The sequence below is a fragment of the Lentibacillus sp. genome (assembly GCF_035301675.1).
GTDB lineage: Bacteria > Bacillota > Bacilli > Bacillales > Amphibacillaceae > Lentibacillus.
In genome coordinates this window covers 1-57,671 of the sequence record NZ_DATGTT010000017.1, presented here as the reverse complement: position 1 = coordinate 57,671, position 57,671 = coordinate 1, and the positions used below count along the sequence as shown (strand labels likewise).

Here is a 57,671-nt window from a genome sequence, read left to right as displayed (position 1 = left end):
TTCCACCATTTCCAGACCGATAAAACCGGCACCGACAATGGCGCAATTCTGAGGTTTATCCGTTTCAATATAATGTTCAATCGCATCCATGTCCGGTATACTATGCAAGGTGAATGTCCGTTTGTCATTCATTCCTTCAAGTTCGGGTTTTTTGGCGGAAGCGCCAGGCGAAAGGATCAGTTTATCATAGGAAGTCTGGTGCTCCCCCGTGGAATCCTGGTAAGTAAGCTGTTTGTGTTCCCGGTCGATGGCGATGACCTCGGTATTGGTCTGCAGGTTAATGTCAAATTTGCCTGCGATTTTATCACTGCTGACAAGCAGATGCTCTCGTTTATCAACAACACCGCCGATATAATACGGCATGCCGCATGTTGAGAAAGCCACCTGTTCACCTTTATCAAACAACGTTATACCCGATTCGTTATCATTTCTGCGGATTTGGGCTGCAACATTGGCTCCGCCCGCAACACCCCCGACAATAACAATTTTATCAGCCATATGTAATAACCTCCTTTACATAGTAAAATTCCCTGTTTTGAAAAGGATTAACCCCAAATGCTAAAGTTCACAATTAAAGGCCCAATCATTTTGCTTTGGTTTCAGCAGCCGAGATAAAAGGAAGCCTGCAATGCAGACTTCCGGCACCTAAATGATCCCTAATGAATTTAAAAATACGATAACAATCGTGAGCGGCACGAGCCAGCGCATAATTTGAAACCAGAGCTGGTATGCTCCGGATGACAGATTATTGCCATAGGAAAATTCCTGTTTCATCAACGTACGATCCATCCTGATCCCGACGAATAACGCCATCAGCAAACATCCGCCCGGGAGCATTATATTACTGACAAGAAAGTCACTGGCGTCAAAAACGGTCTTCCCAAAAATCTTAAAGTTTGCCAGCGTACTGGAAGACAATGCAGCAGGAATCCCCGCAATGAAAACAATCAGACCGGAAACCCAGGCGACTTTGGTCCGAGAATAGTTCTTTCTGGCAGTGACAGCGGATGTCATAATCTCGAGCATGCTGAATGCCGATGTAAATATGGCAAACAAAAATAATAGCAGGAATAAACTAAGAAACACTTCACCGAGCGGCATTTGTGCAAATGCGGCTGGCAGCACCATGAATAGCAGTCCGGGTCCCTCCGTCGGCTCCAGTCCAAATGAAAAGACGACAGGAAAAATGGCCAGCCCGGCTAAAAGTGAAACAAAAATGTTCATAATTGAAACAGAAGCCGCTGAAAAGGGCAGGCTCACATCTTTTTTAAGGTAAGAACTGTATGTTACCATCACTGAAAAACCGACTGCCAGGGCAAAGAAGGACTGGCCGAGTGCATACAAGATACCTTCAGCTGTCATTTTGGAAAAGTCCGGCTGCAGGAAGAATTTTAAACCTTCAGCCGCGCCTTCAAAGGTAACGGACCGAGCAACCAGTATAATAAAGAAAATAAATAATAATGGCATCATCACTTTGCTGGCTTTTTCAATCCCCTCTTTAATCCCAAATGAAACAATAATGACAGCGAGGATTAAAAACAGGGCATGTCCGGAAATGGCGATAAGCGGATTGCCGGTAATCGTGCCGAATAACTGTTCATAATTGGTATTGTCGGAAATGATGGAGCCAAACAGTGACATCATACTATAAATGAGTACCCAGCCACCGACAACACTGTAAAATGACAATAGGATAAACGAGCCGGCGACGCCCCAATAGCCGATGATTGACCAGCCGCTGCCGGGAGCGAGCTTTTTGAAGGCACTGACGGCTTCCTTTTGGGCTCCGCGGCCGATGACAAATTCGGTGATCAGCAAGGGGAGACCGATGATTAACGTAAATGCAATAAAAAGCAGGAAAAAGGCACCGCCCCCATTCATCCCGGTCATGTATGGGAACTTCCATATAGCCCCTAGCCCAATTGCCGCTCCTGCTGATGATAAAATAAAACCAATTCTGGAAGACCAATGATCACGCATAATTGACTCCTCTCCACTTTAAAAATGTAACCAATATTATATACCATTTTTGGCATCGGCCACAATCACATACTGAACTGGATTATATTTTGGTCCGAAGCTCCCATAATTCCGGGAAGAAATAGTGATTGAGCACCTGTTTCAAATAACCGACACCTGATGAGCCGCCGGTGCCTATTTTATGTCCGATGATCCGTTCCACCGTTTTCATATGCCGGAAACGCCACTGCTGGAACCAGTCTTCAATATCGACCAGCTTTTCCGCCAGCTCATATAGTTCCCAATATACTGATACATCACGGTACACGTCCATCCAAGCTTTCTCGACTGAAGCATTCTTTTCGTATGTTTTGGAAAAATCACGATCGAGGATTTCCCGATCAATGTCAAATCCATGCCGGGCCAAAGCCTGGATGGCAACATCATAAAGTCCCGGTTTGTAGTAAGCTTCCTCCAAAATCGCATAAACTTCCGGATTCTTTACATAAATTTTTAAAATATGCGGTGTTTTATAGCCTAAAACAAATTCAACCAGACGGTACTGGTATGACTGGAATCCTGACGCATTTCCGAGTTTATCGCGGAACTCCAGAAACTCGGCAGGTGTCAGGGTTGCCAGCACATCCCAGGCATGAATGATTTGCGACTGTATTTTTGAGACGCGCGCAAGCATTTTAAACGAAGCTCTCAGATTATCCTGTTCGATCGCCTGAATAGCGCCTCTCGTTTCGTGGATAATCAGTTTCATCCAAAGTTCGCTTACTTGATGAATGATGATAAACAGCATTTCATCATGATGGCTGGAAAGCCGTTTTTGGCTGTCCAAAAGGTTGTCGAGCTGCAAGTAATCCCCATAGGTCATTTTTTCCTTGAAGTCGGTATGAATTCCTTTTTCCTGTTCGAATGGATTATTGCTCATGTCAGTTCGCCTCCTGTTTTTTAATTGACCTCAGCACAGCACGGACCGGGCTGCCGTCAGCACCATCAATCGCGAGCGGCAGTGCAACAAGTTCATAGCGTCCAGGCTTGACGTGATCAAGCATCAGGTTTTCCAGAATGAAAATGTTCTTGTCATAGAGTGCATGGTGTGCAGCAAGATCCTTACTTTCAGGCGGATCGACAGAAGGCAAATCAACACCGATCAGATTGACGTCATGTTCGTGAAGAAATGCCGCAACACTGGGGTCAAGCTCTGGCATTTGATCGGGAAAATGTTTCGGGTTATTCGGCAGTGACGTATGCAGCAAAACACGTGTTGCGCCATCCAGGTTAAACGGTTTTAGTGTTTCGGCCGTTATTTTCTTGGTGTGGCTGACATCAATGACGACAGCCTCGCCGATGTACAGATTAATATCCAATTGATCAACTGTCTTACCGCCGGAATCATAGTGGTACGGCGCGTCAATGTGTGTGCCGGTGTGGACACTGCCGGTAATTTGTCCGACGTTCACTGATCCGGTGTGTTGTTTTGTAAACGTCAGCTCGTAGTTAAATGGCGTGTCACCGGGGAAGTGGGCCATATCATTTGTGAGCGGCTGTGAAATATCGATCCATTTTACATGTCCCATCAGGCAATGATACCCCTTTCGTTTTCATATTGTTTATAACGCTCCTCGTTCATGATTGTTTTCAGTATTTGAATGGTCTTCCATACCTCTGTAAAGCTGTTATACAGTGCGACAGGCGCCAGGCGGATACCGTTCGGCTTGCGAAAATCAGGTACGACCCCGTCTGCTTTTAAAGCCTTGCAAATGCGTGCAGCATCCGGGTGTTCAAGGTAGATATGTCCGCCGCGTTCTTCAGTTTTTCTTGGGTTGGCGATTGTAAATCCGTAATCGGTCAGCTCAGTTTCCAGCAGTTCTATAAAATATTGCGTGAGCTGGAGTGATTTCTGGCGGATGTTGTCAATTCCAGCCTGTGCGAACATCTCTAACGAACCAAGCAGTGGTGCAGCACTTAACAGATGCGGTGTGCCGATCTGATAAGTGCCTGCATCTTGAGCGGGTGTGAGTGTATGCTCCATATCAAATTGTTTCTCCTTTGATGAACTGAACCATCCGGCAAGCCCGGGTTCGCGGCCAAAATGTTTCCGGTTCACATATAGTCCCGCGACACTTCCGGGGCCTGCATTCAAATGTTTATACGTGCACCAAAATGCAAAGTCGACACCCCATTTTGATAATTGGTGCGGAACCGATCCGATAGAGTGGCAAAGATCGAAGCCGATTGGAATCCCGCGTCTATGTGCTTCATCCGTCAATGTTTTCATATCGAGCACTTGGCCGCTCCGGTACAAGACACCGGGAAGGACGATGAGGGCAACATCGTCGGCCATCGCATCGATAATGTCCTTTGTGTCGAGCATATTGCCATCATTGCTTTCGACTTGTATAAGGTGTTCATCCGGATTATAGCCTTTCAGCTTCAATTGACTTTTCAGCGCATAAATATCAGACGGAAAGTTCAATGTATCTGCAAGTATTTTAGTTTTCTTTCCCTCAGGTTGATAAAAACTGGCGGTGAGCTGATGCAGGTTAGTGGTCGTCGATCCGGTAACAACGACTTCCTCAGGACTGGCACCGATTAACGGAGCCGTCACCGCGCCCAGCTTTTCGGACAGGTAATACCACGGTTCATTGCCATTTGTCCATCCGTCAATGGCATATGTTTTCCACGAAGCCATCATGTCATCAACGGCCTGCTCCGCCCGTTTTGACAACAGTCCAAGTGAATTGCCGTCCATATAAATGGTATTTTCAGGTATATAAAATTCATCCCGGAAATTTGCCAGCTCATCCTGCTGGTCCAAATAAGCCGCATACGCTTTTTCGGTATTCATCATAGCACCCCGTTTAAAAGAATTGATGGATTTCCTTAATCATAACAGTCAACTGAGATGTTTGGAATGTTTAATCATTTTACTGGCAGAAAAAAAGAATTTTAACACTGGCATCGAGTATTAGTATGGGCGCCAGAATGAAAACATGGGCGCGAGCACAGGACCTTGAGCGGGCTTCTAAAAGCTTGAATTATATAAAAGAAAATATTTAGCGACAGTTGCAATTTTTCAGACGGTGATTTACACTTACATCAGATTAATGAAATGGCATTTCACAAAATGAAATAGGGGGATATGGGATGTCTTTTGTTTCTGATAAAGTGAGCAATTTACCGCCATATTTATTTTCCGAATTTCAGAAGAAGAAAAAGGAACTTCAGGCGGACGGTGTTGATGTGATTGATTTGGGAATTGGCGCACCGGATTTGCCGACACCTGATTTTATTGTTGACCGGCTGGCCGAGGAATCAAAAATTCCTGCCAATCATCGCTATTCCACATATAGCGGTGCTAAAGAATTCAAAGAAGCGGTTGCCCACTTTTATAAAAAACAGTATGATGTCGACTTGGACCCGGAGACGGAAGTGCTCGCTGTGATCGGATCAAAAGAAGGGATTGCCAATCTGATGCATGCAACCATCAACCCCGGGGATACTGTGCTGATTCCAGATCCCGGATATCCAGTTTATGGAACGGCTGTACATTTAGCCGGCGGGAAGAGTACGGCACTGCCGCTGGATGACGCAAATGGTTATGTGCCGCTATATGATTATGTGGACCAAGAATCTATCAATCAGGCAAAATTAATGCTATTAAACTATCCGGGCAACCCGACAGCAGCTACGATTAGTTATGACACATTTTTGAAAGCGATTGCATTTTCCCGGGAAAATCAAATGCTGCTTGTGCATGATGCAGCGTATGACATGATTACATTTAATGGTTATAAAGCACCTAGTGTGATGCAAATTCCTGATGCTAAAGAATGCGCAGTGGAGTTTGGTTCCCTGTCGAAGAGCTTTAACATGACAGGCTGGCGGATAGGCTATCTTGTCGGTAACAAAGAAGTCATTAATGCATTGGCAGCATTTAAAAGCAATATTGATTCAAGCCAGTTTTTGCCGATTCAAAAAGCTGCCGCTGCTGCACTGCGAAGTGATTTTTCGGAAGTTCAAAAACATAACACTGTTTATCAGCAACGCATGGAGAAACTTTATAAAGCGTTCGAAAAGCTTGGTATCAAGGCTGATAAACCGAATGGCACAATTTTTCTTTGGGCAAAAGTGCCGGACGGCTTTACGTCGATGTCGTTTGCAAATAAATTGCTGCACGAAGCGGGTGTGATTGTCACCCCCGGAAATGCGTTTGGTTCACGGGGGGAAGGGTACTTCAGGGTGGCGCTTACGGTTACAACTGAACGATTGGATGACGTCATCGACCGTATGAGCCAGTTGAATTTAAAGGAGGTGACCAGTTAGATGAAAACGACAGTGAAACCCAGAAAAACCAAAACGATGACCGCAGCACAGGCAATTGTGGAGTGTATGAAAATAGAGGGGATAAGTGATGCGTTCTGTGTTCCCGGCGAAAGTTACCTGCCTTTAATGGATGCACTGCACGATGAAGCCTCCATCAGATTGATATCGACAAGGCATGAAAGCGGTGCAGCATTTATGGCAGAAGGGTATGCCAAGTCATCCCTAAAACCCGGTGTTGTTATGGCCACACGCGGTGTGGGTGCGTCAAACCTTTCCATCGGTGTTCATACCGCTTATCAGGACTCCACGCCAATGGTTGTTTTTCTGGGGCAGGTGCACAGCAAGTTCCGCGGCAGGGAAGGCTTTCAGGAAATTGATCTGGACCAGTATTTTCAGCATACCGCCAAGTGGGCTGTTGAAGTGAAAGACCCGGAACGCATGGCAGAGATTGTGCAGCGGGCATTCCGCATAGCCCGGACAGGACGACCGGGCCCGGTTGTCCTGTCATTGCCGGAGGACATCCTGCCAGCTGAGGCGGAGATGACGTTTGGGCCGCCCGCTGTGAAACCGAAGCCTGTTCCAGCCGAAGAAGAAATCACACAAGTTAAAGAGCTGCTTGATGCAGCAGAAAAACCGCTGATCATTGCCGGCGGGGGTGTGAAAGCTTCAGAAGCTGAAGATGCTCTTTTGTCTTTTGCTGAAAAATACCATCTGCCTGTTATTGCAGCATTTCGCAGACAGGACGTGTTTCCAAACAATCATCCATTATATGCGGGACACCTTGGACTGGGAACCAGCCCAAATATCCTGCAGACCGTGAAGGAAGCGGATGTTGTCATGGCAATCGGCACACGGCTATCAGAGGTGACCACACAGGATTATCAGATCCTGACGCCAGAGAAAAAACTGATTCACATCGATATCAGTTATGACATCATTGGCAAGGTTTACAGTCCTGATGCCGGGATAGTCGCGGATGGAGAAAAAGCGCTAAAGGCGTTGGAAGGCATGGATATCCAGGTGGGCTGGAAAAATTGGGTGAACGAACGCCGGTGTGCTTTTGAGGAAGTCAGCAGTCTGGATGTTTCGCATAAAGATGTGATCAACAAACATATAGTGGCAATGATGGCGGGCTTATTGCCTGATAACGCACTGCTCACCAATGATGCCGGTAACTTTGCAGGCTGGCTGCACGCTTTTTATCCGTTTAAGGAGAAACATACGTATGTGGGACCGACTTCAGGTGCTATGGGGTATGGTCTTCCGGGGGCACTCGGGGCAAAACTTGCCCTGCCGGATAAACCGGTCATCGCTTTGGCTGGTGACGGCGGATTCATGATGACCATGCAAGAGCTGGAAACCGCAGTCAGATACCAGATTCCGGTCATCAGTCTCGTGTTTAACAATCAAATGTACGGGACAATCCGGATGCATCAGGAAATGCACTATCCTGAAAAAGTCATCGGTACTGATTTAGGAAGTGTTTCATTCAAAGATTTGGCTGAAAGTGTCGGGGCTGATGGGTATTTGGTGAAAACAGCCGATCAATTTGCTGAAGTGTTTGATGCAGCACTGCAAAAAAATATGCCGGCAGTCATTGAAATTATGGCTGAAAAGGAGCATATTTCCGTTTCATCCACGATTGCACAAATCCGTAATCGTGCTAAAAAATAGTATTTATCATCAATTTTAGGAGGTATAACATATGGCTCAAAGTTTGCTTGAGACAAAAAAACTGAACAATTTTATTAACGGAAAATGGGAGGAAACCAGTCAATCCGCTGAGGTGATCAATCCGGCGAACGGTGAAACAGTCGTAAATGTTCCCCTCTCAGATGGCGGGGCTGTCAATAATGCAGTGGAAGCTGCGAAAAAAGCGCAAAAGGAATGGGCACTGGTACCTGCGCCACAAAGGGCAGAGGTATTGTTTAAAGTCGGCCAGTTAATGAAAGAGCGGAAGGAACGGCTTTCGCAGCTGCTGACGATGGAAAACGGAAAAGTGCTGGAAGAGGCACGCGGTGAAGTGCAGGAAGGCATTGATATGGCGTTTTACATGGCAGGAGAGGGGCGCCGCCTGTTTGGTCATACCACGCCGGCGGAGCTTCCGAATAAGTTTTCGATGAGCCAGCGTGCACCGGTTGGCGTTGTCGGCATCATCACACCGTGGAATTTCCCGATTGCGATTGCTACCTGGAAGTCATTCCCGGCCATCGTTGCGGGCAATGCGGTTATCTGGAAGCCTGCGACTGAAACGCCAATCATGGCCTTTGAACTGGCGAAGATTCTTGAGGAAGCAGGACTGCCCAAAGGCATCATGAATGTGGTATATGGTAAAGGCTCACAGGTCGGTGATGCGATGGTGCACCATGATGATATCAGGGTCATTTCATTTACCGGATCCAATGACACCGGCCGCAATATTGCAAGCGAATGCGGCAAGCAGTTGAAAAAAGTTTCACTTGAAATGGGTGGTAAAAATGCGATTACGGTCATGGACGATGCCGATCTTGATCTGGCAGTGGAAGGCATTCTCTGGAGCGCTTATGGCACAAGCGGCCAGCGCTGTACAGCGGCAAGCAGGGTAATTGTTCATGAAGACGTGAAAGAACAGCTCGAGGAGCGGCTGCTCGTTGAAATCGAAAAATTGACCATCGGCGACGGCTTGGATGAGTCAAATACAGTCGGGCCGATTATCAACAAGGCTGGTCTTGAAAAAATCGAAAAATATATTCAGATCGGCAAGGAAGAAGGGGCCAAGCTCGTTGCCGGCGGTTATGTGCTTGATGGCGGCAAATATATAAACGGGCATTATTTCGCACCAACCCTGTTTACGGACTGCACAGCAGATATGCGCATTTCTCAGGAAGAAATCTTTGGGCCTGTTATCTCTCTCATTCCGGTGAAGAGTTTTGAAGAAGCCATCGAAGTGAACAATGGCGTCTCGTATGGTCTTTCAAGCTCAATTTTCACAACAGATGCCAACCGTGTGTTCAAAGCACAGCGGGACCTTGACACCGGAATTGTTTACGTGAACGCCGGTACAACAGGTGCCGAAATTCACTTACCGTTCGGCGGCACAAAAGGAACCGGGAACGGACATCGCGACTCCGGCGTACAGGCACTCGATGTGTTCACCGAATGGAAAGCAGTTTACATTGATTATAGCGGCAAGCTGCAGCGTGCACAGATTGATACAGAGTAAGCAATAAGCCGGTGGAATAAGTTTCTAAAACGGGGGAGTATACTGGAAGGTAGAGACCCTATCTGGCAGGAGTCTATCAATTCGGGAGACAACAACTTGAATACGGGAAAGAGATTGCTGGAATCAGGGGAAATCCGAAGTAAATGGGAGACAGCCTTCCCTAAGGGGGAGAAAAATAGAAGTATTTTATCGGGAGTGAAGAAAGTATGAAAATTGGTGTACTCGGATCTGGACTTATGGGAAAAGAGGCCGCTCGTGATTTGGCGTCAAGTGAAGGTGTTACAGCGGTTGGCCTGGCTGATATCGACATTAAAATCGCACAGAGTGTTATCGATCAATTAAATTCTCCAAAACTGACAGCCTATCAGGTTAACGCAAAGGATAAACAGGAACTTGGCAATTACATGCGGCAGTTTGATGTCGTTATCAATGCATTATTTTACTCCTTTAATGAGATCGTTGCTGAGACCGCAATTGAGGTCGGCGTCAATTCGGTGGATTTAGGCGGGCACATCGGCCATGTGACCGATAAGGTCCTTGGGATGAAGGAGGACGCTAAAGCCGCCGGGGTTACATTAATCCCTGACTTGGGTGTGGCACCGGGCATGATCAATATTTTATCCGGTCACGGCGAAAGCAAGCTTGACGGATTGGAAGAGATTAAACTGTATGTTGGCGGAATTCCGGTCAATCCTGAGCCGCCGTTTGAATACAATCATGTTTTTTCAATGGAAGGGGTTTTTGATCATTATACTGATCCGGCATTGATCATCCGTGACGGTGTCAAACAGGAAATTGAATCTTTGACTGAAGTTGAGCGTGTCCATTTTGAGAAGTTCGGTCCGCTTGAAGCTTTCCATACATCAGGCGGCACATCAACACTGTCCATTTCGTACCCGCAATTGAAGGCGCTGGAATATAAAACGATTCGCTACCCGGGCCACGCTGAGAAATTTAAGCTGCTCGTTGACTTGAATCTGACACGGATGGATTATTCGGTTGATGTCAATGGCCAGGAGATTAATCCAAGGGAAGTATTGCTCAAAGTGCTTGATCCGATTGTTGACCTTGGGGAAAAGGATGATGTTGTATTGCTTCGGGTTAAAGTGAATGGTACAAAAGATGCCCAGCCCGAAACACATGTATTTGAAATGACAACATACAAAGACAGAGAACATAACGTAACAGCTATGGCCCGCGCGACCGCCAACACGATTTCTGTTGTTGCCCAGATGATTGCAAACGGAACGATTACAAAACGTGGTGTTTATCCGCCTGAGCAGATTGTTCCAGGGGATACTTATATTGAGGAAATGGCTAAACGTGGTGTGAATATCCATGAAACAAACAGTGCGAAGAAAGCACATGTAACAAATTAATCCTTTATTGAAAGGGCTGCTCTGCTTTTTGCGGCAGCTTTTTTCTTTACGGACTGCTGATTGGAGCATGGTTTCTTGTCTTAAAGATTGTTGTCATTATAACTGCAAGGAGTTTTCTCTATGAATCAGAGTGTCATCAAAGCAATGAATTTGTTAAATTATTTCTCACCAGATACACCGGAACTGACTTTAAAGGAAATTGCCGGGAAAGCCGGGATTCCAAAGCCAACTGCTTACCGGCTGTTATCAGCTCTGGAGTCAGGCAATTTCTTATATAAAACGAAAGAGAATGAGCATGACAGCAAATATCAGCTTGGACTGAAGCTGCTCGAGCTTGGACAAATTGTTTCCGATCAGCTGGAAATTCGGTCAATCGCCTTGCCGGATATGCAAAAGCTTGCCGGTGATATTAATGAGGTAATTCACCTGGTTATTGCCAATCAGGGCGAAGCGACCTATATTGAAAAGGTAGACAGTTCAAGAGCACTGAGACTAAATACCAGAGTCGGCAAAAGCTCACCCCTTTATTTGGGGTCCGGCCCGAAAATGCTGCTGGCAAACATGTCCAGGGCAAGGCAGGAAGAAATTTTAACAGAATCGGAATTGCATCGGCCTGGCGATAGCGGTACGATTAATAGGAAAGAGTTGCTTCAGGAACTTCAGACGATTTATGAAAATGAGTATGCCTATAGTATCGGAGAACAGGACGCTGATACGACAGGAATATCGTCTCCTATCTATGATTATAGTAATCAGGTTATCGCCGCACTGGCGGTCAGCGGGTTGTCCCGTCGCTTCGAAGGGGAGAACCTGGAATGCCTGAAGAAGAAAACAAAAACATCAGCTGAGGCAATTTCCAGAAAACTCGGTTACCGTGGACCGGATTTTAACTGAAGGGAATGAGATATGATGAATACGGTATTTATCGCCGGCCATGCCAGGCTGCCATCCGGAATGGCAGCAAAAAGCATTTATGAAACGCTCACGATAACAGCGGAAATCGATAAAAAATATGGGGTGATTGTAGCCGCCAACTGCACCCTTGCAACTGAGCACGGCAGGCATTTTGTCCATCATCTTTTAAGAGGGCACAGTCTGCAGGACGGCATTGATCAGCCTGCTGAAACGATGAAAGAACACTATTTGGGAAAAGCCGGAAATGCGCTTGTCTCTGCATTGCATGATTTGTACCGGCAGTACGAGCATTATCGGGGGGATCATCATTAGAAGAAGGGGCTGGGACATAACTAAAACGTTTAACATAAAAGACGAATGATAACCGGAATATTTAAGTGGAATGTATGGATAAATCTTAACCATCGCTGCGGAAAAATGCTTCGCTTTCCGGGGGCGGCTGACGAGCCTTTTCGCGCTGTCGCACTGCGGGGTCTCATCCAGGCCTATGCTCCCCCAGGGGTCTCCGCATTTTTCCTACGCTGGTTTAAGTGAAAACGAATTATACTATAAAAAGAAAAATCCGAACTGATTTAAAATCTAACTGAAGAATTTCAAATCATCGTTCGGATTTTTTCTTTGATTCATTACTTTTGTCTCAGCCTCTTTTATCTGCTTAGAAAGTGACATGATAGATGACTTTTTATCAGCAGTTATTAATATATCTATAGCGATTCCTGCTCAATTAGCAGAGATGCAATGCAAATCTGCAGCGACTCTCGCCTCACCTATAGCGCTGATTTCAAAATAATTCCAAATTAAAAACTGAATCAGCCATCGATCCCCATCGATACATACTTTTTCTCCAAAAATTCTTCCATACCGTGATGACCGCCTTCTTTACCGACGCCAGACTGCTTGATGCCGCCGAACGGTGCTTCAGCTACGGCCGGGAAGACGTCATTCACGCCGACAATGCCATAATCAAGTTTTTCCGATACCCGGATGGCTCGGCTCGTTGTTTCGGTGAAAATGTAGGCTGCAAGGCCATAGTCGGTATCATTTGCTTTCTTGATCACGGCATCCTCATCGCTGAAAGTTTGCACCGGCATAAGCGGGCCGAATGTTTCTTCGTTCATAACGATCATCTCATCGGTCACGCCTGATAGAACGGTAGGCCGATAGAAATAGCCATCCAGGCCGCCGTTCCATTTGTCACCGCCGCAAACGATTTCTGCACCTTTGGACACCGCATCATCAAGGTGTTTCTGCACTTTTTGAGATGCCTGCTCATTGATCAGCGGTCCGAGATCTGTTCCTTCCTCGGTGCCCTCACCCACTTTAAGTTTGGCAACTTTTTCGGTAAGTTTTTTATTGAAAGCGTCTTTAACCGATTCATGGACATAAATCCGGTTGGCGCAGATACACGTCTGGCCATTATTCCGGAATTTGCTTGCTAATGCCAGCGAGACCGCTTTATCGATAGACGCATCGTCAAACACGATAATTGGGGCGTGTCCGCCTAGTTCAAGCGATAATTTTTTGACATGGTCGGCACTTTCCCGCATGAGATATTTCCCGACTTCAGTGGATCCAGTGAATGTCATCAGACGGACATCTTTGCTTTCAAGCATGGTATTGCCGATTGCCTCCGCATCACCGGTCACTAAATTCACAACACCATCCGGCATGCCGGCTTTTTCCATGATCTTCACAATTTCAATCGCCGAAAGCGGTGTTTCCGGGGCTGGTTTTAAAATGACCGTACAGCCTGCTGCCAGAGCCGGACCGATTTTTCGGGTGATCATAGATGATGGGAAGTTCCATGGTGTAATCGCACCAACGACACCAACAGGCTGCGGGATGACAAGCAGGCGCTTGGTTTTAATGGATGATGGAATCCATTCACCATAAGCCCGGCTTGCTTCCTCGGCATACCAGAGCAAAAAGTTGGCGGCGCCTTTCACTTCACCGACTGCTTCCTTCAGCGGCTTCCCCTGTTCAGCAGTTAAAATTTCGCCGAGCCGCTCGGCATCCTCGAGCATTAATTCATGCGCTTTATATAAAATCCGCGAACGCTGCCGGCCTGTCATTTCTCCCCACGTTTTAAAAGCACGTGATGCAGCTTGAATGGCAGCTTTGGTTTCAGTCTTTCCGCCATATGCGACCTCCGTAATCGCCTCCAAAGTTGCCGGATTATAGACGGTTTCGGTTTCCTGTCCGTTCATATCTTGCCAAATCCCATCAATAAAAATGCTGTTTGTTTTGCTTTTGAGCTTCACTTGAAGACCTCCTTAATTAAATAGATAATGATGTCTTACATGAAGAATGCAGAGGGGGGGACACAGAAGTCTCGCACTTTCCCTCTGCTGATGAGCAATACTTTTGTGATCGGCCTATATCTTTGCTTTGTTGCCATCCCATGCCGGGAGCATTTTGTTTAATGGTTTATCTTCCCGGTAGCCTAATGCATAGCCGGCCTGCATAAGTGTGTGCACTTCACGCGTTCCTTCGTATATGACCGGTGCTTTTGAGTTGCGCAAATAACGCTCAACCGGGTATTCATCCGAATAGCCATATGCGCCATGCACCTGGACAGCATCATCTGCAGCTTTGTTGGCAAAATCACACGCCTGCCATTTGGCCATGGAGGTTTCTTCTGTATTACGCTTCCCTTCATTTTTCAATTCGCCGGCACGGTAGACGAGCAGACTGCTCATTTCCAGTCCTGCCTTCATGTTGGCGATCATTTGCTGGACAAGCTGGTGCTGACCGATGGGTTTGCCGAATGTTTCACGTTCATTGGCATATTTGACACTTGCTTCAAGGCAGGCACGGATTTGACCGACAGCCCCCGCAGCCACGGTGAATCGCCCGTTATCAAGCGCTGCCATGGCTATTTTGAATCCTTCACCTTCCTCACCAAGAAGATTTTCTTTCGGTACTTTAACATGATCGAAAAAGATTTCACCGGTGTTGCCGGAGCGGATGCCAAGTTTGCCTTTCGTCGCTTTTGAGTCAAACCCTTCCCAATTTCGTTCGACAATGAAGGCCGAAATGCCTTTATGCCGTTTTTCTTTATCGGTATAGGCAAATACAAGAAAATGATCGGCTGTGTCACATAAGGAAATCCATGATTTCGATCCGTTCAGGATGTAATGATCACCGTCTTTGACGGCAGTCGACTGAAGCGAGGCAACGTCTGACCCGGCACCGGGCTCTGTCAGACCATAAGCACCGACTTTTTTACCTTTGGCCTGAGGCACGAGGTATTTTTGTTTTTGCTCTTCAGTGCCCCATTGCAGCAGGGTCATGCTGTTCAGGCCGGTATGAACGGAAACTGCTGTACGGAATGCGGTGTCTCCACGTTCGAGTTCTTCGCAAACAATAGCAAGCGAATTGTAATCCATACCGCTGCCACCGTATTTTTCCGGGATGCAGACGCCCATCAGACCAAGATCTGCGAGACGCTGCATGATAGCCGGATCGAATTGTCCTTCCCGGTCCCACTCGGCGATGTATGGCATGATTTCTTTATCGACAAAGCTTTTCACTGTACTGCGCAGCATATTTTGTTCTTCTGAAAAATTAAAATCCATTTGATCATCCCCTAATTTTTTAGTTTTGAAATTCCGTATTGTTCCAATATTGCATCCGTATGTTCACCGGCATTCGGCGGGTGGTGCCGTGTGGTTACTGGTGTGCGCGACAGTTTCAGCGGGCTGCCGATCATCCGGATGTCACCTGCTGTCGGGTGGTCAGCGTTAATGAACATATCACGCTCATTCAGCTGCGGATCATTGGCAACCTCATCGATTGTTTGAATCGGCCCGCATGGTATACTGTTTTCCTGACATTTTTCCTGCCAATAAGCAGTCCGTTGGGTCGAAAATACTTCCTGAAGCAGCGGGATCAGGGTTTCCCGATTTGTCACACGGTCAGGATTTGTTCGATAGCGTTCGTCTGATGCATATTCGGGTATTTCCAAAATATCGCATAATCGTTTGAACTGGTTATCGTTTCCGACAGCAATCACCATCTCGCCGTCCTTTGTTGAAAATGTCTGGTACGGGACAATGTTCGCGTGCTGATTTCCCAGTGCAGACGGTTTTTTGCCGGCCATCAAATAGTTGCTGCCGATATTGACAAGCGAACTGACTGCTGAATCATACAGGGAAAGGTCGAGCTTTTGTCCTTTGCCTGATTGTGTGCGTTCAAGCAGTGCACCTTGAATGCCGATGCATGCGTAAAGTCCGGTGAGAATATCCGTGATGGCGACACCAACCTTTTGCGGACCGGATTCGCTGTCGCCCGTAATACTCATTAGTCCACTCATCGCCTGAATGATAAAGTCATAGCCTGGCATATCTTTATATGGTCCTGTTTCACCAAAGCCGGTGATTGAGCAATAAACGACTCCCGGGTTAATTTCCGCGAGTGTGTCATAATCGAGTCCAAGCCGCTGCATGGTTCCGGCTTTAAAATTATTAATGATGACGTCACTCTCGCGTACGAGTTCCTTGATTGCCGCATTGCCTTCCGAAGACTTTAGATCAAGCGTAATGCTTTTTTTGTTCCGGTTGGCACAGAGGTAATAGGCGCTGACATCATTTTGAAAAGGCGGGCCCCATTTGCGTGTTTCATCACTACCGCCCGGTGCTTCTACTTTGATGACTTCAGCACCAAGGTCACCGAGGATCATCGTACAATATGGTCCGGCAAGCACACGTGATAAATCAAGAATCTTAACATTCTCAAGTGCTCCAGCCACTTCATCACTCCTTCCTGTAACAATAAAATGAGCCACTTCAAAAAGCCCACAGTATTCTGCGAGGTCAATTTGAACTGGCTTTTATCTGTTGGTTCAGAACTGGCATTGAACTGTAAACAGACTAGGCAGTTTTGGGTTTGCGAAAGTATGCATCATGCGCAGTAGCGTGGAAGCGCTTTAACATGATTAATCTTATTATATAGTATTCTGAAAAATATGTAAACAGGTGATCATTAATTATCTGTTGAAAAGGTGGCGCTGATAACTTTTGAGAGATTAATCATTGACGTGATTTCATTAAAAAGCTTGTTAAACTCGGGATTTTCATCTACTTGTTTTATAACATCATCATGGTGTGATTTATTCCGGAATACTGATTGTCCTAAAAAGATCTCTTCATTTTCTTCTTTTTGAATCACATCAACCAACCCTTTGCAGCCATAATTTCCATGAAGATTTTCAGGCAAATAAGTGTTATCTTCCAGTGCACCATGTGACAGACAGATTTCACCCGCCTGTTTTTTGATGTCGATAAATTCCTGGGCATGTTTCCGATTAACGCGATAAAGATAAATTACTGTATACATTTGATCACCTCTTCATACGTATTATTCCATAAAAATGTCAAAAACCCTTTTTATGGTGTGTAATAAATTTAAAAGAAGAGCGGGTGGAAGCGGCAAACTTCAGCCCGAAAATGCAAACTTCAGCCCGAGAATGAAAACTTCAGCCCGAGTGCACAAACTTCAGCCCGAGATTAACACAACATTAAACCACGAAAAAACCGCGCATGCCAACAATGGCAAGCGCGGTTTCCCGTGACAGTATGAAATTGTTATTTAGCAGCTTTCTGCAGTTTTGAAATCATCTTCAATGAACGTCCGGTACCAATGGCTACAGATTCGAGGGGGGTTGGCGCGATATGGACAGGCACGATGATTACATCTGACAACCAATCCTGAATTCCGTTCAGCATGGAACCGCCGCCGGTCAGTACAATTCCGCGGTCAACGATATCACCGCTCAATTCAGGCGGGCAATTTTCCAGTGTTGACCGGATGGTTTCCAGAATTTGTTCCAGTGATTCTTTCAGTGCAGAGTATACTTCCTTGGAAGAAACCGACACCGTTTTTGGCAAGCCGGTCACCATGTCACGTCCGCGGACATCCATGGATTCCTCTCTATGATTTTCATCGGCATACCCGATCTCCATCTTAATGTTCTCTGCAGTACGTTCACCAATCATAATATTATATTTCTTCCGGATATAATTAATGATTTCTTCATCCATTTTGTCGCCGCCCGTACGAATGGAATTGCAGGAGACAACGCCACCGAATGAGATGATGCCAACTTCAGAGGTTCCGCCGCCAATATCAACGATCACGTTGGCGATTGGCTCATCGACAGGCAAGTCCGCACCGATAGCAGCTGCGACGGGCTCTTCTATCAAATGCACATGTTTGGCACCATAGCTGGAAACGGCATTATGGATTGCGCGGCGTTCCACGGTTGTGCTTCCTGATGGCGTGCATACGACGACTGTTGGTTTGCGCATGGATAAGCCCATTTTCTTGCTCACTTTTTTCAAAAATTCCTTCAGCATTTGTGCCGTCACATCATAGTCAGCAATGACACCGTCTTTCAATGGCCGGATTGGGACAATGTTCTGCGGGGTTTTGCCGACCATTTCTTTCGCTTCTGATCCAACTGCTACAACATTTTTCGTATTTAAATCTATCGCAACAACAGCTGGTTCATTTAAAACAATTCCTTTTGATTTTGAATAAATAAGTATGTTCGCCGTACCTAAATCAATTCCGATTTCTGCGGTTGATAACATGGTTATGCTCCTCCAATGGTGTGTTTAATCTATTAAAGAGGTTGTTCAAAAAGTCTGGAAAAATGATACATCGGGTTTCTTTGTTGGTTTGTTTCTCCGCTCCCGGAAAGAAAAGCACTAATGCACGCGTGCAATACATTTCAGGGTAGCTTTACTTATGCTTGAAACTATGCCGCCTCGAACTTCCCGGTCTTTTATTCCCTTTTTGAACACGTATCTAAATAAGGATAAGAATCATAAACTCAGATATGCAAAAGGACATATGTCTTTTCACACTCTATATTCTATCACTTTTTAGAGGCAGGTAAATAGGTGTAAATCCTCGTTCGTTACGAAAATATTACATTCTCTATCTATTTCAAATGAAATTATTAAAAAAATCAAGTAACATTTTGTTTACATTTAATGGCTGTTTGTAATATACTGACCCGTTTCGGGCACGTGTCAATAGCGATTTCGTTGTAAATTTTACCACCGCATAAAACCTTTTCCTGAAGATCCGCCGATTTAAGAACATCAATCCCTGTTATTAAGCCGATATCTGAAAAATCTATAGAAAGCATACGAATTTGGTAATCGGTGCCAATTATATTACAAAAAATGCATGGTATGATGATTTTGCAAATCAAAACAGATCTTGCACAAAAAACACAGGAGAGGTGACATAAATGTTTAACAAACTAATGGTCGGTTCACTGACCGCAGCATTGTTATTTGGCGGAGCAATTCAAACTGCTTCTGCAAACACAGATAAAACTGAGAATCAATCGGTTCAGCATAAAGTCTATTATTCTATTAACGGGAGCGACTGGACTGAGTCTTCACCTGAGAAGTTCAGCAATCATTTAAATGAAAACTTCCCGCAAATCAATTGGAACCGGAGCAAGCAGCAGAATAATAACGAACAGTCTGAACAGGATAAATCAGAACAAAAACAAGCACAGCCTGATAAAAATGACAAATCTGATCAGCAGCAAGATAAGTCAGATCAGCAGCAAGATAAATCAAAACAACAAGCTGATAAGCAGAAAGAACAGCAAACTGAACAATCGAAAGCTCAAGCACCGCAACAGCAAGCTGACAAGCAGAACGAGCAAAATCAATCTCAATCACAACAGTTGAATGAATTCGAACAGCAAGTAGTTGAATTGACAAATCAGGAGCGTCAAGCACAAGGGCTGGAACCACTGAAAGTTGATACAGAACTTAGCAAGGTAGCCCGCGAGAAATCCCGTGATATGGCAGAAAATAACTATTTCTCCCATAACAGCCCTAATTACGGGTCACCATTTGATATGATGAAACAATACGGCATTTCATATCAGACAGCCGGTGAAAACATTGCCAAAGGACAGCGCACACCGGAACAAGTTGTGAACGGCTGGATGAACAGTGAAGGCCATCGTGAAAATATCATGAACCCGGACTTCACCCATATTGGTGTTGGCTATGTCGAGCAAGGCAACCACTGGACACAGCAATTCATCGGCAAATAAAAACAAACGAAAGGGACTGGCTTCATTGGCTAAGTCCCTTTTCTTTTTGCTGCCCGTACATCGAGATCAGGGCAGCTCCTATCGAAAGAATGACAAACAATCCGCCAACTGTCGCGTTCTGCTCTACAGAGGCATGCTCAATCACCAATCCGCCAATCAGTGAACCAAATGCGATACCAAGGTGAAGTGCCGAATTATTCAGGCTCTGCTGTATGTCTGAAGTATCGGGGGACAAACCGATCAAATAACTTTGTGTAGCAGGGGCCAATGTCCAGCTCAGCATTCCCCAGATGACCAGAATAATCAAAAACACCGGCAGCGCAAACGTCGTATAAGGTATCGTAAACATCACCATGGCAAACAAAATGGTGGTTGCTATAATGGTGTTCTTTGATCCCCATGTGTCTGAAAGCGTGCCGCCAATAGCACCGCCACTTACTGCTGCAATTCCGAAAACCATATAAATGACACTGACCCATGTGCCGTCCACATCCAGCATTGTTTTGGCAAAGGGTGTCAAATATGCATAAAGGATTGTGTGACCGCCCAAAAACAAAAAGGTAACAGCCTGTCCAAAAAGAACTCCCCGATTTTTCAGCGTTGCCAGCTGCTGCTTGATTGAACTGGAAGGTTTCGGTTCAACACGCCCCATCAGGAAAAAAACGCCGGCCATTGACAGGACGGTCAACAATGAAACCAAAATAAATGGAGCGCGCCATCCAAAAGCATTCCCCAGCAGCAATCCGACCGGAAGACCAAGTACAATTGAGGCACTGACACCCATGGAGACAATTCCGATTGCCCGTCCGCGGTATTTCGGGTGAACAATGGAAGGTGCAATGGTCAGACACAATATAATCAGCAATGCCCCGCTTAAGGCTGATATAACTCTGCCTATAAATACAACAGTATACGTCGGACTAAACACTGTAACCAGATTTCCCGCAAGAAATACAGCTAGTGAGATAAGTGTCAGCCGCCTGCGCTCAATATTGGAAGTCAGAATCAGTAAAATTGGGGCTCCAATAGCAAAAATCAGTGAAAAAATCGTAATCAAAAAACCGACCTGGCCTAGACTGACATTCAAATCCGCTGCTATCAGATCCAGTATCCCGCCGATGATCAATTCAACCATTCCGACAACAAATGCGACAATCATTAAAAAGTAGACACGTTTATCCATGTTATAACGCCTTTCTTTATTTGCTCAAAAAACAATGGTACTCCTATTTGGTTTAAAAAACAAGTGAATATACTGCTCAGTCAGCAGCGTTGTTTCTTTTCATACACGCTTTTGAACGGTATAATGATAGCAGCTGGATGGAACTGCTACACTGCGTTTTTAATGGATCCGGGAAACGAGCCGGGGCTGCTAATGAAACCATGTCGACTACGGAATAGGTATTATCTATTCTATCAACGTCATGATTTTGGCGGAATCATTCTGCATGATTATTGACGAAAATCATGAAGCGTTCATCAGATAGGCATACTATGATGAGAGGTGATTGGATGGTACAGGGAATAGCAAACTGGAATACCGAAGAGACACAGGAGTGGCTGCAGCAGTATGTTGATGACTGGGTCGCTTTTTACCGGAAACATACGGATGACGGACATGTGGCATCATATATCCCGGAATTAAAAAAAGCCGACCCTGATGATTTGGGCATTGTAATCATTGGAAAAGACGGGATGTCAGTGAAGTCGGGTGATACAGAAATTCCGTTTACACTGCAAAGTATATCAAAAGCCATCACGTTTATCGTGGCCTGCATGGAGCGCGGCGTTTCGTATATGCTGCAGCAAGTTGATGTGGAGCCGACCGGTGAAGCGTTTAACTCGATCATGCACCTGGAAATGAAACAGGTCAAAAAACCGCTAAATCCGTTTAATAATGCCGGAGCGATTACGGTGACGTCGACTCTGCCGGGGGATACATCAAAAGAGCGTCTTGAGCCCGTATTTCAGCTGCTTGAGGATATGCTCGGGTACCGCCCTGAATTAAATGTTGACGTATTCAAGTCTGAGCGGGATTCATCAACACGAAACAAGGCGATTGGCTATTATTTATTGGAAGTCGGATTTTTAGAATCGGATTTGGATGTCACACTGGAAACTTATTTCAAACAGTGCTCAATTGATGTGACAATCGACGATCTCGCCCGGATGGGAATGATCCTTGCCAATGATGGCATGGACCCTAAAAATGGCGTGGAAATTATCCCGAGACAGATTGCCCGGATAACCAAGGTGCTGATGCTCACATGCGGGATGTATGATGCTTCAGGCAAATTCGCCACCTATGTCGGAATTCCGGCAAAAAGCGGTGTGTCCGGCGGCATCATCGCAGCTGTTCCACCAAGGGTGCGGGAAGAATCAATGCCATTTATAGACGGCTGCGGGATTGGCGTTTACGGACCTGCTCTGGGAGATGAAGGCAACAGTATTGCCGGAATCCGTCTACTAAGGCACATTGCAACACAGTGGGATTTAAGTATTTTCTAATCTGGTCTTTGCTGAACAGGAGGGGTGAAACCATGTGTGGGCGCTATACATTGCTTGCCGATGAACTTGAGATTTTGCGGGAATTCGGGATTGATCAGCCAATTGAGGACTATCAGCCGAGCTATAATGTGGCACCTGGACAAAATGTGCTGGCAATCATTTATGATGGAAAGAAGAAACGTGCCGGCTATTTGCGCTGGGGGCTTGTACCTTCATGGGCAAATGATGAAAAGATCGGGTATAAGATGATCAACGCGCGCAGTGAAACGGCGCATGAAAAACCAAGTTTCAAGCGTCTTATGTCCCGAAAACGCTGCTTAATCATTGCGGACAGTTTTTATGAGTGGAAACGTGACGGCAGCGTAAAACAACCTAAACGGATACAAGTGGAAGACAGGGAGCTGTTTGCATTTGCCGGGCTCTGGGATAAATGGGAGCGGGATGATAAGAAACTTTTTACATGTACCATCCTGACAGAAGAGGCAAATGGATTCATGCAGGATATCCATCACCGGATGCCGGTCATTCTACCAAAAGGCAAGGAAGATGCGTGGATTGAAACGGGCGATCAGACACCACAAGAGGCCCACCAATTCCTGGAGTCGCTGGGAACAGAAGATTTAAAAGCCTATGATGTTGCGAACTATGTCAATTCGGCAAAAAATAATGATGAAGGGTGTATTGCACCCCTGGTATAAAGTTGTTTTTGACGTGGAAGTGAATAAATACGGCAGAAGAAGATATTGCGGGAGTCCAGTGGGAGACTGCCGCCAGCTGCGGGTTAAAAGCATTAACGAATAGAGTTGATCAGTCGAGCAGCAATAGTGGCATTTAAGAACAGTTCCCATTATAATGACAACTGGATAACGATTCGAAAATTAATCGGGGGAGCTGACCGCGTGATACGTGTACTATTTTTATGTCTCGGGAATATTTGCCGGTCACCGATGGCTGAGGCAATTTTTCGGGGTTTGGTGAAAGAAGAAGGACTTTCTGATAAAATCGAGGTGGATTCAGCGGGGCTGGGTCATTGGCATGTTGGGGAAGCGCCGCATAAAGGCACAAGGGAAATGCTGGAAAAACAGAACATTTCCCATGAAGGCATGGAAGCACGACAGTTTGACGCACGTGATTTCAGCGATTTGAATTATCTTATTGCGATGGATGACCAGAACATCAGCGGGCTGCAGGAAATTGGCGCCAATAATGATGACACTATGGTGGCCAAGCTGATGGATTTTGTTGATGAGGCCGGAGAGGCTGATGTCCCGGATCCGTTCTTTACAGGTAACTTTGATTATACTTATGAATTAGTGGCAAAAGGATGCCATGAATTATTTCATTATATCAGGAATGAAAATGACTTATAAAAGGATGTTCAAAAAAGTCCGGTAACAATGACACATCGGTGTTTCTAGTTGGCTTGCTTCTCCGCTGCTCGAAACCGCACCACTTCTCGGTCATTGTTATCCTCCTTTTTGAACCCACTATAACGTAAAAGGAGCGATTTCAGATGGGTAAACGAAAATTATGCTTAGGATTATTAATCGGCACGATCGCAGGGGGGATTCTATCTTTGCTGGACCGTGATGCAAGGAACTATGCAAAAAGTAAAATGACCGATGTCAAAAGCGGTTCATCTTATTATATGAAGCGTCCGTCCGAGGCGGTTAAAGGAGCGAAGGATGCGTTTGACCGTTTTAATACAACATTCACTAAAGGTGCGGATAATGCCATCAACGCACTGGAGCAGGTTGAAGGCACATTGGAGCAGTTTACAAATAAGAGCGATGGGGAAGAGTTGAATAACAATTTGTAATTGACTACTGTGAGGGCGATAAAATGTGGCAGAAAACTGTTGATTTCGGTAAAAAGTTATTTCAACGTATAACGGATGATGATATTTTTGGACTCGGAGCTCAGCTTGCCTATTTTTTATTGCTCTCCCTGTTTCCGTTCCTGCTTTTTTTAATGACACTGCTCGGATATTTGCCCCTCGATTCACAAAACATCACTGAATTTATTCAACGGTATGCGCCGGGGGATATCTCTCAGCTGATCAATGAGAACGTGTCCGAGCTCGTCGATAACCAGAGCGGGTCATTATTGTCAATCGGGATTATTGGTACACTGTGGGCAGCTTCAAATGGAATTAACGCGATCATGAAAGGATTCAACCGTGCCTATAATGTTGAGGAGGACCGTTCTTTTATTGTGATGCGGTTAATTGCCATTGTTTTAACGATTGCAATGGTACTTGTCATTTGCATGGCCTTTTTGCTGCCCGTCTTCGGTAAAATAATCGGTAAATATCTTTTCGCTTTCTTTGGGCTGTCTGAAGGTTTTCTGAACGTATGGGACACACTGCGCTGGATCGTGTCATCCGCGGTCATTTTTATCGTTTTGGTGGCGCTGTATAAAATGGCTCCGAATAAACGGATTTATTTTAAGAATGTCATATGGGGTGCATTATTTGCGACAATCGGCTGGCAATTGGTCTCGCTGGCATTTTCCTTTTATGTCAATTCGATGGGCAATTACTCCGCCACATACGGCAGCCTTGGAACGATTATTGTATTAATGATCTGGTTCTACCTAACGGGTATCATCATTATGATCGGGGGCGCGATAAACGCCATTTTCAGGGAAAAAATGATATCGGATTGATTAACCTCAGTTTATTTAAGAAGGGGCACTCGTTGGCAGAGTGCCCCTTAATTATTGGCTTGCTGCAGGGTGGTCTCTTTTTTGAAAAAAATCGTTGCCAGCATAAGGATAAGCATAAAAATAATAATATAGAAAAACGAAACACCGGGAAAAAATCCAATAAACAAGCCTCCAAGGTACGGCCCGACAAGGCTTCCGATACTGAATGATATCCCTGTCATCAAATTGCCCGCCGGAAGAAGCGATGTAGGGAGCAAGTCGGTCATATAGGCGATGCTTAATGAATAAAGTGAGCCAACGAGCATACCCGAAAGTGCAAAAGAGACGAATAATGCGATGGCAGACGTTTCAAATAGGGCCGCGAATAAAAAGGCGATAATGCTTCCTGATATGACGGACAGCAGGATTTTTCGTCTTCCCAAACGGTCGCTTAATATACCTAAAGGGATTTGTGTAATAATGCTTGCACCGGCAAAAAACGGAATGATTAGTGATAAAATACTTACGTCATGACCGATACGCAGACCATACACAGGGAAAATACCATGTAGTGTTGCTTCCAAAAATCCATATCCAAACGCGGGCAGCAGCGCCACCCAGGCAACTTTTCCGGTTTGAATAAACCTGTTTATAGAGCTCGAACTGCTGACATTATGAACATCTTCGTCCTCAGGTATGCTGTTTCGGACAAAGAACATCGTCGACCATACAAGCATGCTTAAAGCTGCGGATATCAGAAACGGTAATGCCTGATGGATTTCGAGCAGGCGTGTCATGAGCGGACCTATTGTGAACCCCAGCGCGAATGACAGCCCATAAAACGAAATATTTTTTCCGCGTGATCCTTTGGGGCTTGTGGTTGTAATCCAGGTCTGGGTGCTGAAATGGAGCATATTGTCCCCGATACCGATCATAATTCGCAAAATAAACCAGAACCACAGCGTCTGCCAGACAGGGAACAGCGCCAGCGAAATGAAGACAAGCATGCCGCCGATCACAATCATCGGTTTAAAGCCAATTTTGCGCATCGGTTTTTCCATGAAAGGCGATGCGATCAGGACACCAATGTAGAGTCCGGTCGCATGCAGGCCATTGACAGAGGAGGGGACACCATTTTGTTCCAGGATAATGGATAACAACGGGAGAATCATTCCCTGCGAAAAACCTGATATAAAAACGAGTGCGATTAATATCCAAAACCTTGTCTGTACCGATACCATCATTTGTCACACTCCCCCTAAACATAAGTCCAAACAAAATATTTCATTTAAAAAGCGTTATGATTTAACATTTTGGGTAGATGATAACAAGAGTCATTTTAAAACAAGGAGATGAAAATAACAATGGATTTTCATTTGAAAGAAGAAGGGGTACGAATTGATTTAGATTATGGAGAACTGGATATTTCAGGGGATGAAACATTTGGTTTCCGCCCGTTCCAATTGATGGTCGCATCGATCGCGGGCTGCAGCGCCTCTGTGTTCAGGAAAATTTTACAAAAGCAGCGGACCGAAATCGCTGATATGAAAATAACGGCAAATGTTGAACGAAACCCGGACGAGGCAAACCGAATTGAGCGGATTGATTTGCATTATGTGATTAAAGGCTATCATCTTGATGATGACAAACTATATAAAAACCTCGCAGTGGCCCGGAAAAACTGCTCAATGATCCGGTCAGTAGAGGATAGTATTACAATTGAAGAAACACTTGAATCAGTCGAATTAAGCCGTTAAATATTACCGGGTATAATATTCATGTGTCCGAAAAAACTAACCTTAAACGCAGAAGCAACTGTGAGCGGTGCACGAGATGTAAATTTCCGACACAGAGCTGAAGCTGAACAGATTAAAAGCGGATTTCTTGAAAGGAATGGGACACATGAATAAGCGCTATTACATTATGGTAATTATGCTATTGGTTTTATTAATTCCTGTTAACGGCATGGCTGAGGAAAAGAAAGAGTCAAAAGATGAATTTGAGATACCAAACCATGTTTTGAACATATCCAAGGAAAACACTTATCCTAACTCAACCCAGGATCAGGAAGTGGTAGAACCAAGTGAACTCACTCAGGAACTAATTGAAAATGTTGAAGTTCCGGTTGAAAATCCGGATCTGATTAAAATGCTCAACGAAACGTCCATTAACCCGTCTCCGATTGCTTTCGGCTATCGTGGGATGGTCTATATCGGCAGATGGCCGCTGAGTTATAATTCGAGTGAAACAAACATTAATTGGGAGTACCAGAAAATTAATTTAAATGAGCTCAATAATATCGGCGGTGATTCTGAGAAAAAAATGAATTATAATCAACAGAAAGAGAAGGAAGTTAAAGGTGCACTGACGAACAAGATTGCCAATCCCGACGACATTAAAAAAATGATGCTTCTCCAAGCAAAAGATAAGATTGAACTGCCACTCGCGTACTCGACGGTCATCGGTCAAAATACGAAAAAAGAAAACTCTTACAGTGTACCGGCGAAAAAATACGGCGAGCTTCAGGCATACGCACCGGCAGTCAATGAAAAAGGACAAGTGACCTTTGGTGAAGTATATTTTCAATTGAAGGGGAACGATAAATCCCTTGTGGTCAAAAATGTCACAAAACAGGGAATCGGTGCATGGATACCAATCCAGGACCACGTTTCCTTTTCCTTTAATCTTAAATAATGTGGCTGAAGAACCCCCTGGAATTTTTCCAGCGGGGGTTCTTCAGCCCCAAAAGCAAAACTTCAGCCCCAAAAGCAAAACTTCAGCCCCAAAAGTTAAACATATGCGCGAACCGCGAAACAAGGGATCGAGACACGAAACATGGACCCGACCTGCGATGACAACTCAGCTTCCCGTCACATTACTTCCCCCACCATCTACAGCGGTATTCCATTATAAAATTTCTCCAACAGGGTTGATATTCTCACTTTAATGCTTTATCATAATAAAGTAATGTTAGAGAGAAACATTGGAGAGGGGAAACGAAATGGAATGGGTTGTTGTCATATCTGTATTAGTATTGACTGTGCTTAGTCTGTTAAGAATCAATGTCATCATTGCAATTATCGCGGCAGCACTGACAGCGGGACTGATGTCCGGGCTGTCCATTGTCGAATCAATTGAAATGATGGTCAGCGGTATGGGCGGCCAGGCAAGCACTGCATTAAGTTATATTTTGCTTGGTGCTTTTGCTGTAGCGATCAGTTACACAGGCATAACTGCTATTCTTGTTAATTTTTTAATTAAAGTGCTGACCGGGAAGAAAATGATGATGGTGTTGGCGATCGCCGGTGTAGCATGTTTATCACAAAACCTTGTGCCGGTTCATATTGCATTTATACCTATATTAATACCACCATTATTAAAACTGTTTGATGAAATGAAAGTTGATCGCCGTGGCGTGGCTGCAGCATTGACGTTCGGATTAAAAGCACCGTATGTCACAATCCCGGCCGGATTTGGTCTGATTTTTCACGAAACCATCCAGAACGGTATGGTTGAAAACGGCTCGGATATCACAATAGGGCAGACAACGCTTGCCATGCTTATTCCCGGTGCGGGGATGGTTGTAGGTCTGTTGATTGCTATCTTTTTCACGTATCGTAAAGACCGCGAATCGATTTCCGGTGCCGGTGGAAGTGAGGCGAATTTCACTGCGCCGCCAGCGGAAAACGTTACGTTTAACCAGAAACACGCATTAACTCTGGTTGCAATAGCCGGTGCTTTAATCGTTCAGATATTCACGCAAAATCTGATCATTGGGGCGCTGACTGGACTGGTTCTGATGTTTGGCCTTGTGGTTGTTCCATTTCGAAAAGGTGACCAGGTCATGGCCGATGGTATCGCGATGATGGGGCAAATCGCATTTGTCATGCTGGTTGCATCGGGGTTTGGAAAAGTCCTCGAAGATACAGGTGCAGTCAGTTCACTTGTCGAAATGTCATCCAGTTTCCTTGGCGATAACCAGGCACTTATCGCGCTAATATTGTTGCTTGTCGGGCTGGTTGTCACGATTGGCATTGGTTCATCGTTTGGAACGATTCCGATCCTGGCTGCCCTTTTTGTACCGATTTGTCTGGCCGCAGATTTTTCAACACTGGCAACCGCTTCGCTGATCGGAACTGCCGGAGCATTGGGCGATGCGGGTTCACCGGCATCGGACAGCACACTCGGGCCGACATCCGGACTGAATGCTGATGGCAAGCATCATCACATTTGGGATACGTGCGTGCCGACATTCCTCCATTTTAATATTCCGCTTATTTTGTTCGGGTGGATTGCGGCAATGGTACTTTAAAGCAGTTTTAAAAAGGTCCGTTATGAATAATTTAAAATAATTATGGACAAAGTAAGGAAAAAATAGGTGGGGTACGCTATGCGAAAATACATTGCTGTGGCAGTGACGGTCACCCTGTTTTTTCTTGCCTTTTTACCATCTGAGCACATTTCTCATGCTGCCGGCGGTTATGGCTGGGGATTTAAAAAAAACGAGAACCATCAAATTCCGGACGTTGGCAAGTACAAAGAGATTCTTGAAAAGTATAATGCCTACTATGCTGATGATTCTGGAGAGAAAGTGGTGTATTTGACATTTGATAATGGCTATGAGGAAGGATATACCGACGAGGTTCTTGATGTTTTGAAAGATCATAACGTACCGGCAGCGTTTTTCCTGACGGGTCATTACGTGAAAAGTGAGCCTGAGCTTGTTAAGCGAATGGCTGATGAAGGTCATATTATCGGGAATCACTCATACCATCATCCTGATTTGACAATCGTCAAGAAGGAAAAAATGAAGGAAGAGCTGGAATCTTTGGAAGATGCGGTTGCAGAAGTTTCCGAACAAGAAAAGATTAAGTATTTGCGTCCGCCGCGAGGAATGTTCAGTGAAAAAACATTGAGTTGGGCAAAGGAGCTCGGCTATATCCATATATTCTGGTCGTCGGCATTCGTTGACTGGGAAACAAGTGAACAGAAAGGCTGGCGTCATGCATATGAAAATATTATGGATCATATCCACCCAGGCGCGATTATTTTGCTTCATACCGTATCGTCCGATAATGCCAGGGCACTCGACAAAATGATAACGGAGCTGAAAAAACAGGGTTATCAATTCAAAAGTCTGGACCATCTTGTCATGAAAAATAAACTTCCCAGACCTATTTACGGTTATTGATGTCGCCCTTTGCCATGAAAAAGCTGTCTTTAGAATGAGAGACAGCTTTTGTTATGGGGCAATATCTTAACAATTATTAATTTAAATTTTACATAAATTCTGATATGCTTAAAGTGCGTGTTCAAAAAGGAGGATAAAGTGAAACTTCATTCAGCAGAATGTATGCTTTTAGATAGATGAGCCGCGGAGAAGCAAGCCAAGACGAAATTCGATGTGTCATTTTACCGGACTTTTTGAACAATCTCTTTAAGAAATCTAAACTGGAGTTGATTTCATGAACAAACAGGATTTAATTGCTCCGCAAGACTATAATATCGTCATGGAAATGGAACATTTTGCATCAAAAAGCCCGGCAAGAAACGCGCTGGTCTGGCGCAGTGAAGAGGGCGGATCAAAAGAGATTACATACGAACAGCTGATGAAAAATGTAAACAAAATTGGCAACGCTTTCAAGGAGAAAGGACTGAAAAAGGGCGATAAAGTCCTTATAATGATTCCGCGGTTAATCGAAGCATATGAAACCTATCTGGCTGCATTAAAATCTGGAATCATTGTTATTCCGGGCTCCGAAATGCTGAAGACAAAGGATTTGCAATACCGGATCAGCCATGGTGAGGTCAGTGCAATCGTCAGCTATCATCCGTACGTTGATCAATTTACCGGTGTGAAGGAATTTGATCAGCTGACTCTTTTCTCAGTCGGCAAACCGGTCGATGGATGGCACAACCTGGATGAGCTGAAGGAAAGTGCATTGGACAAGTTTGATATGGCTGACACGACTAAAGACGATGTCGCCTTCTTTTCCTATACATCCGGTACAACCGGTAATCCTAAAGCGGTTGTTCATACACATGGATGGGGTTATGCACACCTGAATACAGCGCCGCGGAATTGGCTTTCTATTAATGAAGGTGACAAAGTATGGGCTACAGCCGGTCCGGGCTGGCAAAAATGGATCTGGAGCCCGTTCTTATCGGTGCTTGGCTCAGGCGCAACCGGGTTCGTTTACCAGGGCAAGTTTGATCCAAAGACATATCTCGGTCTGCTGCAGGATGAGGATGTTAATGTCTTATGCTGCACACCGACTGAGTATAGACTGATGGCCAAAGTCGATAATCTGGACGACTATCAGCTCACCAAGCTGCACAGTGCCGTTTCAGCCGGTGAACCGCTTAACCGTGAAGTCATTGATACATTCCGGAAATATTTTGATGTGACGGTCCGGGATGGCTATGGTCAAACCGAGAATACGCTGCTGCTCGGTTTTATGAAAGACACGAAGGTGAAACCGGGTTCGATGGGCAAGCCGACGCCGGGTAATGAGGTGGAAATCATTGATGAAGACGGCAAGGCTGTACCGGCAAATGAAATCGGGGATATTGCGGTGAACCTGGACAGCCCGGCACTGTTCCGTGAGTATTATAAGGATTCTGAACGCACGAAAATGTCCCAGCGCGGTGAGTATTATGTAACGGGTGACCAGGCATATAAAGATGAAGACGGCTATTTCTGGTTTGAGGGACGCAGTGACGATATTATTATCAGTTCCGGTTATACAATTGGGCCGTTCGAGGTAGAGGATGCATTGGTTAAACATCCATTTGTTCAGGAATGTGCCGTTGTGGCAAGTCCTGATGAAGTCCGCGGCAATGTCGTCAAGGCATTTATCGTGCTTCAGGATGGCGTCAATCCTGATGATCCGGATTTAGTCAGAAACCTGCAGGACCAGGTTAAAGAATTGACCGCCCCTTATAAATATCCGAGAAAAATTGAATTTATTGATGAATTGCCGAAAACAACATCAGGAAAAATCAGACGCATTGAATTGCGGCAAAAGGAAAAGGTCAAAAACTAAAAATGTATTCATAGGAAAGGGCTGCTCGATGTTTAGAGCAGCCCTTTTGACGTTAATAGTAACAGTGAAGCTTTTATAGATTGGCATAATGTTTGATCAAAGATAGTTAATTGACTTTTCAGCGGTGGAAACCCTTTGATAAAAAAGCGCAATCTCCCGCAGACACAATGTTTTGCGGGATAAATAATTTTTTCAAAAAAAATTGGGCAAAAAGACTTGAAAGTCAAAGAAGGTCAGAGTATAATAAGAATCAAAGGTCAAAGATAGTCAAAGTCAAACCTTTTAAAATAAATTTGAAATCAATCAAGGAGGAATCACATTATGCAATGTCAAAATTGTGGTATTCGTCCCGCATCAATTAACGTCGCAATGCAAATAAACAATGAACGTATGAATATGCATCTATGTAATCAATGCTTCCGTGAGATTCAGGGAAATATGATGAATGGTGACTATGGTCAAGGTCAGCAAGGAGATTTTGCCAATAAATTCTTCCAGGGCAATGGTCAGCAAGGGCAAGGTTTCACAGGCACAAAAACACAGCAGGGTGCCGGCAATAATGGATTGCTTGATGAGCTCGGCAAAAACGTGACAAATGCTGCACGTGCCGGATTGGTTGATCCGGTAATTGGACGTGACAATGAAGTGAAACGCACCATTGAAACGCTGAACCGCCGGAATAAAAACAATCCGGTCTTGATCGGTGAACCTGGTGTCGGTAAAACAGCCATTGCAGAAGGGCTGGCTCTGAGAATTACAGAAGGCAAAGTGCCGGCGAAACTGATGGATAAAGAAATTTATCTGCTGGATGTCGCATCACTCGTTGCCAATACAAGCATGCGCGGTCAGTTTGAAGAACGCATGAAACAGCTGGTACAAGAACTGCAGGAACGTCAAAACGTCATCCTGTTCGTTGACGAAATCCATCTGCTGGTTGGTGCAGGTACCGCCGAAAGTTCACAAATGGACGCCGGCAACATTTTGAAACCAGCACTGGCACGCGGTGAGCTGCAATTGATCGGTGCCACAACACTGAAAGAGTATCGCCAAATTGAAAAAGATGCAGCACTTGAGCGTCGTCTTCAGCCAATTTTGGTTCAGGAGCCGTCACTGGAAGATGCTGTTAAGATCTTGGACGGCATCAAGGACCGTTACGAAAAATTCCATGAAGTCCGCTATTCCGACGAAGCGATTAGCGCGTTTGTCACATTGTCGCAACGCTATATTCAGGACCGCTTTTTGCCGGACAAAGCGATTGATCTTATGGATGAGGTCGGTTCACGCCTGAATCTCGATAATGCGGAAAAGGATTCGGATTCGATCCAAAGCCGTTTGGATGAAATTGTCCGTGAAAAAGAAGCAGCCGCTGAAAAAGAAGATTATGAACAAGCGGCACACCTGCGCTATCAGGAAATCCAGCTGCAAAAACAACTGGACAAAGCAAAAAATGAAGAGCAGGTTACCGATGTGGACATTTCCGATATCCAATTGATTGTTGAAGAAAAAACCGGCATCCCTGTTACCAAACTGCAAACGGATGAGCAGGAAAAAATGCGTGATCTTGACAAAAACCTCGGTGAAAAGGTCATTGGTCAGGACGAAGCGGTACAAAAAGTTGCCAAAGCCGTCCGCCGCAGCCGCGCAGGACTGAAATCGAAATACCGTCCAATCGGTTCATTCCTGTTTGTCGGACCGACCGGTGTCGGTAAAACAGAATTGACAAAAGCACTTGCCGAAGAACTGTTCGGTTCACGCGACAGTCTGATCCGTCTTGATATGAGTGAATATATGGAAAAACACGCCGTTTCCAAAATTATCGGTTCACCACCGGGATATGTCGGCCATGAAGAAGCAGGACAGCTGACTGAGAAAGTGCGCCGTAATCCTTACTCCATCCTGTTGCTGGATGAAATTGAAAAAGCACATCCTGATGTGCAGAACATGTTCCTGCAAATTATGGAAGATGGGCAGCTGACCGACTCACACGGCCGTACTGTAAGCTTTAAAGATACGGTTATTATCATGACAAGTAACGCCGGAACCGGGGAAAAACAAATTAACGTCGGTTTCAACCGGAATGAACATGAATCGGTTCAAACCCTGGAAAACTTAAGTGCCTATTTCAAACCTGAGTTTCTGAACCGTTTTGACAGCATCATCACATTCAATGAACTGGCTGAAGAAAGCCTGCTGCAAATTGTTGACCTGATGCTTGCAGAACTTGAAGAAACAATTGAAGAAAATGACATCTCCATTTCAGTTACGGATGAAGCGAAACATGAGCTTGTCCAGCTTGGATATGATCCGCGTTTTGGTGCACGGCCATTGCGCCGCGTCATCCAGGACAAAATTGAGGATCAGCTGACAGATCTGATTTTGGAAGAAGAATCGATCGAAACTGTCAATGTAGATGTCAAAGATGGCGCAATTGTTGTGGGAAAAACAAAATAAATATAGAGAAAAGCCGCTGACGCTGCTCAGCGGCTTTTTCTTTGTGATATAAGAAAGTATAAATTTTTGGCTCTACGAATGCTTTATCAACAAAAATTGCCACGTCCGGTTCCAGCGCTAAAGCTGCAGCGTGACTTCCTTCACCTCCGTCCGATAAGTCAACAGCGATTCCAGAAGTCTAAGGAAGGCCGACTAAACCCGGGCTTTGCGCCCAACGTCGGCATACCCCCTATAAGGGGGCATGTTTCCTTTATCTCCTGCGGCCAGTGGAGCAGATCGGCTAAAACCGCCGCAATGCGCGACCCACCTGCAGCGCTGAGCGCAGTCCGTACGTCGCTAAACGGGCGCCCCGAGCCCTTTGTTCTTTAAAACTTTAATCTGGGCGGGAAAGCCAAAACTTGTTCCCGAAAGCCGGAACCGACTCTTTACACAATTCCAAATGTCATATTTTCACCACTCCTATCACATAATAGGTACTCTAATTTGCAAAACTATAAGCACTCAAGAATAAAAGGATGTTTTTTATGCAGCGTTACATCAGTATTTGTATTATATCCGTCATCATTTCCGTCTTTATAAGTACATCAGCCGTGTACGCAGAACAGCAGGCGGATATGGATGTTCATTTCATCGATGTCGGGCAGGGGGACAGTATTCTTGTCCAAACCCCTTCTGATAAAAATATTCTGATTGATGGCGGTCCGCCTGGAGCAGGGGAAAAGGTTGTCGCATTTCTTGAAAAGCAAAATGTGGATAAGCTGGATTTATTGATTGCGACCCACCCGGATATCGATCATATAGGCGGACTGATTGAGGTTATGAAATCTGTTGAAGTGGACAGAATTGTAGATACAGGCAAGATTCATTCAACCAGAACATATGCCAGGTACATCAGTCAGATCCTGAAACGGCAGATTCCGATTGAAATAGCCGAGCGTAATGATCAGTTGAAAATTGACCCTTTATTAAATGTGCGCATTTTGAATACCCATAACGGCTCCCGAACGAATAATGAATCTTCCATTGTTCTGAAAATCACGTTTAAAAAGATGGATTTCCTGCTGATGAGTGATGTTGAAAAAGAACAAGAAAAACGATTGATGGAACAGCATAATCTGGATTCAGAAATATTAAAAGTGGCCCATCACGGATCAAATACGAGTACATCATTGAAATTTCTGCATGCGGTAAGTCCAAACGCTGCCATACTGACATATGGCAAAAAAAATGATTATGGCCACCCGGTTGACCGGGTCATGGAAAATCTTCGCAAAGTCAATACAGCAGTTTACCCCACGGCAACATTCGGTGATATAACCATTCGGACGGATGGAAAAGGGTTCGTCATTTTTAATGAGAGAAGTCCGGTAAGCAGTTTACAGGTTGGATAAATAATTTACAAAAATAAACAATTATGATATCATATTAGTATCAAATAAAATCGGGGAAGGTGTGAGTATCCAGGTGATACGTGAAAAAGACGCGTGGATGATGAATGGGTATGTCGGTATTCTGGCCATTGCCATACTGGTGGCCGTGACGGTGATGAGCTTTCTTGAAGCACAGTTTATTATTGGTGGTATTGCCCTGGTTATTGCAATCGCGCTTGGAAGCGGCACTACGGTTGTTCAGCCGAACCAGGCAGCGGTTGTGATTTTTCTCGGAAAATATATGGGAAGCATCCGCAAAGAAGGAATTGCTGTTACCGTTCCATTTTCAATGAGAAGGATGGTTTCCCTGCGTGTCCGCAACTTTAACAGCAGCCAGCTGAAAGTAAACGATGTCAACGGGAATCCGATTGAAATTGCTGCTGTTATTGTGTTCAGGGTAGTGGATGCAGCAAAAGCGGTTTTTGAAGTGGACCGCTACGAAAAATATGTGGAAATCCAAAGTGAAACAGCCATTCGTGCTGTCGCTACTCAATATCCGTACGACACCTTTACGGATAATGAAATGACACTGCGCGGAAATGCGGAAGAAGTATCGAAGGAGTTGGCAAAGGATCTTCAGGAGCGGCTGACGGTAGCCGGGGTGGAAGTGCTGGAAACACGGCTGACACATCTCGCTTATTCCACTGAAGTTGCCCAGGCGATGCTTCAGCGCCAGCAGGCTAGTGCAATAATCGCAGCTCGCAAGCAAATTGTGGAAGGCGCTGTCGGGATGGTTGAGGATGCAATTTCCCAGCTGGAGAAAGATGGCATCGTCGATTTGGATGAAGAGCGGCGTGCTACCATGGTTAATAATCTGATGGTGTCGATTGTTTCCGACAATGGTACACAGCCGGTTGTCAACACTGGATCACTTTATCAATAAAAGAAGGGATTCGATGGCTAAAAAAAAGAATTTCCCATTAAGGATCGATCCGAAATTGTATGAGATCCTTCAAGTCTGGGCTAAAGATGAATTTCGAAGCGTCAATAGTCACGTGGAATTTTTGCTCCGTGAATCGGCAAAAAAAGCAGGCCGTCTCCCTAAATCACAGGATAAAAAAATAGGGGAAGACTAGATAGGCTCCGCACTTTGGTTAAGGTGCGGGGCTTTTTAATGAAGTCAGATTGCTTTACGATTTCTGTGAATTTTGGACTTTAATTGTGAACTTTAGCATTTTCATATGTTTTTCAGAAAGTTATTGACAAAATCATGGATTAGTTATACGGTTAGTTACATAAGTAATTAACCAATCACCTAAGGAGCCTCATTATGAAATTGCAATTGGATGAAAATAAGCCGATTTTTATGCAGATCAAAGAACATCTGGAAGACGCGATTATCAATGGAACAATCAACCCGGGGGAGCGTGTTCCGTCCACAAATGAATTTGCCAAACACTACCAAATCAACCCGGCAACGGCTGCGAAAGGGACCAATGAGCTGGTGGATGAAGGTATCTTAGTGAAACGGAGGGGTGTTGGAATGTTTGTAACCGAAGATGCCGAAACGATTTTAATCGGGAAGCGCAAACAGACGTTTTATGAACATTTTGTACTGCCATTAAAGGATGAAGCAGCCAAATTAAAAATTAATAAAAGCGAACTGCTGGAAATGGTGAACAGGGAGGAGAACCATGATGAAAATTGAGGTCAAAAATGTATCGAAAACATATAAAGATGCGAAAGCACTGGACAATGTTTCGTTTATGTTATCAGAGCCAAAAATTTACGGGCTTCTGGGAAGAAATGGAGCGGGGAAGACAACATTTATGGATATTTTATCGGGGCACATTTTAGCCTCCAAGGGCGAGATTCTGATTGATGGCGAAAATCCGTTTGATAATCAGCACCTGACGGAATCAATTTGTCTGATTAAAGAGGGCGATAACTTTAAAAAAGATTTAAAAGTCAAAAATGTCCTTAAAATTTACGCTTATTTTTATCCGACATGGGACCAGGAGCTGGCTGATGAATTAATCAAGGAGTATAATCTTAATTTAAATGCGAAAGTAAAAACATTATCAAAGGGGATGGCATCAGCACTCGGCATTATCGTCGGGCTGGCAAGCAAGGCGCCGATCACGATTTTTGATGAACCATATATTGGGCTTGACGCAGCCGCACGGAAAAAGTTTTATGATATTTTACTGGAAGAATATGAAGCGGAAAAACGAATGATTATCTTTTCCACGCACCTGATCGATGAAGTCAGTCTGATGTTTGAGGAAGTGCTTATTTTACAAGATGGAAAACTTGTCCTGCAGCAAGAAGCTGACGCGCTGCGTGACCATGCATACGCGGTTTCCGGACCGGTTCAGGATGTTGAAGTGTTTATCGAAGACAAAGAAGTTATTCAGAGCAAACAGCTTGCTGGGATGATGACTGCATATATCTATGGAAATATGGATCAGGCAAAGTCAGCCGGGCTGACAGCTGAAGGCATACCAATTCAGGAACTGATGATTTATTTAACAGAAAATAAGGGGGCATAACAAATGGGCAGACAGATTAAAGGGTTGCTGTACTTCTACGTATCGGATCTTCGTTACTCACTAATGATTTTTTGGACGATTATACTGGCTATATTGGTTGTTTCACTGGCCTTCACGTACTTCCTGGCAGGCTTGGATAATGAGGATACATTTTTTACGTTCAGCCTAACCGGACCAATATATGTATATTGTGCGATTTTGGGATTTTTGACCGTAAAGGAGTCTCTGCCGTTTTCCATTAAGATGGGTGCTACACGGAAAAATATATTTGTCGGCACTGGGATATTTTTTCTTGTTTTATCCGTTGTAATGGCACTTGCCGCGACGATTCTGCAGGAGATTGTCATGGCATTAATGAACGCAACGGGGACTGACCTGTTCTCATTTCTCCATCCCGCTTATTTTCTGGATGATACTTGGTACACGCGTATTTTAATTGATACGTCCATCATGTTTTTCCTTATGGCAGTCTTGTTTATCATTGGTCTGCTGTTCTATAAATATGGTCTGGCAGGCGGCGGCAGTTTTCTTGGCGCGCTGCTGATTATCAGTCTGTTAGGAATAGCACAGGGATGGCTCCTTGATTTTGTTGTTGATGTCTTTTCGGGAATCGATCTTGGTTTCTTTTATCAACTGCTGGGTGTCGGAACCATGATTTATGGGACCTCTTATCTGTTTTTACGCAGGATTACAACGGTTAAAGTAAGATAGAAAAGGGCTGGTGCTCCCAGCCCCTTTTAACTTGCTAATTCTTTTTTTCTGAATGCTACAACTGAAGCCGCTATCAGTAATACAATCGTGCTGAGTGTGACAATGGCCGCACCGGCTAAATCGGACGGGACATTTCCGGTGACAATCATTTTCTGAATATAGTTGGTAATACGGCTGGGACTCCATTCGAGTATATGGGAAAATACCGTTGTCACCGCACCCATCAATACAATCGTTGAAATGGTCAAAAATGCGACAAGACCAGGTGTCTTGAATAAGGTATTATAAAAAATCGATAACGATACGACAAGCATCAGCCACAAGCCGTAAAAGAATAATATATGAAGCAGTGCTACCAATGATAATTCACCGAATAGTAAATTGATATAGTACCAGCTGGCAAGCATCCCCATCGAGAAACTGACCAGTGTCAAGAGTACAAATGATGCCCATTTGGCGGTAATGTAGTTCAGATAGGAAACAGGTTTAACCAGAATCAGTTCCGAGACGCCATTTTTACGCTCACCGGCAATCGTCCCCATTGAAATTAACGCAATGATCAGGACTCCGATTGTATTGAACTGCCCTAGGCTCATCATGACGACATCGCTTGGCTGGTAGTCCGGCAGCTGAATTTTGGCACCCTCAGGCATTCCGCCGGTGGCCTCAATAATTTGCGGCAGGTAGTAATTGGTGAGCGGATCCATAATCGCTATCAGTATCATGATCAGTGGCACCCAAATCCATTTTACGTTACGCATGTTTTCGATAAGTTCTTTTTGAAAAAGTGTCCACCATTGCATCAGCCATTCACCGCCTTCATGAACATATCCTCCAGTGACGCACGGTTAATGGCAAAAGACGTCAGCGGCCATTCTTGAGCTGAGGCGATTGCCAGAATATTATGCCGCGCTGCTGCCATATCCTGTATGTTCACATGCAGCAGGTCCCGTTCAATATAGCAGTCAGTGACGGCAGGCAGGTCTGTTATCTGTTCTTTATATTTATGTAAATCCCCGTCAAAACCGAGTTCAATTTTGGCGGTCTGATATTTATCGCGAAGTTCAGTCATTGAGCCTGATTCAACGATTCTGCCTTCATGCAGAAGCAGCAATTCGTCGCTGACCTCATCTGCGTCACTTAAAATGTGGGTCGAGAATAGAATCGTCATATCTTTTTTCAATTCTTCCATCAAAGTCAGAACGTCACGACGGCCGATTGGGTCCAAGGAAGATACCGGCTCATCAAGTATCAGCAATTTCGGCTGATGGATCATAGCCTGTGCAATCCCGAGCCGCTGCTTCATTCCGCCGGAGTACTTTCCGATTCGCCGCTTGGCAGATTCGGTCAGACCAACGCAATCAAGAAGCCTTTCTGCCCGGCTTTCGGCTTCCTGCTTTGACAGATTTGCCAGCCGCCCGACATAAATGAGAAATTCCTGTCCCGTCATCCATTTAAAGAAAACAGGATGCTGCGGCAAATAGCCGATATTTCCCCGGATATCGGCATTTTGTTTCATATCATCGAATGTAATGGTGCCGCTTGTCGGTTTCAGCAATCCGGAAAGCATTCTTAGTGTCGTGGTTTTTCCGGCACCATTCGGGCCAATCAGCGCCACACACTTCCCTGATTCAAATTGGAAACTCGTCTGATTGACAACCAGGCTGTTGTCATACTGTTTGCTTAGGTTTTCAACGGTGAGCAGCGCCATTTAGTCGTTTCTCCTTCCAAAAATGAAATATATAATCGGGCCGATGATATTGATAATGATAACAATAAGCGCCCACATCCACTTTGGGCCGTTGGTTCGGTCAATTCGAACCAGATCAATGACGGCAACGGCCAGCAGAATCAATTGAATGACGACCAGTGGTGCGATGACGGCCCAATTGATTTCACTTAAAATATTAAGCTCTTCCACTATGTACACCTCAATCGAATAGTATAGTACTCATACGGAATATACCACAAAAAGGTTCTGTTTAAATCCATAAAAAACCGGTATTTGCCTCATTTTCTCGGACAAAATACCGGATAAGGTTTTCCAGCATGAATATACACAACCATCCACGGAATTATCAACAGGTTGATTAGCTGACAGAAAGTAATCAACAGATTTATGCACATTGTCCACACTTATTTGAAAAGTTATCCACCGAAAACGTGTGTATAAGCGGTCCATTTGTGCTGGGATTCCACAACTTTATCAACAATGCTGTGGATAACAAAAAGGAAATCGCGTGGATTAACTGCGATTTCCTTTTTGGGACATCCGGTTGTAAGCATGGTCAGCCCTCCGGAATTCTTTTTGATAAAGAACTTCCTGTGTTTTGGATAAAAATCTTTCCTGTTCGATTGGTTTTTTTGGCATAAGCAATTCCTCACTTTTATAATAGACTGTTTCAAAGCGATGGAAATATACGCGGGAAAACATATTCACTGCCGCTCTGTTTGCTTTAAAGCTTCTTTGAGGTATGGAAAGGAAAATGAATAGCGGTATTCCTGAGCTTTTTCCGGCAGAACATATTGTCCTTTTGCGATTAACAGGCTCATCTCCCCAATAGCCGTCCGGACCATCAAAGCTGGAGCCGGAAGCCAAAAGGGACGGTTCAACACATCAGCAAGTATACGGGTGAAATCTTTATTCCGTTTCGGATTTGGCGCGGTCAGATTGACGGGACCATTGATATGTTCGTTAAACATACAAAATTGTATCAGCCCGACGACATCCTCTACATGAACCCATGAGACCCATTGTTCACCGTTTCCGACTCTGCCCCCGGCAAACATTTTAACCGGCAGCTTCATCAGCGGCAGCGCACCCTCCTGTCCCAAAATGACACCAAATCGTGTGAAAACGGTTCGGATGCCAAGCTGTTCCGCCTGTTTGGCCGTCTGTTCCCAATCCGCAACTACATCTGCCAGGAAGTCATCACCGGGCTTTACTGTTTGTTCCGTGAAGATGAGATCCTCTGAAGTCCCATAAAAACCGACTGCTGAGCCGCTAATGAAGACATCCGGTTTCCGGTCCATTTGTTTCATCATCCTGATGACCTTTTGCGTTGTTTCAATCCGGCTTGTGCGGATGGCTTTCTTTTTCTTTTTTGTCCAATAACCGAACAGCGAGTCCCCGGCCAGATTGATGACCGCATGAATCCTCCGTAAGTCTTCAATCGGGTGGTCATAGCCAATGAAGGCGGTATGACTGGTGTTTGTATACTTCTCAGGTGAGCGTGTCAATATGTAAACAATATGCCCTTTTTCGGTTAATGCCTGTGTCAGATTCTTACCGACAAAGCCGGTTCCGCCGGTAATCATGATATTCATTTCGTTCACTCCAATCATAATAGTTTATTTTAAATAATTCTCTTAGTATGCTGATTTTTCCTGGTGATTTTCATGATATAATATTTTTGACAGAAGGAGGGAGCTTAATGGCTAAAATTACCCGGATCACTACACAAAAGAAGCACAAAGACCGCTATAATATTTTTTTGGATGACGGTAACGGGGAAAAGTACGGGTTCAGTGTCGATGAGGCGATATTGATTGAGTACCGGCTGCGTAAAGATTTGGATCTTGATGATGCCACCATAACGGCACTTATCCAGAAAGATACGTTACATAAATCATATACCCTTGCCATTAATTTTTTAAGCTACCGCATGCGTACGAAAAAGGAAATCCGTGACTACCTTGTTCAAAAAGAAGTAGATGAAGAACATATCGCTCAAATCATGGACAAACTGACGGCCGAACGTCTGATAGATGATAGGCAATTTGCGCAAAGCTTCGTCCGGACACGCATGCAGACGTCAAACAAAGGCCCGATGCTCGTCAGAAAGGAACTGCTTCAAAAAGGAGTCGATGAAGTGTTTGCCGCTGAAGCGATCGACATGTATACCTTCGATGTCCAATTTGAAAAAGCATCAAAGCTGGCTAGGAAAAAGCTCGGATCAAGCAGCAAAAAATCATTTCGGCAGCAGATCCAGCAACTGCAGGGAACACTTATGCAAAAAGGCTTTTCCGGTGATGTCGTAAAGGAAGTCACTGCAGAATTGGAGCATGAAAAAGACGATAATGCCGAATGGGAAGCACTTGTAAAGCAAGGTGAAAAAGTGCTTCGTAAACACGAGCAGAAACACAGCGGCTTTGAGCTTGAACAGAAAATAAAAGAAGCCTTATATCGCAAAGGCTTCACAATTGATCTGATTAATGCATTTTTAGATGAAAAACGCGAGGACTGACGTCTTGTTTTATAGACCAGCAATGGATTTCGCTATATATCCATAAACTACCGGTCAATAACGATTTCACTTCGGCCGTCATCCTCATTAAAAATCTGCTCGGCTACATCTTCCGGTCTTTTTAGAACAGATGGGTCCTCCACATGTGATGAATCATCCCAGAAAGGTGTGTTCATGCCGCCCATGTAAACAGATGTTATCCCAATCGGCTCATTCTCACATTCTTTTTGCATGCTTTCCGTAAAACCTTTTACGGCAAACTTGCTGGCACAATAGATCGATTCATGCACCTTTCCGCGCAGTCCTGCAGTGGAAATAATCGTTAAAATTCGGCCATTATTTTTTCGGATCATCGGAAGTGCGGACTGGACGCTCAGGATGGTCCCTTTCACATTTGTGTGGAGTGTTTTGTCGATATCACTTACAGAATAATCTTCCAGCGGACCAAAGATTCCAACGCCGGCGTTATTGATAAACACATCGAGTTCACCGATTTGCTGAAAAGCGATACTGACTGAAGCAGGCTCCTGCACATCACATAGGATAACTTCCGCCTGTCCGTTAATTCGCTGGATTTCTTTTTGAACCAGTTGAAGCTTCGTATCATTCCGTCCCAGTAAAAAAATTTTATAATCGTTATTGGCATATTTCAGCGCAAGCGCGCGGCCGAGACCGCTTCCTGCTCCTGTGATTGCAACCGTAGACATGCTTTATCTCCTCCAAATAATAAAGTGTTTACCCTGCAGACGGGAATAACCCATTAGCATTGTATTCTCTCGTAAGATGTCTTTAGGGCAAGGATATCATATCCGCGGTCTTTTATGTTTTGATTTTTTGTTGTATGTCGCATTTTCGCGAAAAGGTAAGCGGGTTTTTTTACTGTAAAGAAGCTTTCTAAGCGTGAGCAGGTGTTGGGGAGTGTTCATTTTCCTAAACTACTGATAAAATATAAACTGGTTAGAGAAGGGAGCATCAAACAATGGATTACCGATATAGTGATTTTACAATTGAGCAGCTTCGTGAGGAAGTTGGCAAGCTGAAGGAAAAAGCGCAGAAAGCTGAACAGCTGGGAAATATAAGTGAAGTGGCCATTAATGAACGCAAAATGCAGGTCGCGATTGCTTATATGATCAACCCGGATGATTTCTCACCGCAGGAAGTCTATGAATTGAAGGGAGATCCGGGCTACAAATTCAAAATCAATTTTATCAATGGTGTGTTTGCCTGGGGGCATCGTGTCAATTTACTGAATGAAGTGCACGAAAAGGAAGAGGCACTTCCGATTTCACTGCTGGGAGATAAGGTCGAGGATTAGGAATAATGCAATCATTTGTTAATTTAAAAAGAGGCTGGACAAAAGTATTGAATCAAAAAATCCGAACTAACTAGTCATTATAGTTGGTGCATATACCCCCCTTCGGAAATATACTGGCGCACCTTAGGGCGGCTGGTGAGCCTCCTCGTACTCCGTTCTTCGGGGTCTCACATAGGCCTTTGCCGCAGGGGACTCCGTATATTTCCTCCGCTTAAGGAGTATCATCTTTAGGATTGATTATTTAGTTTTGTCCGAGCCTCAGCAAATAAGAATCATTCATCCCCTCAGACCGGGTTGTCGCCGACTTCAAGTTTGTTTTGTAGTTTTTGCTCGGAAAAAATCCAACCTGTATAGGAGTTCATAATGCGCATGTTATCATCGATTTGAACAACAGCCACGAATGGGTAGCGTTCGTTCGATCGGTATCGCAGATCAATGAATCGAATTTCGGTAAAGTCATCGAAGTCATGCACTTCCCAGCGGTAAACCGGGGAAAACGATAAGAATGCAGCAACGTTTTTATCCTGTACAGCCAGATCAAAAAGTTCATTGTCCGGCAAAGGGATTTTCTCGAATTGATCGACAATGTCAATATGACCGTCAATTACCGATCCTACATAGAAATAATCTGTTGTCGTAATGGCCACACGCCATTGATTTTGTTTAATGGTAGGGGAGGTTGCAATTTGTTCGGTATTCGGGTAAAAGTCCTTGATCACCCGGACAATTTCCCGTTTATCCATATACCGCTTCACGTAATAGAGTGCAATAACCGCATAAATGGCCAGAAACGTATATCCCGGATTCGCGCCAAGTAGCCAAGCGACAATTCCGCCAATATGAAGCAGAAATATATATGGATCGAACGTATTAATGAACCCATGTGCGACCCATTTATTGGAAAAGGGCCGATATGCTTGTGTTCCGTATGCATTAGGAATATCCACAAGCACATGAATGACAACTGCCAGAGCTGTCCAGACATATAAGTGCCAAAAATCGACACTTGGGACAATCATATAAATGATGCCCGCCAACAAGAGTCCCCACATGATCACAGCGGGAACGGAGTGCGTCGCCCCGCGGTGATGTCGTATATACTCAGCGTTATTACGCAATTTTAAAACGGTATCGAAATCCGGCGCATGTGAACCAATAACAGTCCCGGCCAGTACAGCGCTGAATAAAGCAGGGTCATTTTGTACAGCGGGATCCAGCGTCGCCAATCCACCGATTGCAACCCCCATAACGATATGGGTGCCTGTGTCCATAAGGTGAATTCCTCCTCAATAGGATTCATGATGTTTATTTTTTGTTTAACTTGAGTGATTGAAAAACATACATGTCATCTTATATTAAAAATTATTGCTTTAAGCAAATCATACGCTTATCGTTATAAAAGTATAAAGTGTCAAAAATCCGACTTAAGCTTTTTTATGGGAATCATTCCCGTTCTTTTTTAATTGTAACATAAAGGGTGTAACAAAATGACTGGAATATTACAGAATTTCGACATTTACAGTTTTCAGGAAAAGTTAATTGAATGGTATCAATCCAACAAACGTGATCTGCCATGGCGGCAAGATCAGGATCCATATAAGGTCTGGGTTTCAGAAATTATGCTGCAGCAGACCCGGGTGGATACTGTTATCCCTTATTTTCAACGGTTTATTTCAAAATATCCAACCCTGTATGATTTAGCATATGCAGAGGAGCAGGATGTTTTAAAGTCGTGGGAAGGTCTGGGATATTATTCCCGTGTACGCAACTTGCAAACCGCAGTCCGGGAAGTTGAAGCAGCATATGGCGGTGAAGTGCCTGATGACCCAAAACAATTAGGAAAACTTAAAGGCATCGGACCATACACAAAAGGTGCGATTTTGTCGATTGCGTTTAATCAGCCTGAGCCTGCCGTAGACGGAAATGTCATGCGGGTTCTTTCACGTGTTTTAAAAATAGAAGACGATATCGCCCAGTCAAAGGTTAAAAAACAATTTGAAGGTTATGCGAGTGAACTTATATCACATGATGATCCATCTTCGTTTAACCAGGGGATTATGGAACTGGGGGCACTGATTTGTACGCCTAAAGAACCAATGTGCATGTTCTGTCCGGTTCAGAAACATTGCAGAGCGTTTCAGGAAGGGATGGAACAGGAGCTGCCAATCAAGTCAAAAGCGAAAAAACAGAAAAAAATTCCTTATACGGTATTGTTAATCCATAATGAAAGAGGCGAGTATCTGATTGAAAAACGACCAGAAAACGGTCTGTTGGCCAATTTATGGCAGTTTCCAATGGTGCCTATTGCTGAAATTGGCAAAGACCATATGGTGAACTGGTTTGAAATGGAATATGGAATCGATGTTGAACTGTCAGATAAAAAGGGTGATCTCAAGCACGTTTTTTCCCATATTATCTGGCAGCTGGAAATTGTAGCGGCAACGACACCGAGTAAAGAGACAGAAGATAAGCGCGTACGATTCGTAAGCCGCGACGAATTGGAGGAGTACCCTTTTCCCGTATCCCATCAAAAAATGATGCGGTATATTACCTGAATTGCGCAGACGCAGGTATTATGGCTTTTTCCATTTTATGCCTGAAAATGCTGATTTTAACTTTGGTTAGTGTGGATAACAGCGTTCAAAATGGAAAAAGTAATAACTGCGGAGGTGATACTGATGGCTAAAAAACAACAGCCCAACAAAACATCTGCTGGTACCAACGTGCAAAAGGTAAAACAGCAAAACCAACAGGCACAGCAAGGGCAAGGTCAGTACGGCACTGAATTTGCATCTGAAACAAACGCACAGGAAGTCAGAAAGCAGAACCAACAATCAAAGCAAAAAAAGAAATAATTGAGCGACCCCCGAATTTCAGACGTTAAAGAGCTCTCTTCCCTAGGGAGCTCTTTTTCTTTTGTTAATTTTTACGGTTGAACTTATAATGAAATAATAAAGGTTTTTCAATAAAATCACTGAGGATATCATAAACAAGTTTGGTTAGGAGAGATAGGATGCCCGGTCCGAAATCAGGATCAACCATACAAATACATAGTTTTAAACATAATGGGCGGCTGCATCGTATATGGGAAAACACGCTTGTGCTGAAGGGGACTGAGATGGTTGTCATCGGTGCAAATGACAAAACAAAGGTGAAAGAAAGCGACGGCAGGACCTGGATAACCAGAGAACCCGCTATTTGCTATTTCCATTCAGAGTATTGGTTTAATATTATCGGCATGCTCCGTAATGATGGCATTTATTACTATTGTAATATTAGCTCCCCCTTCATTTTTGACCACGAAGCACTGAAATATATTGATTATGATCTCGATATCAAGGTATATCCGGATATGACATTTGATTTGTTGGATGAGGACGAGTATGAAGAGCATAAAGCTCAGATGAATTATCCGAGTGCGATGGACCGTATTTTGTACCGGAATATTGATTATCTGACAGGATGGATCAGACAGCGGAAAGGACCTTTTTCAGGGGGGTTCATTGATCAATGGTATGAACGGTATTTGACGTATCAATAATAAATCCAATTAATTGATTAACACGACCGAATCGTCTTATAATTTAATGAGTGTGAAATTGATCGATCCTTGTTACAAATGTAGCAAGGGCTTTTCATTGGTTAGCTATTTGAGGTTGTTCAAAAAGCCCGGTAAAAATGGCACTTCGAATTTCTTCGTTGGGTTGCTTTTCGCTACTCGTGTATTTAAGTACATACACTACGTTGCTCAAAGCTTCGCCGTCTCGAACTTTTTGGTCCTTTTTACTCACCTTTTTGAACACGCACTATTATATATTAAGGAAGCGAAGTTATGAGCAGTATTAAACAGTATTTACAGTTCGTCAAACCATATAAATGGAAAATCGTTATAACGGTTTCTGTCGGAATTCTGAAATTCGGCATTCCTCTCCTCATTCCATTGATTCTAAAATATGTGATTGACAATATCATCAATGCGGAGGGGATGACGGATTCAGCCAGGCTTGAGCAGCTGTTCTGGCTGATGGGGGGAGCGTTTATCGTCTTTCTTCTCTTGCGTCCTCCGATTGAATACTTTCGACAATACCTGGCGCAATGGGTCGGAAACACCATCCTGTATGACGTCAGGGATAAACTGTTTGACCACATCCAAAAACTGAGCCTGAGATTCTATTCTCAGACAAAAACCGGGGAAATTATTTCCCGGGTAATACATGATGTCGAACAAACGAAAACCTTTGTGGTAACAGGGCTCATGAATATATGGCTTGATATGATCACCATTTTAATCGCAATTTGCATTATGCTGACAATGGATGTCGGCCTGACAATTGTCGCCATCATCTTGTTCCCGATATTCGGATTTTGTGTTAAGTATTTCTATGGAAGACTCAGAAGGCTGACACGGGAGCGTTCGCAATCACTTGCTGAAGTGCAGGGGCATTTGCATGAACGTGTCCAGGGCATTCCGGTGACAAGAAGTTTCGCGCTTGAAGATTATGAGCAGGGACAATTTGATTCACGAAATGCCAACTTTCTGCACAAAGCGCTTAATCATACCAACTGGAACGCCAAAACGTTTGCAGTCATGAACACCGTAACGGACCTGGCGCCATTATTGGTCATTGGGTTTGCCGGCTATCAGGTGATTCAAGGCAACGTAACAGTCGGTACCATGGTAGCTTTTTCCGGCTATATGGAACGGGTATACAGCCCGCTGCGTCGTTTGATCAGTTCTTCGACAGTGCTGACTCAGTCGATTGCCTCAATTGATCGTGTGTTTGAATTGATGAATGAAACGTACGATATCGTTGATAAAGGGGATGCTAAAGCGCTGGGACGTGTTGACGGGAAAATTGATATTGAACATGTGTCGTTCAAGTATGAAGATGAGGAGGCGCAAGTTCTGAGGGACGTCTCCCTTCATGTTAAAAGCGGCGAAACAATCGCGTTCGTCGGCATGAGCGGCGGTGGCAAATCAACACTGATTAGTCTGATCCCGCGCTTCTATGATGTGACGGGCGGATCGATCAAAGTGGATGGAACCGATATTCGTGATGTAAAAGCCCGTTCATTGCGTGATAATATCGGCATGGTTTTACAGGACAATATATTATTCAGTGAGTCAATCGCCATGAATATTCGAATGGGTAATCCTGATGCAACCGATGAGGAAGTGGTCGAAGCTGCTAAAGCGGCAAATGCCCATGATTTCATTCAAGAATTATACGAAGGCTACGATACTATGGTCGGTGAGCGTGGTGTCAAACTTTCCGGCGGTCAGAAGCAGCGTGTTGCCATTGCCAGGGTGTTTTTGAAAAATCCGCCTATCCTGATTTTTGATGAGGCAACCTCAGCGCTCGACCTGGAAAGTGAGCATATTATTCAGGAAGCGATGGAACGGCTTGCTTCCGATCGAACGACATTCATTGTCGCACATCGTCTTGCAACAATCACTCATGCAGACCGGATTGTTCATATTGAAGATGGCGAAATTAAAGAAGCTGGATCACACAACGAACTGATGGCACGAAAAGGTCACTATTACGATCTGTATCAGGTACAAAATTTGGATGGAGCATGATAGTTGTTGGTGAAGTGGTTGGGCTAGAAGTCTTTAAATTAAAGAAAAATCCGAACTATGATTCAAAATTCATCAATTAGATTTCGAATCAGTTTGGATTTTTCTTTTTATAGTATAATGGATTTCCACCAAAACCAGCGGAGGAAAAATGCTGATATACCTGGGGGAGCTTAGGCTCATCAGCCGCCCCGGAAAACGAAGTGTTCTTTTTCCACAGCGATGGTTAAGATTTATCCGAACATTATACTTAAATCTTCTGGTCGTTATTCGTCTTTAGTATTGAACATTTTATTTATGTCTCAACCTCTTTATCCTCGGCAGGAACCGATTTCTCCAACGCGAGTGTCTTTATGACTTTAAGAAAAGACTTTTATGCTCGATCTGAATCTTTCGCCATAACTGCAAAAGCTTTACCGGCAGCTTCAATAGTTACATCGATGTCTGCTTCAGAATGCTCGGTCGTCAAAAACCATGCTTCAAACTTGGATGGGGCCAGGTTAATGCCCTGTTCAAGCATCAGGTGGAAGAACCGGGCAAATGCGTCACCATTGCTGGCATCAGCCTGTTCGTAATTCTCAACGGTGTCTTTGCCAAAATAAACAGTAAGGGCACCGCAAACCCGGTTTAGAGAAATAGGTATTCCTGATTCGGATGCTTTAGCTAAAATGCCATTTTCGAGACGCTCACCAAGCTGATCCAGTTTTTCATAAACACCGTCTTCTCCGAGTACCTCCAGGCAAGCAATACCTGATGCCATTGAGGCAGGGTTTCCTGCCATCGTTCCGGCCTGATATGCAGGACCGAGCGGTGCCACTTGTTCCATAATATCTTTACGGCCGCCGTACGCCCCGATTGGCAGTCCGCCGCCGATGATTTTGCCTAGGGCAGTCATATCAGGCTCAACGCCATGAATCTGCTGTGAACTGCCGTATGTGAACCGAAATGCGGTAATCACTTCATCATAGATGACAAGTGCGCCGGCATCATGTGATACATCGTTCACGCCCTGCAGGAACCCATCATTCGGCTCAACAATGCCGAAGTTGCCGACAATCGGTTCGACTAGTACGGCTGCAACCTCATCACCCCAGCGTTCCATTGCCTGGTGGAATGTTTCCAGGTCATTAAATGGGACGGTAATCACATCTTCAGCAACTGATTCCGGAATCCCTGCCGAGTCAGGTGTTCCTAATGTTGCCGGGCCCGAACCCGCTTCAACCAGGACCGAATCAAAATGGCCGTGATAGCTGCCGGAAAATTTGATTACTTTATTTCGTCGGGTATAAGCGCGGGCAATCCGGACTGTGGTCATAACCGCTTCCGTTCCCGAATTCGTGAACCGCACTTTTTCCAATGAAGGTATAGCTTCTTTCAGCTTTTTGGCAAACTTATTTTCAAGTTTTGTCGGGGTTCCGTACAACACGCCATTGTTTGCTGCATATGTAATTGCCTCGGCGATATGCGGGTGGGCATGCCCGGTGATAATCGGCCCGTATGCCCCCAAATAATCAATATATTTGTTGCCGTCGACATCCCAGAAATAGGCACCTTTGCCCCGTTCCATGTAAACCGGTGTGCCGCCTCCGACTCCTTTATAGGCTCGTGACGGTGAGTTCACTCCGCCGACAATATGGTCGAGTGCTTCTTCGTGCAATGCTTCCGATGTTGAGAAATTCATTGATAATGCCTCCCAAAATGATTACATTAATTCCAATTCTGATTATACCCGATTGGATGGGTCACGAAAAATAAATGGCAATTCAGCAGGTGGATGAGCATATGCTCACAATAGGGCGGGGATACTATGGATATCATTTCGTGGATGGTTACTTTGGGTATTACTACTCTTGTAACAATCAGCATTATTGATTTTATCAGAGGCGGCAGGCTGCGCGGTCGTATGCAAATGCGCGACAGCCGTTTTTCTGCTGAACTTTTTTATACATTGCTGATGATTTATTTGATTGTCATTTTTGGTTTTGGCCTGATCTATTTTGTGCTGTCGATGAATCATATTTTATTGGTTGAAGGTGGGGAACTGCGCGAAGTAAGCGTAGTCGGTTCATTAATCCATTCCTTTTACTTCAGCGGGGTCACGCTTCTGACGATTGGCTATGGTGATATTACGCCGATTGGAATCGGCAGACTGATCGCACTTGTTCAGGCGCTGATCGGGTATGTTTTGCCAACAGCCTTTGTATTAAAACTTGTGCAGAACAATCAGGATGATAGAGACAGAAAAAAAGATATGCTATAGTGGACATATTGGGATATTCAAAAGTTCGGAATATCCTTTCATTTAACACACAATCGACAATTTCTATTAAGGAGGAATATCGATGCGTGCAGAAGAAGGTAAACAAGCACCGGATTTCACATTGCAAAATCAGTACGGCAAGCAAGTCAGCCTGTCAGACTATAAAGGTCAGAATGTTGTCCTCTATTTTTATCCGAAAGATATGACACCAGGCTGTACAAATGAAGCGTGTGACTTCCGGGATAACAAGGAAAAATTCAGTGATCTGGATGCAGTTATCATCGGGGTCAGTCCGGATCCGGTCGAAAGCCATCAGAAGTTTATAGACAAACATGATTTGCCATTTATGCTTCTGGCGGATGAGGATCACAAAACAGCGGAAGACTACGGTGTATGGAATGGCGGGATTGAACGTTCCACTTTCATCATCGACAAAGAAGGCAATCTGCAGAAAGAATTCCGCAAAGTGAAAGTGGAAGGTCACGTGGAAGAAGCACTTGAATACTTACGGGAAGCGAGTTAATGAAAGCGGGGCAGTTCATATTAAACGAACTGCCCCGTTTATGTAATCCCGCTGCAATCTCCTGATAATTGAAATTTATTTTTTCATACATTAAAGCAGGCTGTCGAGTAATGGAACTTCCACATGAAAATGGTTAAGATAAACATTAGACACAGCAGGGGGGATTTGCTTGAATATCTTATCATCAGCAAAGATTTCAAAAAAACATCGGACCAGACTTCGCGAACGCTATCCTGACTCAACATTTATTTTTAGCAGAGATATGGATGAGGCCAGGCAGCATATAGATAATGCGCAAATTTTGATGACGTTCGGTGAGGACCTTACCGATGAATTGATCGATGAGGCTTCTCGGCTGAAATGGATTATGGTGCTATCTGCCGGCGTTGACAAAATGCCGTTTAAAGTAATCAATGATCGGAATATTATGGTGACGAATGCAAGGGGCATCCATAAATATCCGATGGCGGAATATGCAATTTCCATGCTGCTGCAAGTCAACCGTCAGGCGAAGCAAATGATGGAAAACGAAAAAGCGAATAAATGGGATCGTTCGGTACGTATGCAGGAAATGACGGGGAAGACGATGCTCATCGCCGGTACGGGGGCGATCGGACAGGAGGTGGCACGCCTTGCCAGAGCATTTCGGATGAATGTTAATGGCGTGTCCAGAAGCGGACGTTCCGTGGAATATTTTGACCGGACCGTCAAACAGGATGAACTTGAAAGTGTACTGCCGGGGACGGACTATGTTGTCTCGGTTCTCCCGAGCACATCGGAAACAAAGCACTTTTTCACTTATGATCATTTCCGGATAATGCCGGACCATACCGTTTTTTTAAACATGGGGCGCGGGGATGTTGTACAGGAAAAAACGATTTTAAAAGCGGTGCGCGAAGGTGAACTGGCTCATGCGGTATTGGATGTTTTTGAAGAAGAGCCGCTTCTGGAAGATCATCCGTTCTGGCAGGAAGAGAATGTGACCGTAACACCGCATTTATCTGGTGTCTCTCCGTTTTACCAGAAGCGGGCGCTGGAGATTTTTGAGGAGAATCTGCAAACTTATTTAAACGGCGGAACAGATTACGTGAATAAAATGGATGTCACAAGGGGGTATTAAGGATGCGTATTTATACGAGGAAAGGTGACAAAGGGAAGACATCTTTAATCTATGGGGAACGCGTGCCTAAAAATGATCTGCGTGTGGAAGCGTATGGCACATGTGATGAGGCTAATTCGATGATTGGTCTTGCGCTCAGCTTTCTCGATAAGGAAGAATGGACGGCTAAGGTCCCGTTTATGGAACAAATGCATCGCAGTCAGACGATTTTGTTTCACGTGGGGGCGGAACTTGCGACTCCGAAAGACAGGGAAGTAGCCTGGAAACTGAAGCAGGAACATATCGATGAACTTGAGAAGCAGATGGATGCCTGGGATAAGCACCTGGAAATGCTGCATAACTTTATTCTGCCATCGGGACATTCCGCTTCAAGTTCACTCCATGCCGCGCGAACGGTTGCAAGGCGGGCGGAGCGAACGGCGATAGCGCTGAATGAACAGGAGGAGGTTAACCCGCTGGTTATATCTTACTTGAACAGACTTTCCGATTTTTTATTTGTGGCGGCAAGGTATGTTAATCAGGCCCTTGGGGGAAAAGAAACACCACTGAAAGCAGATATTTAACGAAGAAAGAGCGATTATCCAAAAATGGTATCGCTCTTTTTAAGATTCATTAATAATATAGACAAATTGGTAATATACTTTTATTGACAGCAAGCAGGTTTAGCGGGTAGACTTTAATTATAAGAATTATAATATAATAATATAGCTTTAAATCGAATAAATATTGAAAGTGGGGTGCATGACGGTGTCTGATAATAAATTGCAGGAAGCAATCGATACACTCAGAGATTCTGGCGTACGTATAACACCACAACGTCATGCGGTTCTTGAGTACCTTCTTAACTCAATGATTCACCCGACAGCCGATGACATATATAAAGCCCTTGAAGGCAAATTCCCAAACATGAGTGTTGCAACGGTTTACAACAATTTGCGTGTGTTGCGGAAAATCGGACTTGTACGGGAATTGACTTACGGTGACTCATCCAGCCGTTTTGATTATAACTCAAGTGAACATTATCATATTATTTGCGAAAAATGCGGCAAAATTCAGGATTTCCATTACCCGACTCTGGATGAAGTTGAATCGCTGGCTGAACAGGTAACCGGTTTTGATGTCAGTCATCACCGAATGGAGATTTACGGTGAATGTGAGGAATGCCAGCAGCCGGAAACGCAAAAGCATTAATAATTCATGGCATAAAAGGCATAAAAATCCAGCCTGTTCAGACAGGCTGGATTTTTATGTCTATTTATTCTGTTAAGGTCCGATTCGTTCTACTTACATTCAGGGGGGGAAGCGTCCCACTGAATGAAGTTTCACTTTACCCCGCATCTAATGGGCAGTAACCCGCCCAAAACCGGCGGCTAACTGCCCATAAATGCCCGATTCTGTTCAACTAACATTCAGTGGGAAAAAGCGCCCCACTGAATGAAGTTTCACTTTACTGTTGGTTATTTTTTATTTTGGTTTTTGCTTCATCCCGAAATTTGCGTTTATTGTATCTTTCATCAAATTCGAAGCCTTCCAAATCTTTATCAAGTGTCAGCGGTTGTTTGCAGTGCATGCAGGCATCGACTTTCCCAAGCATTTTTGTCGGTTTTTCACAGCTTGGACAAATAATCGGGACAGCTTTCGTTGAGAGCATCCCGATCCAGAAGTAAACCACACAGCTTAACAGAATAAACACAACACCGAGCAAAAAAAGTGTCAGCATGAGCCACTCAATTTTTCTGGACAAAATCCCGCCGTACATTACAGCAAACCCGACAAAAATCAGTATCAGCGCAAATGAACGGATTTTATTTATTTTACTGGAATAGACCAATTTATCTGCCATGAATTGTCCTCCTTGTTATTTACAGGACCAGTATAGCATATTTTACAGGAATTTCGGATTCAGAAAAAGGATTTCACAAAATCATAACGAATTAAATATAGTACTGAAGATAATGGAGGATTTATAAAATGGAAGATTTATTGCGGCCGATTTATCAGGAGCGTGAGAGCAACCCAAGCACACTGGGTATTATTTTAATTGAAAGAAAAACACCGGACAGCCCAATCACTGATAATTTTGATGTGATTTTGCTTAATATTGTCGGCAATTCTGAAATTGAATGGCAGGAAAAGCACTATGAATTAGAAAATGGCAATACAGCTGTAATGCATACCATAACCGATCATTTACTCAGACAATGGATTGATACAAGCGGGTACCGGAAGGCAATTGAGTGGATTATAGCAGGGAAAATAATCTTTGACCGGGACGAGTATGTTTCGCGGCTGAAAGAACATTTAAGAACGTTTCCGCTTGTAAAAAGAGATTTAAGAAAAGCAATGGAATTTGGGAAATTAATCAAAAGCTATACAGAAGTGAAAGATCTTTACATGTCGGAACAGTATAAAGATGCCTTTACCCGGATGGTGCACTCGCTTCATTATCTGGCTAGGCTTACAGTTATTGAAAAAGGGTGCTATCCGGAAGTGACATTATGGAATCAGGTGAAAAAAATCGATCCTGAGGTTTATAAGTTATATGATGAATTAATCGAAAGCAACGAAGAAATAGCAAAACGAGTACAATTGATGATACTTGCTGCGGACTTTGCCATCATCAGAAGAGCAAAGGTTTCAGCCAAGCATTTGCTCGATATTATGGAGACAAAAGATGGTGCCTGGTCGTATGAAGGTATCAAGCAGAATCCCGGCGTTAAACCGTATGAACTCGATTTGGCAGCCATTCTCAATTATCTGACCGAGAAGGGAATTCTGTCGCCGGTCAGAATTGATACAAAAGGCGCCGGTGTATATCAGCGTCAATATCGGGTAAATCGGTCGTGGAATCTTTAAAGGCGGGACGGGAAATACATTACAAAATTAAGAAACGGGATCGGCAGGGCATATTCACTGCATGCGATTTGAATTGCGAACGCGCAAAAACCATGATTCAGCACGGCAAATGACCTGGCCTGACAATCTTCATACGTAGATTTAGATGCTTTTAAAAATCTTATTGACTTTCATTTTAATGCATGGTACATTTATATCTGTCGCAAAAATGCATGTTGGATTTTGAGCGGCGAGAAAAAGCACAAAATCACCTCTTGATAAACATGAGGTTATCGTGTTAAATTAAATATCGTTGCACTTCAGCAGGCAACGAACTCTTCCGAAAAAGTTATTGACTTTGATTTTGGAAGATGATACAATAATTAAGTCGCTGTCGAAAAACGGCAACGCAAAATTGCTCCTTGAAAACTGAACAAAACAACCAGTATGACAAAGATGTCAGAGGTAAGAGGTCGGATGTCAGAATCTGTTTTTGACGGAAGACCAAAAACCCTGTATCAATTTGAAAGCAAGCCATGAAAGAGATTGATCGGTGTCAATCTTATTTCAAACTTTATTGGAGAGTTTGATCTTGGCTCAGGACGAACGCTGGCGGCGTGCCTA

Annotated in this window: 57 protein-coding genes (1 of these 57 running past the window's edge); 36 read left to right on the top strand and 21 right to left on the bottom strand. The window is 44.3% G+C overall.

The features are described 5' to 3' along the window. From VK097_RS03380 to kynU, 5 genes are all read right to left on the bottom strand, one after another. On the bottom strand, window positions 1-498 hold the 5' end (the start) of the coding sequence (locus tag VK097_RS03380; RefSeq protein WP_324210388.1) for a CoA-disulfide reductase. The gene continues 846 nt to the left of window position 1, outside the view; only the first 498 of its 1,344 coding nucleotides appear in the window; it begins with the start codon at window positions 496-498; its stop codon lies beyond the left edge, outside the window. A gap of 147 nt (window positions 499-645) precedes the next feature. Next, complete coding sequence (locus tag VK097_RS03375) at window positions 646-1,980, bottom strand: sodium-dependent transporter (RefSeq protein WP_324210387.1); 1,335 nt, start codon at window positions 1,978-1,980, stop codon at window positions 646-648. Between the two features lie 82 nt (window positions 1,981-2,062). Further along, window positions 2,063-2,899, bottom strand: coding sequence for a tryptophan 2,3-dioxygenase (kynA, locus tag VK097_RS03370; protein WP_324210386.1), 837 nt, complete (start codon window positions 2,897-2,899; stop codon window positions 2,063-2,065). A 1-nt stretch (window position 2,900) separates the two neighbouring features. Beyond that, a complete protein-coding gene (kynB, locus tag VK097_RS03365) occupies window positions 2,901-3,548 on the bottom strand; it encodes an arylformamidase (RefSeq protein WP_324210385.1) in 648 nt (215 codons plus the stop codon). Continuing rightward, the gene (gene kynU, locus VK097_RS03360; protein WP_324210384.1) at window positions 3,548-4,819 is read right to left on the bottom strand and encodes a kynureninase; all 1,272 of its coding nucleotides are present in this window, start codon (window positions 4,817-4,819) and stop codon (window positions 3,548-3,550) included. The genes kynB and kynU overlap by 1 nt, the downstream gene beginning before the upstream one ends. A 299-nt stretch (window positions 4,820-5,118) precedes the next feature. Here kynU and VK097_RS03355 point away from each other — a divergent pair, with 299 nt between their 5' ends. The 6 genes from VK097_RS03355 to VK097_RS03330 all read left to right on the top strand — a co-directional run bounded on the left by VK097_RS03355 (window position 5,119) and on the right by VK097_RS03330 (window position 12,105). Then, entirely contained in the window at window positions 5,119-6,297 is a 1,179-nt protein-coding gene (locus VK097_RS03355) for an LL-diaminopimelate aminotransferase (RefSeq protein ID WP_324210383.1), read from the top strand. Further along, window positions 6,298-7,971 (top strand): thiamine pyrophosphate-dependent enzyme, encoded by a 1,674-nt coding sequence (locus VK097_RS03350; RefSeq protein ID WP_324210382.1) that lies wholly within the window; start codon window positions 6,298-6,300, stop codon window positions 7,969-7,971. 31 nt (window positions 7,972-8,002) lie between these two features. After that, window positions 8,003-9,499, top strand: coding sequence for an aldehyde dehydrogenase family protein (locus tag VK097_RS03345; protein WP_324210381.1), 1,497 nt, complete (start codon window positions 8,003-8,005; stop codon window positions 9,497-9,499). Window positions 9,500-9,705: 206 nt separating this feature from the next. Further along, window positions 9,706-10,878, top strand: coding sequence for a saccharopine dehydrogenase family protein (locus VK097_RS03340; protein WP_324210380.1), 1,173 nt, complete (start codon window positions 9,706-9,708; stop codon window positions 10,876-10,878). 120 nt (window positions 10,879-10,998) lie between these two features. Further along, the gene (locus VK097_RS03335; protein WP_324210379.1) at window positions 10,999-11,772 is read left to right on the top strand and encodes an IclR family transcriptional regulator; all 774 of its coding nucleotides are present in this window, start codon (window positions 10,999-11,001) and stop codon (window positions 11,770-11,772) included. Between the two features lie 15 nt (window positions 11,773-11,787). Continuing rightward, the gene (locus VK097_RS03330) at window positions 11,788-12,105 is read left to right on the top strand and encodes a DUF3870 domain-containing protein (RefSeq protein ID WP_324210378.1); all 318 of its coding nucleotides are present in this window, start codon (window positions 11,788-11,790) and stop codon (window positions 12,103-12,105) included. 497 nt (window positions 12,106-12,602) lie between these two features. On the opposite strand, the gene VK097_RS03325 is transcribed toward VK097_RS03330, so the two are convergent. From VK097_RS03325 to mreBH, 5 genes are all read right to left on the bottom strand, one after another. Next, on the bottom strand, window positions 12,603-14,000 hold the full coding sequence (locus VK097_RS03325; RefSeq protein WP_324210398.1) for an NAD-dependent succinate-semialdehyde dehydrogenase: 1,398 nt from the start codon (window positions 13,998-14,000) through the stop codon (window positions 12,603-12,605). 168 nt (window positions 14,001-14,168) lie between these two features. Beyond that, the gene (locus VK097_RS03320) at window positions 14,169-15,371 is read right to left on the bottom strand and encodes an acyl-CoA dehydrogenase family protein (protein ID WP_324210377.1); all 1,203 of its coding nucleotides are present in this window, start codon (window positions 15,369-15,371) and stop codon (window positions 14,169-14,171) included. An 11-nt stretch (window positions 15,372-15,382) separates the two neighbouring features. Further along, on the bottom strand, window positions 15,383-16,543 hold the full coding sequence (locus tag VK097_RS03315; protein WP_324210376.1) for a CaiB/BaiF CoA transferase family protein: 1,161 nt from the start codon (window positions 16,541-16,543) through the stop codon (window positions 15,383-15,385). Window positions 16,544-16,776: 233 nt separating this feature from the next. Continuing rightward, window positions 16,777-17,130, bottom strand: coding sequence for a DUF1428 family protein (locus tag VK097_RS03310; RefSeq protein WP_324210375.1), 354 nt, complete (start codon window positions 17,128-17,130; stop codon window positions 16,777-16,779). 248 nt (window positions 17,131-17,378) lie between these two features. Further along, window positions 17,379-18,386 carry a rod-share determining protein MreBH gene (gene mreBH / locus VK097_RS03305; protein WP_324210374.1) on the bottom strand — a complete coding sequence of 336 codons (1,008 nt, stop codon included), beginning with the start codon at window positions 18,384-18,386 and terminating at the stop codon, window positions 17,379-17,381. A gap of 668 nt (window positions 18,387-19,054) precedes the next feature. Here mreBH and VK097_RS03300 point away from each other — a divergent pair. Further along, window positions 19,055-19,882, top strand: a complete 828-nt coding sequence (locus tag VK097_RS03300) for a CAP domain-containing protein (protein WP_324210373.1) — start codon at window positions 19,055-19,057, stop codon at window positions 19,880-19,882. Window positions 19,883-19,904: 22 nt separating this feature from the next. On the opposite strand, the gene VK097_RS03295 is transcribed toward VK097_RS03300, so the two are convergent. Then, complete coding sequence (locus tag VK097_RS03295) at window positions 19,905-21,065, bottom strand: MFS transporter (RefSeq protein WP_324210372.1); 1,161 nt, start codon at window positions 21,063-21,065, stop codon at window positions 19,905-19,907. 329 nt (window positions 21,066-21,394) lie between these two features. On the opposite strand from VK097_RS03295, the gene VK097_RS03290 reads away from it, so the two are divergent. From VK097_RS03290 to VK097_RS03270, 5 genes are all read left to right on the top strand, one after another. Next, entirely contained in the window at window positions 21,395-22,390 is a 996-nt protein-coding gene (locus VK097_RS03290; RefSeq protein ID WP_324210371.1) for a glutaminase, read from the top strand. A gap of 32 nt (window positions 22,391-22,422) precedes the next feature. After that, a complete protein-coding gene (locus VK097_RS03285) occupies window positions 22,423-23,088 on the top strand; it encodes an SOS response-associated peptidase (RefSeq protein WP_324210370.1) in 666 nt (221 codons plus the stop codon). 126 nt (window positions 23,089-23,214) lie between these two features. Further along, window positions 23,215-23,760: a low molecular weight protein-tyrosine-phosphatase gene (locus VK097_RS03280; RefSeq protein WP_324210369.1), complete on the top strand. Its 546-nt coding sequence runs from the start codon at window positions 23,215-23,217 to the stop codon at window positions 23,758-23,760. 143 nt (window positions 23,761-23,903) lie between these two features. Continuing rightward, window positions 23,904-24,209 (top strand): YtxH domain-containing protein, encoded by a 306-nt coding sequence (locus tag VK097_RS03275; protein WP_324210368.1) that lies wholly within the window; start codon window positions 23,904-23,906, stop codon window positions 24,207-24,209. Window positions 24,210-24,232: 23 nt separating this feature from the next. Beyond that, complete coding sequence (locus VK097_RS03270; RefSeq protein WP_324210367.1) at window positions 24,233-25,057, top strand: YihY/virulence factor BrkB family protein; 825 nt, start codon at window positions 24,233-24,235, stop codon at window positions 25,055-25,057. A 47-nt stretch (window positions 25,058-25,104) separates the two neighbouring features. Here the strand turns inward: VK097_RS03270 and VK097_RS03265 are convergent, their stop codons facing one another. Continuing rightward, window positions 25,105-26,277, bottom strand: a complete 1,173-nt coding sequence (locus VK097_RS03265; RefSeq protein WP_324210397.1) for an MFS transporter — start codon at window positions 26,275-26,277, stop codon at window positions 25,105-25,107. A 123-nt stretch (window positions 26,278-26,400) separates the two neighbouring features. Between VK097_RS03265 and VK097_RS03260 the strand changes: the two genes are divergently transcribed. The 12 genes from VK097_RS03260 (at window position 26,401) to VK097_RS03205 (ending at window position 39,166) form a co-directional block, all read left to right on the top strand. Continuing rightward, a complete protein-coding gene (locus VK097_RS03260; protein WP_324210366.1) occupies window positions 26,401-26,793 on the top strand; it encodes an OsmC family protein in 393 nt (130 codons plus the stop codon). Window positions 26,794-26,938: 145 nt separating this feature from the next. After that, window positions 26,939-27,730 (top strand): YfkD famly protein, encoded by a 792-nt coding sequence (locus tag VK097_RS03255; RefSeq protein ID WP_324210365.1) that lies wholly within the window; start codon window positions 26,939-26,941, stop codon window positions 27,728-27,730. A gap of 307 nt (window positions 27,731-28,037) precedes the next feature. Further along, window positions 28,038-29,348, top strand: a complete 1,311-nt coding sequence (locus VK097_RS03250) for a Na+/H+ antiporter family protein (protein WP_324210364.1) — start codon at window positions 28,038-28,040, stop codon at window positions 29,346-29,348. 78 nt (window positions 29,349-29,426) lie between these two features. Beyond that, window positions 29,427-30,227 (top strand): delta-lactam-biosynthetic de-N-acetylase, encoded by an 801-nt coding sequence (gene pdaA / locus VK097_RS03245; RefSeq protein ID WP_324210363.1) that lies wholly within the window; start codon window positions 29,427-29,429, stop codon window positions 30,225-30,227. A 274-nt stretch (window positions 30,228-30,501) separates the two neighbouring features. Next, window positions 30,502-32,082 (top strand): acyl-CoA synthetase MbcS, encoded by a 1,581-nt coding sequence (mbcS, locus tag VK097_RS03240; RefSeq protein ID WP_324210362.1) that lies wholly within the window; start codon window positions 30,502-30,504, stop codon window positions 32,080-32,082. 321 nt (window positions 32,083-32,403) lie between these two features. Continuing rightward, window positions 32,404-34,533, top strand: a complete 2,130-nt coding sequence (locus tag VK097_RS03235; protein ID WP_324210361.1) for an ATP-dependent Clp protease ATP-binding subunit — start codon at window positions 32,404-32,406, stop codon at window positions 34,531-34,533. A 524-nt stretch (window positions 34,534-35,057) separates the two neighbouring features. Further along, a complete protein-coding gene (locus VK097_RS03230; RefSeq protein ID WP_324210360.1) occupies window positions 35,058-35,924 on the top strand; it encodes a ComEC/Rec2 family competence protein in 867 nt (288 codons plus the stop codon). A 76-nt stretch (window positions 35,925-36,000) separates the two neighbouring features. Beyond that, window positions 36,001-36,846, top strand: coding sequence for an SPFH domain-containing protein (locus tag VK097_RS03225; protein ID WP_324210396.1), 846 nt, complete (start codon window positions 36,001-36,003; stop codon window positions 36,844-36,846). Window positions 36,847-36,859: 13 nt separating this feature from the next. Further along, window positions 36,860-37,039, top strand: coding sequence for a type II toxin-antitoxin system antitoxin (locus tag VK097_RS03220; RefSeq protein WP_176446168.1), 180 nt, complete (start codon window positions 36,860-36,862; stop codon window positions 37,037-37,039). A gap of 194 nt (window positions 37,040-37,233) precedes the next feature. Further along, on the top strand, window positions 37,234-37,611 hold the full coding sequence (locus VK097_RS03215) for a GntR family transcriptional regulator (protein ID WP_324210359.1): 378 nt from the start codon (window positions 37,234-37,236) through the stop codon (window positions 37,609-37,611). Further along, a complete protein-coding gene (locus VK097_RS03210; protein ID WP_324210395.1) occupies window positions 37,601-38,455 on the top strand; it encodes an ABC transporter ATP-binding protein in 855 nt (284 codons plus the stop codon). Before VK097_RS03215 ends, VK097_RS03210 begins: the two co-directional genes overlap by 11 nt. 3 nt (window positions 38,456-38,458) lie before the next feature. Beyond that, a complete protein-coding gene (locus VK097_RS03205) occupies window positions 38,459-39,166 on the top strand; it encodes a hypothetical protein (protein ID WP_324210358.1) in 708 nt (235 codons plus the stop codon). Window positions 39,167-39,192: 26 nt separating this feature from the next. Here the strand turns inward: VK097_RS03205 and VK097_RS03200 are convergent, their stop codons facing one another. From VK097_RS03200 to VK097_RS03180, 5 genes are all read right to left on the bottom strand, one after another. Continuing rightward, entirely contained in the window at window positions 39,193-39,969 is a 777-nt protein-coding gene (locus VK097_RS03200; protein ID WP_324210357.1) for an ABC transporter permease, read from the bottom strand. Continuing rightward, the gene (locus tag VK097_RS03195) at window positions 39,969-40,877 is read right to left on the bottom strand and encodes an ABC transporter ATP-binding protein (RefSeq protein WP_324210356.1); all 909 of its coding nucleotides are present in this window, start codon (window positions 40,875-40,877) and stop codon (window positions 39,969-39,971) included. Before VK097_RS03195 ends, VK097_RS03200 begins: the two co-directional genes overlap by 1 nt. Further along, entirely contained in the window at window positions 40,878-41,090 is a 213-nt protein-coding gene (locus VK097_RS03190; protein ID WP_414672151.1) for a PLDc N-terminal domain-containing protein, read from the bottom strand. 321 nt (window positions 41,091-41,411) lie between these two features. Next, window positions 41,412-41,537, bottom strand: a complete 126-nt coding sequence (locus tag VK097_RS03185) for a YfhE family protein (protein ID WP_324210354.1) — start codon at window positions 41,535-41,537, stop codon at window positions 41,412-41,414. A gap of 65 nt (window positions 41,538-41,602) precedes the next feature. Continuing rightward, window positions 41,603-42,493 carry a TIGR01777 family oxidoreductase gene (locus VK097_RS03180; protein WP_324210353.1) on the bottom strand — a complete coding sequence of 297 codons (891 nt, stop codon included), beginning with the start codon at window positions 42,491-42,493 and terminating at the stop codon, window positions 41,603-41,605. A gap of 107 nt (window positions 42,494-42,600) precedes the next feature. Here VK097_RS03180 and recX point away from each other — a divergent pair, with 107 nt between their 5' ends. Next, window positions 42,601-43,413, top strand: a complete 813-nt coding sequence (gene recX / locus VK097_RS03175) for a recombination regulator RecX (protein ID WP_324210352.1) — start codon at window positions 42,601-42,603, stop codon at window positions 43,411-43,413. Between the two features lie 47 nt (window positions 43,414-43,460). Here recX and VK097_RS03170 read toward each other — a convergent pair whose 3' ends face one another. Beyond that, the gene (locus tag VK097_RS03170; protein ID WP_324210351.1) at window positions 43,461-44,120 is read right to left on the bottom strand and encodes an SDR family NAD(P)-dependent oxidoreductase; all 660 of its coding nucleotides are present in this window, start codon (window positions 44,118-44,120) and stop codon (window positions 43,461-43,463) included. Between the two features lie 272 nt (window positions 44,121-44,392). Here VK097_RS03170 and VK097_RS03165 point away from each other — a divergent pair, with 272 nt between their 5' ends. Next, the gene (locus VK097_RS03165) at window positions 44,393-44,728 is read left to right on the top strand and encodes a YfhH family protein (protein ID WP_324210350.1); all 336 of its coding nucleotides are present in this window, start codon (window positions 44,393-44,395) and stop codon (window positions 44,726-44,728) included. Between the two features lie 284 nt (window positions 44,729-45,012). Here VK097_RS03165 and VK097_RS03160 read toward each other — a convergent pair whose 3' ends face one another. Continuing rightward, the gene (locus VK097_RS03160) at window positions 45,013-45,999 is read right to left on the bottom strand and encodes a metal-dependent hydrolase (protein ID WP_324210349.1); all 987 of its coding nucleotides are present in this window, start codon (window positions 45,997-45,999) and stop codon (window positions 45,013-45,015) included. 216 nt (window positions 46,000-46,215) lie between these two features. Between VK097_RS03160 and mutY the strand changes: the two genes are divergently transcribed. The 4 genes from mutY to VK097_RS03140 all read left to right on the top strand — a co-directional run bounded on the left by mutY (window position 46,216) and on the right by VK097_RS03140 (window position 50,312). Then, complete coding sequence (gene mutY, locus VK097_RS03155) at window positions 46,216-47,283, top strand: A/G-specific adenine glycosylase (RefSeq protein WP_324210348.1); 1,068 nt, start codon at window positions 46,216-46,218, stop codon at window positions 47,281-47,283. A gap of 123 nt (window positions 47,284-47,406) precedes the next feature. Continuing rightward, on the top strand, window positions 47,407-47,583 hold the full coding sequence (locus VK097_RS03150; RefSeq protein ID WP_324210347.1) for a gamma-type small acid-soluble spore protein: 177 nt from the start codon (window positions 47,407-47,409) through the stop codon (window positions 47,581-47,583). A 158-nt stretch (window positions 47,584-47,741) separates the two neighbouring features. Then, the gene (gene ntdP, locus VK097_RS03145; RefSeq protein WP_324210346.1) at window positions 47,742-48,269 is read left to right on the top strand and encodes a nucleoside tri-diphosphate phosphatase; all 528 of its coding nucleotides are present in this window, start codon (window positions 47,742-47,744) and stop codon (window positions 48,267-48,269) included. Window positions 48,270-48,560: 291 nt separating this feature from the next. Further along, window positions 48,561-50,312 carry an ABC transporter ATP-binding protein gene (locus tag VK097_RS03140; protein ID WP_324210345.1) on the top strand — a complete coding sequence of 584 codons (1,752 nt, stop codon included), beginning with the start codon at window positions 48,561-48,563 and terminating at the stop codon, window positions 50,310-50,312. Between the two features lie 370 nt (window positions 50,313-50,682). Here VK097_RS03140 and VK097_RS03135 read toward each other — a convergent pair whose 3' ends face one another. Next, complete coding sequence (locus tag VK097_RS03135) at window positions 50,683-51,990, bottom strand: glutamate-1-semialdehyde 2,1-aminomutase (protein ID WP_324210344.1); 1,308 nt, start codon at window positions 51,988-51,990, stop codon at window positions 50,683-50,685. 126 nt (window positions 51,991-52,116) lie between these two features. On the opposite strand from VK097_RS03135, the gene VK097_RS03130 reads away from it, so the two are divergent. From VK097_RS03130 to perR, 5 genes are all read left to right on the top strand, one after another. Further along, the gene (locus VK097_RS03130; RefSeq protein ID WP_324210343.1) at window positions 52,117-52,569 is read left to right on the top strand and encodes a potassium channel family protein; all 453 of its coding nucleotides are present in this window, start codon (window positions 52,117-52,119) and stop codon (window positions 52,567-52,569) included. A gap of 82 nt (window positions 52,570-52,651) precedes the next feature. Then, window positions 52,652-53,092, top strand: coding sequence for a thioredoxin-dependent thiol peroxidase (bcp, locus tag VK097_RS03125; protein WP_324210342.1), 441 nt, complete (start codon window positions 52,652-52,654; stop codon window positions 53,090-53,092). A 169-nt stretch (window positions 53,093-53,261) separates the two neighbouring features. Continuing rightward, window positions 53,262-54,212, top strand: coding sequence for a D-2-hydroxyacid dehydrogenase (locus tag VK097_RS03120; RefSeq protein WP_324210341.1), 951 nt, complete (start codon window positions 53,262-53,264; stop codon window positions 54,210-54,212). Window positions 54,213-54,214: 2 nt separating this feature from the next. Further along, window positions 54,215-54,775 (top strand): cob(I)yrinic acid a,c-diamide adenosyltransferase, encoded by a 561-nt coding sequence (locus VK097_RS03115; RefSeq protein WP_324210340.1) that lies wholly within the window; start codon window positions 54,215-54,217, stop codon window positions 54,773-54,775. Between the two features lie 178 nt (window positions 54,776-54,953). Then, window positions 54,954-55,403 (top strand): peroxide-responsive transcriptional repressor PerR, encoded by a 450-nt coding sequence (gene perR, locus VK097_RS03110; protein WP_414672150.1) that lies wholly within the window; start codon window positions 54,954-54,956, stop codon window positions 55,401-55,403. A gap of 256 nt (window positions 55,404-55,659) precedes the next feature. Here the strand turns inward: perR and VK097_RS03105 are convergent, their stop codons facing one another. After that, window positions 55,660-56,055 carry a YgzB family protein gene (locus VK097_RS03105; protein ID WP_324210338.1) on the bottom strand — a complete coding sequence of 132 codons (396 nt, stop codon included), beginning with the start codon at window positions 56,053-56,055 and terminating at the stop codon, window positions 55,660-55,662. Between the two features lie 128 nt (window positions 56,056-56,183). Between VK097_RS03105 and VK097_RS03100 the strand changes: the two genes are divergently transcribed. Then, entirely contained in the window at window positions 56,184-57,068 is an 885-nt protein-coding gene (locus VK097_RS03100) for a nucleotidyltransferase-like protein (RefSeq protein ID WP_324210337.1), read from the top strand. Window positions 57,069-57,671: the final 603 nt, after the last annotated feature.

Excerpts from the sequence above, each read along its gene's own strand:
- VK097_RS03375 (WP_324210387.1), bottom strand. The coding sequence starts at position 1,980 with ATGCGTGATCATTGGTCTTCCAGAATTGGTTTTATTTTATCATCAGCA.
- kynA (WP_324210386.1), bottom strand. The coding sequence starts at position 2,899 with ATGAGCAATAATCCATTCGAACAGGAAAAAGGAATTCATACCGACTTC.
- kynB (WP_324210385.1), bottom strand. The coding sequence starts at position 3,548 with ATGGGACATGTAAAATGGATCGATATTTCACAGCCGCTCACAAATGAT.
- kynU (WP_324210384.1), bottom strand. The coding sequence starts at position 4,819 with ATGAATACCGAAAAAGCGTATGCGGCTTATTTGGACCAGCAGGATGAG.
- VK097_RS03355 (WP_324210383.1), top strand. The coding sequence starts at position 5,119 with ATGTCTTTTGTTTCTGATAAAGTGAGCAATTTACCGCCATATTTATTT.
- VK097_RS03350 (WP_324210382.1), top strand. The coding sequence starts at position 6,298 with ATGAAAACGACAGTGAAACCCAGAAAAACCAAAACGATGACCGCAGCA.
- VK097_RS03345 (WP_324210381.1), top strand. The coding sequence starts at position 8,003 with ATGGCTCAAAGTTTGCTTGAGACAAAAAAACTGAACAATTTTATTAAC.
- VK097_RS03340 (WP_324210380.1), top strand. The coding sequence starts at position 9,706 with ATGAAAATTGGTGTACTCGGATCTGGACTTATGGGAAAAGAGGCCGCT.
- VK097_RS03335 (WP_324210379.1), top strand. The coding sequence starts at position 10,999 with ATGAATCAGAGTGTCATCAAAGCAATGAATTTGTTAAATTATTTCTCA.
- VK097_RS03330 (WP_324210378.1), top strand. The coding sequence starts at position 11,788 with ATGAATACGGTATTTATCGCCGGCCATGCCAGGCTGCCATCCGGAATG.
- VK097_RS03325 (WP_324210398.1), bottom strand. The coding sequence starts at position 14,000 with ATGAACGGACAGGAAACCGAAACCGTCTATAATCCGGCAACTTTGGAG.
- VK097_RS03320 (WP_324210377.1), bottom strand. The coding sequence starts at position 15,371 with ATGGATTTTAATTTTTCAGAAGAACAAAATATGCTGCGCAGTACAGTG.
- VK097_RS03310 (WP_324210375.1), bottom strand. The coding sequence starts at position 17,130 with ATGTATACAGTAATTTATCTTTATCGCGTTAATCGGAAACATGCCCAG.
- mreBH (WP_324210374.1), bottom strand. The coding sequence starts at position 18,386 with ATGTTATCAACCGCAGAAATCGGAATTGATTTAGGTACGGCGAACATA.
- VK097_RS03300 (WP_324210373.1), top strand. The coding sequence starts at position 19,055 with ATGTTTAACAAACTAATGGTCGGTTCACTGACCGCAGCATTGTTATTT.
- VK097_RS03295 (WP_324210372.1), bottom strand. The coding sequence starts at position 21,065 with ATGGATAAACGTGTCTACTTTTTAATGATTGTCGCATTTGTTGTCGGA.
- VK097_RS03290 (WP_324210371.1), top strand. The coding sequence starts at position 21,395 with ATGGTACAGGGAATAGCAAACTGGAATACCGAAGAGACACAGGAGTGG.
- VK097_RS03285 (WP_324210370.1), top strand. The coding sequence starts at position 22,423 with ATGTGTGGGCGCTATACATTGCTTGCCGATGAACTTGAGATTTTGCGG.
- VK097_RS03275 (WP_324210368.1), top strand. The coding sequence starts at position 23,904 with ATGGGTAAACGAAAATTATGCTTAGGATTATTAATCGGCACGATCGCA.
- VK097_RS03270 (WP_324210367.1), top strand. The coding sequence starts at position 24,233 with ATGTGGCAGAAAACTGTTGATTTCGGTAAAAAGTTATTTCAACGTATA.
- VK097_RS03265 (WP_324210397.1), bottom strand. The coding sequence starts at position 26,277 with ATGGTATCGGTACAGACAAGGTTTTGGATATTAATCGCACTCGTTTTT.
- VK097_RS03260 (WP_324210366.1), top strand. The coding sequence starts at position 26,401 with ATGGATTTTCATTTGAAAGAAGAAGGGGTACGAATTGATTTAGATTAT.
- VK097_RS03255 (WP_324210365.1), top strand. The coding sequence starts at position 26,939 with ATGAATAAGCGCTATTACATTATGGTAATTATGCTATTGGTTTTATTA.
- VK097_RS03250 (WP_324210364.1), top strand. The coding sequence starts at position 28,038 with ATGGAATGGGTTGTTGTCATATCTGTATTAGTATTGACTGTGCTTAGT.
- pdaA (WP_324210363.1), top strand. The coding sequence starts at position 29,427 with ATGCGAAAATACATTGCTGTGGCAGTGACGGTCACCCTGTTTTTTCTT.
- mbcS (WP_324210362.1), top strand. The coding sequence starts at position 30,502 with ATGAACAAACAGGATTTAATTGCTCCGCAAGACTATAATATCGTCATG.
- VK097_RS03235 (WP_324210361.1), top strand. The coding sequence starts at position 32,404 with ATGCAATGTCAAAATTGTGGTATTCGTCCCGCATCAATTAACGTCGCA.
- VK097_RS03230 (WP_324210360.1), top strand. The coding sequence starts at position 35,058 with ATGCAGCGTTACATCAGTATTTGTATTATATCCGTCATCATTTCCGTC.
- VK097_RS03220 (WP_176446168.1), top strand. The coding sequence starts at position 36,860 with ATGGCTAAAAAAAAGAATTTCCCATTAAGGATCGATCCGAAATTGTAT.
- VK097_RS03215 (WP_324210359.1), top strand. The coding sequence starts at position 37,234 with ATGAAATTGCAATTGGATGAAAATAAGCCGATTTTTATGCAGATCAAA.
- VK097_RS03210 (WP_324210395.1), top strand. The coding sequence starts at position 37,601 with ATGAAAATTGAGGTCAAAAATGTATCGAAAACATATAAAGATGCGAAA.
- VK097_RS03205 (WP_324210358.1), top strand. The coding sequence starts at position 38,459 with ATGGGCAGACAGATTAAAGGGTTGCTGTACTTCTACGTATCGGATCTT.
- VK097_RS03200 (WP_324210357.1), bottom strand. The coding sequence starts at position 39,969 with ATGCAATGGTGGACACTTTTTCAAAAAGAACTTATCGAAAACATGCGT.
- VK097_RS03195 (WP_324210356.1), bottom strand. The coding sequence starts at position 40,877 with ATGGCGCTGCTCACCGTTGAAAACCTAAGCAAACAGTATGACAACAGC.
- VK097_RS03185 (WP_324210354.1), bottom strand. The coding sequence starts at position 41,537 with ATGCCAAAAAAACCAATCGAACAGGAAAGATTTTTATCCAAAACACAG.
- VK097_RS03180 (WP_324210353.1), bottom strand. The coding sequence starts at position 42,493 with ATGAATATCATGATTACCGGCGGAACCGGCTTTGTCGGTAAGAATCTG.
- recX (WP_324210352.1), top strand. The coding sequence starts at position 42,601 with ATGGCTAAAATTACCCGGATCACTACACAAAAGAAGCACAAAGACCGC.
- VK097_RS03170 (WP_324210351.1), bottom strand. The coding sequence starts at position 44,120 with ATGTCTACGGTTGCAATCACAGGAGCAGGAAGCGGTCTCGGCCGCGCG.
- VK097_RS03165 (WP_324210350.1), top strand. The coding sequence starts at position 44,393 with ATGGATTACCGATATAGTGATTTTACAATTGAGCAGCTTCGTGAGGAA.
- VK097_RS03160 (WP_324210349.1), bottom strand. The coding sequence starts at position 45,999 with ATGGACACAGGCACCCATATCGTTATGGGGGTTGCAATCGGTGGATTG.
- mutY (WP_324210348.1), top strand. The coding sequence starts at position 46,216 with ATGACTGGAATATTACAGAATTTCGACATTTACAGTTTTCAGGAAAAG.
- VK097_RS03150 (WP_324210347.1), top strand. The coding sequence starts at position 47,407 with ATGGCTAAAAAACAACAGCCCAACAAAACATCTGCTGGTACCAACGTG.
- ntdP (WP_324210346.1), top strand. The coding sequence starts at position 47,742 with ATGCCCGGTCCGAAATCAGGATCAACCATACAAATACATAGTTTTAAA.
- VK097_RS03140 (WP_324210345.1), top strand. The coding sequence starts at position 48,561 with ATGAGCAGTATTAAACAGTATTTACAGTTCGTCAAACCATATAAATGG.
- VK097_RS03135 (WP_324210344.1), bottom strand. The coding sequence starts at position 51,990 with ATGAATTTCTCAACATCGGAAGCATTGCACGAAGAAGCACTCGACCAT.
- VK097_RS03130 (WP_324210343.1), top strand. The coding sequence starts at position 52,117 with ATGGATATCATTTCGTGGATGGTTACTTTGGGTATTACTACTCTTGTA.
- bcp (WP_324210342.1), top strand. The coding sequence starts at position 52,652 with ATGCGTGCAGAAGAAGGTAAACAAGCACCGGATTTCACATTGCAAAAT.
- VK097_RS03115 (WP_324210340.1), top strand. The coding sequence starts at position 54,215 with ATGCGTATTTATACGAGGAAAGGTGACAAAGGGAAGACATCTTTAATC.
- perR (WP_414672150.1), top strand. The coding sequence starts at position 54,954 with ATGACGGTGTCTGATAATAAATTGCAGGAAGCAATCGATACACTCAGA.
- VK097_RS03105 (WP_324210338.1), bottom strand. The coding sequence starts at position 56,055 with ATGGCAGATAAATTGGTCTATTCCAGTAAAATAAATAAAATCCGTTCA.
- VK097_RS03100 (WP_324210337.1), top strand. The coding sequence starts at position 56,184 with ATGGAAGATTTATTGCGGCCGATTTATCAGGAGCGTGAGAGCAACCCA.